Annotated in this window: 60 protein-coding genes and 3 pseudogenes (1 of these 63 running past the window's edge); 55 read left to right on the top strand and 8 right to left on the bottom strand. The window is 36.0% G+C overall.

Going from position 1 to position 52,680, the window contains the following annotated elements:
• Positions 1-809: 809 nt before the first annotated feature.
• The 5 genes from KI338_RS16060 to KI338_RS16040 all read left to right on the top strand — a co-directional run bounded on the left by KI338_RS16060 (position 810) and on the right by KI338_RS16040 (position 4,185).
• Entirely contained in the window at positions 810-1,745 is a 936-nt protein-coding gene (locus tag KI338_RS16060) for a hypothetical protein (protein WP_212922037.1), read from the top strand.
• Positions 1,746-1,825: 80 nt separating this feature from the next.
• The gene (locus tag KI338_RS16055) at positions 1,826-2,359 is read left to right on the top strand and encodes a GNAT family N-acetyltransferase (RefSeq protein WP_212922036.1); all 534 of its coding nucleotides are present in this window, start codon (positions 1,826-1,828) and stop codon (positions 2,357-2,359) included.
• Positions 2,360-2,413: 54 nt separating this feature from the next.
• Positions 2,414-2,560, top strand: coding sequence for a hypothetical protein (locus KI338_RS16050; RefSeq protein WP_212922035.1), 147 nt, complete (start codon positions 2,414-2,416; stop codon positions 2,558-2,560).
• Between the two features lie 734 nt (positions 2,561-3,294).
• Positions 3,295-3,783, top strand: coding sequence for an AraC family transcriptional regulator (locus KI338_RS16045; RefSeq protein WP_212922034.1), 489 nt, complete (start codon positions 3,295-3,297; stop codon positions 3,781-3,783).
• Positions 3,784-3,867: 84 nt separating this feature from the next.
• Entirely contained in the window at positions 3,868-4,185 is a 318-nt protein-coding gene (locus KI338_RS16040; RefSeq protein ID WP_212922033.1) for a hypothetical protein, read from the top strand.
• On the opposite strand, the gene KI338_RS17955 is transcribed toward KI338_RS16040, so the two are convergent.
• Entirely contained in the window at positions 4,174-4,332 is a 159-nt protein-coding gene (locus KI338_RS17955; RefSeq protein WP_373306354.1) for a DUF6804 family protein, read from the bottom strand. The genes KI338_RS16040 and KI338_RS17955 overlap by 12 nt on opposite strands.
• A 78-nt stretch (positions 4,333-4,410) precedes the next feature.
• Between KI338_RS17955 and KI338_RS16035 the strand changes: the two genes are divergently transcribed.
• The 36 genes and pseudogenes from KI338_RS16035 to spo0A all read left to right on the top strand — a co-directional run bounded on the left by KI338_RS16035 (position 4,411) and on the right by spo0A (position 31,312).
• On the top strand, positions 4,411-4,818 hold the full coding sequence (locus KI338_RS16035; protein WP_212922032.1) for an SRPBCC family protein: 408 nt from the start codon (positions 4,411-4,413) through the stop codon (positions 4,816-4,818).
• Positions 4,819-4,890: 72 nt separating this feature from the next.
• A pseudogene (locus tag KI338_RS16030) lies at positions 4,891-5,229 on the top strand (VOC family protein); the annotation flags it as partial.
• An 86-nt stretch (positions 5,230-5,315) separates the two neighbouring features.
• Positions 5,316-5,513: a hypothetical protein gene (locus KI338_RS16025; RefSeq protein ID WP_212922031.1), complete on the top strand. Its 198-nt coding sequence runs from the start codon at positions 5,316-5,318 to the stop codon at positions 5,511-5,513.
• A gap of 309 nt (positions 5,514-5,822) precedes the next feature.
• Positions 5,823-6,107 carry a hypothetical protein gene (locus tag KI338_RS16020; RefSeq protein WP_212922030.1) on the top strand — a complete coding sequence of 95 codons (285 nt, stop codon included), beginning with the start codon at positions 5,823-5,825 and terminating at the stop codon, positions 6,105-6,107.
• 12 nt (positions 6,108-6,119) lie between these two features.
• Positions 6,120-6,326 (top strand): annotated as a pseudogene (locus KI338_RS17950) (GNAT family N-acetyltransferase); the annotation flags it as partial.
• Positions 6,327-6,387: 61 nt separating this feature from the next.
• The gene (locus KI338_RS16010; RefSeq protein WP_212922028.1) at positions 6,388-7,143 is read left to right on the top strand and encodes a DUF4181 domain-containing protein; all 756 of its coding nucleotides are present in this window, start codon (positions 6,388-6,390) and stop codon (positions 7,141-7,143) included.
• Positions 7,144-7,208: 65 nt separating this feature from the next.
• Positions 7,209-7,650 (top strand): annotated as a pseudogene (locus KI338_RS16005) (SRPBCC family protein).
• A 109-nt stretch (positions 7,651-7,759) separates the two neighbouring features.
• Positions 7,760-8,245, top strand: a complete 486-nt coding sequence (locus KI338_RS16000; RefSeq protein WP_212922027.1) for an NUDIX hydrolase — start codon at positions 7,760-7,762, stop codon at positions 8,243-8,245.
• A gap of 925 nt (positions 8,246-9,170) precedes the next feature.
• Positions 9,171-9,641: an NUDIX domain-containing protein gene (locus tag KI338_RS15995; protein WP_212922026.1), complete on the top strand. Its 471-nt coding sequence runs from the start codon at positions 9,171-9,173 to the stop codon at positions 9,639-9,641.
• Between the two features lie 45 nt (positions 9,642-9,686).
• The gene (locus tag KI338_RS15990) at positions 9,687-10,064 is read left to right on the top strand and encodes a hypothetical protein (RefSeq protein ID WP_212922025.1); all 378 of its coding nucleotides are present in this window, start codon (positions 9,687-9,689) and stop codon (positions 10,062-10,064) included.
• Positions 10,065-10,107: 43 nt separating this feature from the next.
• Positions 10,108-10,461, top strand: a complete 354-nt coding sequence (locus KI338_RS15985; protein ID WP_212922024.1) for a VOC family protein — start codon at positions 10,108-10,110, stop codon at positions 10,459-10,461.
• A gap of 280 nt (positions 10,462-10,741) precedes the next feature.
• On the top strand, positions 10,742-10,987 hold the full coding sequence (locus KI338_RS17810) for a GyrI-like domain-containing protein (protein ID WP_244853691.1): 246 nt from the start codon (positions 10,742-10,744) through the stop codon (positions 10,985-10,987).
• Between the two features lie 151 nt (positions 10,988-11,138).
• Positions 11,139-11,267 (top strand): hypothetical protein, encoded by a 129-nt coding sequence (locus KI338_RS17870; RefSeq protein WP_280530761.1) that lies wholly within the window; start codon positions 11,139-11,141, stop codon positions 11,265-11,267.
• 573 nt (positions 11,268-11,840) lie between these two features.
• Entirely contained in the window at positions 11,841-12,851 is a 1,011-nt protein-coding gene (locus KI338_RS15975; RefSeq protein ID WP_373306357.1) for an AraC family transcriptional regulator, read from the top strand.
• Positions 12,852-12,949: 98 nt separating this feature from the next.
• Complete coding sequence (locus KI338_RS15970) at positions 12,950-13,744, top strand: SDR family NAD(P)-dependent oxidoreductase (protein WP_212922022.1); 795 nt, start codon at positions 12,950-12,952, stop codon at positions 13,742-13,744.
• Between the two features lie 304 nt (positions 13,745-14,048).
• Positions 14,049-15,035, top strand: a complete 987-nt coding sequence (gene spoIIIAA / locus KI338_RS15965) for a stage III sporulation protein AA (RefSeq protein WP_212922021.1) — start codon at positions 14,049-14,051, stop codon at positions 15,033-15,035.
• Entirely contained in the window at positions 14,971-15,483 is a 513-nt protein-coding gene (gene spoIIIAB, locus KI338_RS15960) for a stage III sporulation protein SpoIIIAB (protein WP_212922020.1), read from the top strand. The genes spoIIIAA and spoIIIAB overlap by 65 nt, the downstream gene beginning before the upstream one ends.
• Positions 15,484-15,503: 20 nt before the next feature.
• Positions 15,504-15,710, top strand: coding sequence for a stage III sporulation protein AC (spoIIIAC, locus tag KI338_RS15955; RefSeq protein WP_212922019.1), 207 nt, complete (start codon positions 15,504-15,506; stop codon positions 15,708-15,710).
• 5 nt (positions 15,711-15,715) lie between these two features.
• Positions 15,716-16,108 carry a stage III sporulation protein AD gene (gene spoIIIAD / locus KI338_RS15950; protein ID WP_212922018.1) on the top strand — a complete coding sequence of 131 codons (393 nt, stop codon included), beginning with the start codon at positions 15,716-15,718 and terminating at the stop codon, positions 16,106-16,108.
• A gap of 31 nt (positions 16,109-16,139) precedes the next feature.
• Complete coding sequence (gene spoIIIAE, locus KI338_RS15945; protein WP_212922017.1) at positions 16,140-17,312, top strand: stage III sporulation protein AE; 1,173 nt, start codon at positions 16,140-16,142, stop codon at positions 17,310-17,312.
• Positions 17,313-17,323: 11 nt separating this feature from the next.
• Complete coding sequence (spoIIIAF, locus tag KI338_RS15940; protein WP_212922016.1) at positions 17,324-17,950, top strand: stage III sporulation protein AF; 627 nt, start codon at positions 17,324-17,326, stop codon at positions 17,948-17,950.
• On the top strand, positions 17,947-18,570 hold the full coding sequence (gene spoIIIAG, locus KI338_RS15935; RefSeq protein WP_212922015.1) for a stage III sporulation protein AG: 624 nt from the start codon (positions 17,947-17,949) through the stop codon (positions 18,568-18,570). Before spoIIIAF ends, spoIIIAG begins: the two co-directional genes overlap by 4 nt.
• A 13-nt stretch (positions 18,571-18,583) precedes the next feature.
• Positions 18,584-19,126 (top strand): SpoIIIAH-like family protein, encoded by a 543-nt coding sequence (locus KI338_RS15930; protein WP_212922014.1) that lies wholly within the window; start codon positions 18,584-18,586, stop codon positions 19,124-19,126.
• A 459-nt stretch (positions 19,127-19,585) separates the two neighbouring features.
• Positions 19,586-20,083 carry an acetyl-CoA carboxylase biotin carboxyl carrier protein gene (gene accB, locus KI338_RS15925; protein WP_212922013.1) on the top strand — a complete coding sequence of 166 codons (498 nt, stop codon included), beginning with the start codon at positions 19,586-19,588 and terminating at the stop codon, positions 20,081-20,083.
• Positions 20,084-20,098: 15 nt separating this feature from the next.
• On the top strand, positions 20,099-21,460 hold the full coding sequence (accC, locus tag KI338_RS15920; RefSeq protein WP_212922012.1) for an acetyl-CoA carboxylase biotin carboxylase subunit: 1,362 nt from the start codon (positions 20,099-20,101) through the stop codon (positions 21,458-21,460).
• A 36-nt stretch (positions 21,461-21,496) separates the two neighbouring features.
• A complete protein-coding gene (locus tag KI338_RS15915; protein ID WP_212922011.1) occupies positions 21,497-21,892 on the top strand; it encodes an Asp23/Gls24 family envelope stress response protein in 396 nt (131 codons plus the stop codon).
• 141 nt (positions 21,893-22,033) lie between these two features.
• Positions 22,034-22,414 (top strand): transcription antitermination factor NusB, encoded by a 381-nt coding sequence (nusB, locus tag KI338_RS15910; protein WP_212922010.1) that lies wholly within the window; start codon positions 22,034-22,036, stop codon positions 22,412-22,414.
• A 21-nt stretch (positions 22,415-22,435) separates the two neighbouring features.
• On the top strand, positions 22,436-23,287 hold the full coding sequence (gene folD / locus KI338_RS15905) for a bifunctional methylenetetrahydrofolate dehydrogenase/methenyltetrahydrofolate cyclohydrolase FolD (protein WP_212922009.1): 852 nt from the start codon (positions 22,436-22,438) through the stop codon (positions 23,285-23,287).
• On the top strand, positions 23,284-24,633 hold the full coding sequence (gene xseA, locus KI338_RS15900) for an exodeoxyribonuclease VII large subunit (protein ID WP_212922008.1): 1,350 nt from the start codon (positions 23,284-23,286) through the stop codon (positions 24,631-24,633). The genes folD and xseA overlap by 4 nt, the downstream gene beginning before the upstream one ends.
• A complete protein-coding gene (locus KI338_RS15895; RefSeq protein ID WP_212922007.1) occupies positions 24,626-24,865 on the top strand; it encodes an exodeoxyribonuclease VII small subunit in 240 nt (79 codons plus the stop codon). The genes xseA and KI338_RS15895 overlap by 8 nt, the downstream gene beginning before the upstream one ends.
• Entirely contained in the window at positions 24,862-25,746 is an 885-nt protein-coding gene (locus tag KI338_RS15890) for a polyprenyl synthetase family protein (protein ID WP_373306353.1), read from the top strand. The genes KI338_RS15895 and KI338_RS15890 overlap by 4 nt, the downstream gene beginning before the upstream one ends.
• 23 nt (positions 25,747-25,769) lie before the next feature.
• Positions 25,770-26,597 (top strand): TlyA family RNA methyltransferase, encoded by an 828-nt coding sequence (locus KI338_RS15885; protein WP_212922006.1) that lies wholly within the window; start codon positions 25,770-25,772, stop codon positions 26,595-26,597.
• Positions 26,598-26,648: 51 nt separating this feature from the next.
• A complete protein-coding gene (ahrC, locus tag KI338_RS15880) occupies positions 26,649-27,098 on the top strand; it encodes a transcriptional regulator AhrC/ArgR (RefSeq protein ID WP_212922005.1) in 450 nt (149 codons plus the stop codon).
• Between the two features lie 19 nt (positions 27,099-27,117).
• Positions 27,118-28,833 (top strand): DNA repair protein RecN, encoded by a 1,716-nt coding sequence (gene recN / locus KI338_RS15875; protein ID WP_212922004.1) that lies wholly within the window; start codon positions 27,118-27,120, stop codon positions 28,831-28,833.
• 173 nt (positions 28,834-29,006) lie between these two features.
• Positions 29,007-30,293, top strand: a complete 1,287-nt coding sequence (spoIVB, locus tag KI338_RS15870) for a SpoIVB peptidase (RefSeq protein ID WP_212922003.1) — start codon at positions 29,007-29,009, stop codon at positions 30,291-30,293.
• 236 nt (positions 30,294-30,529) lie between these two features.
• On the top strand, positions 30,530-31,312 hold the full coding sequence (gene spo0A / locus KI338_RS15865; protein ID WP_212922002.1) for a sporulation transcription factor Spo0A: 783 nt from the start codon (positions 30,530-30,532) through the stop codon (positions 31,310-31,312).
• Between the two features lie 103 nt (positions 31,313-31,415).
• Here the strand turns inward: spo0A and KI338_RS15860 are convergent, their stop codons facing one another.
• Together KI338_RS15860 and KI338_RS15855 are read right to left on the bottom strand one after the other, a co-directional pair.
• Complete coding sequence (locus tag KI338_RS15860) at positions 31,416-32,780, bottom strand: aspartate kinase (protein WP_212922001.1); 1,365 nt, start codon at positions 32,778-32,780, stop codon at positions 31,416-31,418.
• Between the two features lie 22 nt (positions 32,781-32,802).
• Positions 32,803-33,039, bottom strand: a complete 237-nt coding sequence (locus KI338_RS15855; protein ID WP_212922000.1) for a DUF2627 domain-containing protein — start codon at positions 33,037-33,039, stop codon at positions 32,803-32,805.
• Between the two features lie 373 nt (positions 33,040-33,412).
• Between KI338_RS15855 and KI338_RS15850 the strand changes: the two genes are divergently transcribed.
• The 6 genes from KI338_RS15850 (at position 33,413) to KI338_RS15825 (ending at position 39,776) form a co-directional block, all read left to right on the top strand.
• Positions 33,413-34,507 carry a Leu/Phe/Val dehydrogenase gene (locus tag KI338_RS15850; protein WP_212921999.1) on the top strand — a complete coding sequence of 365 codons (1,095 nt, stop codon included), beginning with the start codon at positions 33,413-33,415 and terminating at the stop codon, positions 34,505-34,507.
• Between the two features lie 15 nt (positions 34,508-34,522).
• Complete coding sequence (lpdA, locus tag KI338_RS15845) at positions 34,523-35,944, top strand: dihydrolipoyl dehydrogenase (RefSeq protein WP_212921998.1); 1,422 nt, start codon at positions 34,523-34,525, stop codon at positions 35,942-35,944.
• Between the two features lie 35 nt (positions 35,945-35,979).
• On the top strand, positions 35,980-36,972 hold the full coding sequence (locus tag KI338_RS15840) for a thiamine pyrophosphate-dependent dehydrogenase E1 component subunit alpha (RefSeq protein WP_212921997.1): 993 nt from the start codon (positions 35,980-35,982) through the stop codon (positions 36,970-36,972).
• Positions 36,973-36,987: 15 nt separating this feature from the next.
• Complete coding sequence (locus KI338_RS15835; RefSeq protein WP_212921996.1) at positions 36,988-37,971, top strand: alpha-ketoacid dehydrogenase subunit beta; 984 nt, start codon at positions 36,988-36,990, stop codon at positions 37,969-37,971.
• A gap of 19 nt (positions 37,972-37,990) precedes the next feature.
• Entirely contained in the window at positions 37,991-39,259 is a 1,269-nt protein-coding gene (locus tag KI338_RS15830; RefSeq protein WP_212921995.1) for a dihydrolipoamide acetyltransferase family protein, read from the top strand.
• A gap of 85 nt (positions 39,260-39,344) precedes the next feature.
• On the top strand, positions 39,345-39,776 hold the full coding sequence (locus KI338_RS15825) for a BrxA/BrxB family bacilliredoxin (protein ID WP_212921994.1): 432 nt from the start codon (positions 39,345-39,347) through the stop codon (positions 39,774-39,776).
• A 237-nt stretch (positions 39,777-40,013) separates the two neighbouring features.
• Here the strand turns inward: KI338_RS15825 and prli42 are convergent, their stop codons facing one another.
• Positions 40,014-40,157 carry a stressosome-associated protein Prli42 gene (gene prli42, locus KI338_RS15820; RefSeq protein ID WP_212921993.1) on the bottom strand — a complete coding sequence of 48 codons (144 nt, stop codon included), beginning with the start codon at positions 40,155-40,157 and terminating at the stop codon, positions 40,014-40,016.
• Positions 40,158-40,314: 157 nt separating this feature from the next.
• Here prli42 and KI338_RS15815 point away from each other — a divergent pair, with 157 nt between their 5' ends.
• From KI338_RS15815 to KI338_RS15785, 7 genes are all read left to right on the top strand, one after another.
• A complete protein-coding gene (locus tag KI338_RS15815; RefSeq protein ID WP_212921992.1) occupies positions 40,315-41,964 on the top strand; it encodes an acyl-CoA mutase large subunit family protein in 1,650 nt (549 codons plus the stop codon).
• Between the two features lie 26 nt (positions 41,965-41,990).
• On the top strand, positions 41,991-42,809 hold the full coding sequence (mce, locus tag KI338_RS15810; RefSeq protein ID WP_212921991.1) for a methylmalonyl-CoA epimerase: 819 nt from the start codon (positions 41,991-41,993) through the stop codon (positions 42,807-42,809).
• Entirely contained in the window at positions 42,809-44,362 is a 1,554-nt protein-coding gene (locus KI338_RS15805; protein ID WP_212922046.1) for an acyl-CoA carboxylase subunit beta, read from the top strand. The genes mce and KI338_RS15805 overlap by 1 nt, the downstream gene beginning before the upstream one ends.
• An 18-nt stretch (positions 44,363-44,380) precedes the next feature.
• On the top strand, positions 44,381-45,499 hold the full coding sequence (locus KI338_RS15800; protein ID WP_212921990.1) for a M20/M25/M40 family metallo-hydrolase: 1,119 nt from the start codon (positions 44,381-44,383) through the stop codon (positions 45,497-45,499).
• Positions 45,500-45,813: 314 nt separating this feature from the next.
• Positions 45,814-46,134: a hypothetical protein gene (locus KI338_RS15795; RefSeq protein WP_212921989.1), complete on the top strand. Its 321-nt coding sequence runs from the start codon at positions 45,814-45,816 to the stop codon at positions 46,132-46,134.
• Positions 46,135-46,156: 22 nt separating this feature from the next.
• Positions 46,157-46,462, top strand: coding sequence for a putative quinol monooxygenase (locus KI338_RS15790; protein ID WP_212921988.1), 306 nt, complete (start codon positions 46,157-46,159; stop codon positions 46,460-46,462).
• 136 nt (positions 46,463-46,598) lie between these two features.
• Positions 46,599-47,834 (top strand): DNA polymerase IV, encoded by a 1,236-nt coding sequence (locus tag KI338_RS15785; RefSeq protein ID WP_212921987.1) that lies wholly within the window; start codon positions 46,599-46,601, stop codon positions 47,832-47,834.
• 52 nt (positions 47,835-47,886) lie between these two features.
• On the opposite strand, the gene KI338_RS15780 is transcribed toward KI338_RS15785, so the two are convergent.
• Genes KI338_RS15780 through KI338_RS15765 form a run of 4 tightly spaced genes read right to left on the bottom strand, consistent with a single transcriptional unit; the run spans position 47,887 to position 51,990 of the window.
• A complete protein-coding gene (locus tag KI338_RS15780) occupies positions 47,887-49,254 on the bottom strand; it encodes an aldehyde dehydrogenase (RefSeq protein WP_212921986.1) in 1,368 nt (455 codons plus the stop codon).
• A 15-nt stretch (positions 49,255-49,269) separates the two neighbouring features.
• Positions 49,270-50,193, bottom strand: a complete 924-nt coding sequence (rnz, locus tag KI338_RS15775) for a ribonuclease Z (protein WP_212921985.1) — start codon at positions 50,191-50,193, stop codon at positions 49,270-49,272.
• Between the two features lie 11 nt (positions 50,194-50,204).
• Complete coding sequence (gene namA, locus KI338_RS15770) at positions 50,205-51,221, bottom strand: NADPH dehydrogenase NamA (protein ID WP_212921984.1); 1,017 nt, start codon at positions 51,219-51,221, stop codon at positions 50,205-50,207.
• 13 nt (positions 51,222-51,234) lie between these two features.
• Positions 51,235-51,990, bottom strand: a complete 756-nt coding sequence (locus KI338_RS15765) for a glycerophosphodiester phosphodiesterase (RefSeq protein ID WP_306345324.1) — start codon at positions 51,988-51,990, stop codon at positions 51,235-51,237.
• A gap of 148 nt (positions 51,991-52,138) precedes the next feature.
• Between KI338_RS15765 and KI338_RS15760 the strand changes: the two genes are divergently transcribed.
• On the top strand, positions 52,139-52,680 hold the 5' portion of the coding sequence (locus KI338_RS15760) for an MBL fold metallo-hydrolase (protein WP_212921982.1). The gene runs 421 nt beyond the window's last position; the window shows 542 of its 963 coding nt (coding positions 1-542); its start codon is at positions 52,139-52,141; its stop codon lies off the right edge, out of view.

Raw genomic sequence — 52,680 nt, 5'->3', positions numbered from 1 at the left:
CTGGAATGCTTTCTACTAATTCATTAACGGTGTATGCAATATCATTTTCTTGTAATTTTATTTCTAAATCTAACGGCAAAACTACTTGATTCATGGTATAATGTTTAAACATAGGGACACCTCCAAAAATTATTGTGTGGTAACTTTAATTTTATCAAAAGGTGTCCTTTTTGTGTGCATAAAAAGAGTGGTATTCACCTGTTTAGGTAAGTACCACTCTTTTTTTTATTTACTGGGGTTTTGTCCCAGCCTCTTTTTCTTTTTGAATAATAAGATAGGAAATTAAATGAGTACTCGAAGTGTATTATGGAGAATCCCTGTCCATTTACGGTGAAAATAAGAGACACTCTGATTTAGGCACTATTAAAATTGGTGGAAGCGGTTCGATAAACGTCATTTCGAGTAATAGGTGTAATTGAAATGAAGTGTAGAGGGTAGCTTAATATCATTTCGAGAAAAGGATGTAATTGAAATGATGCATAGAGGGTAGCTAAACATCATTTCAAGTAAAAAGTGTAATTGAAATGAAGTATAGAGGGTACCTAGACGTCATTTCGAGAAAAGGATGTAATCGAAATGATGAATAGAGAGCTTATAAACGTCATTTCAAGTAAAGGATGTAATCGAAATGATGAATAGACAGCCGATAAACATCATTTCAACTAAGGATTGAAATATTATAGCTATAGTATTTCTAAACAATACCTATCTACAAGTAGCAGAGTCTAAATATAATTTAAGAATTTTTTCATTATTGTTAAATTTTTTGTGATAGAATAAATTTAAAATCGAATAGAAGGAGTCACTCTATGAAAAAGTTAATTCAGTTAGAGAATGTAAAACGATTTCTACAATTAAATTGTCGGGAACTAGAAAATGCAAGATTTAATCTAATCTTTTATGACGGTGATAAGGAACAGGTAAGGAACTCTCTTCAACGGTATCAAAATGAAGATGGTGGCTTTGGACATGGAATAGAGCCAGACTTTTGGGCACCGACTTCTTCTCCTATGGCAACCTGGGCAGCTGGGCAAATACTTATGGAGATAGGTGCTGAGAAGACGGATCCAATGGTGGAGGCTATGGTTGGTTATTTAGTAAGTACTTTTCACCGTGATACTGGTATGTGGGATGCAGTCATGCCAGCTAATAATCAATATCCACATGCACCTTGGTGGCATTGGAGTGAGGGAGTTCAGGAAAATTGGGCATTTAATCCTGGAGTTGAACTGGCAGCATTTTTAATCAATTGGTCTGATGAAAACTCTGAAGCATTTAGAATTGGCTGGGATTCCATAGATAAAGCCGTTTCACATTTAATGAATCAAGCAGAAATGGATCGACATGAAATAAATAATTATCAAGCATTTATAAAAATAATTGAGCCGTTCAAGTCAGAATTAGAGCGAAAAATTACTCATAGCTATGATGCAATCTCTGAGAAGGTACTCAGTCTCGCCTATGAATGCATCAATAAGGATGTATCAAGCTGGAATTCTGGTTATGAACCTCTTCCACTAGATTTTGTAGATTCACCATCTCATCCATTATGTGAAAGGCTCGGAACGTTAATTGAACAAAATCTAGCTTTCTACCTAAATCAAATGACTGATGAGGGAGTATGGGATGTTCCATGGAGCTGGGGAGCTTATCCAGCAGAATTTGAGGTAGCTAAAATGCAATGGACGGGTATTTTGGCAGTAAATCGTTATAAGCAGTTAATGGAATTTGGTTACTTGGAGTAATACCTTTCAACAAAGAAAGAGTAAACATTGGGTTTCGTATTAAAAGATGATAAAAATTTATTACAAAGCAAGGAGAAAAAATGTTCCAATCAAACAGGATTAAATTGCGAAAAATTGAATTAAACGATGTAGAACAATATCACACCTGGAGAAATGATACTGAAGTTATGTATTCTACTAATCCATATATGGACTTGTATTCATTGGAAGAAACAAAGGGATTTTTTGAGATGGTAATACTAGAATCTAAGACAGCGAAGAGTTATATGGTTGAGGAAATAGATAGTGGAAAAACTATCGGTATTACGTCATTAATCAATATTGACTATAAAAATAGAAATGCAGAATGTATATTAGACATTGGAGAAAAAGATTACTGGGGAATGGGATATGGGAAGGAAGCACTAACCTTATTACTTGATTATGCATTCTTGGAGTTAAATTTACATCGAATTTCATTAAGAGTCTTTTCCTTTAATAATAGAGCAATTCGCTTATATACCGGAATAGGATTTGTGGAGGAAGGGATAAGCCGTCAAGCTTTATATCGTAATGGCGAATGGCACGACATTGTTAACATGGGAATATTAAAAAAGGATTATCTTAGTAATTAGGTCATTTTAGAGAAGGATTATTTTTATAAATAACTCATTCAAGGGAGTTAAATTATGAGTATTGTCTTATCTGCAGATAGCTTTCAAAAGGCCCATCATTATCTTATGAAATATGGGAGAGATTTAGAGCAAGAATTGTACCGATTTTACTTTGAAAATGGTCATACCAATAATGTCATTCGCTTATTAGCACAATACTAGGCAGAAAACGGTGGTTTCAGGAATATGGGAGAAGGAGATGTAGATTTTCCAAATGGTATGGATACGTACATGGCATTTCAATATCTTAGTATGGTCGGAGCAACACCAGATTGTGATGTTGTTCAGAAAGGCATCTAATACATCATTGATTCCTATGATCATAATTTAAAAAGATGGGATGGCCGAGAGAAAGTACAGAGCGAGACTTGGACAGATAATCCGTGTGCAGAATTAGTAGGTTACTTACACGAATACAGAGAGTTAGTTCCTAGTGATTTTCTAAGAAAAGTAACAGAGAATGCGATGAGCTCCATGAGTACTATCCACACCACGACAGAATTACCTCAATTTTATTTCCTAGAAGCACAAAGTTTATTTCGTTTTGCAAGTAGAGTAGATGACCCATATAAATCTATCCTTTTAGAACAATTAAATAATGATATTTTTCAAATAATCGAAGCAGATTCTTGTAAATGGTCAACTTTTTATTGCGCAAAGCCATTTTTCTTTGCTTACACCAGATAGTCCGTTATTTGAAGAGCTAAAAAATGATGTTAGACAACGTTTAGAATATGAAATACACACCCAAGCAGAGGACGGGCATTTTATATTAAATTGGCACTGTGACGAAGAAAGTGCGCGAGTATGGAAAAGTATTTGGACTTTGGATGTACTGGCACTTAAACAACACGGCATGATCGAAAATATTAATTAGTGGTAAGGGGATGCTGAATTTGGATATTAATATCAAGGAAATACCAGATTTGGATGTTGCATTTTTTAGAAGAACTGGCAGCTATTTTGAACCACAGGATCACTGGGAGAAATTATTTCAATGGGCAAGTAATAATGGACTTTTTCCGCCACATCAATCATTTATTGGAATATCTCTAGACAATCCAGATTTGGTGGAGAGTAGTAAATGTCGTCATGATGCATGTGTCACTATTCCTGAAGGTTTTGAAATAGAGAATCATAGCGATATAAATTTCAGGAAAATTGATGGTGGAAAGTTTGTAGTATATACATTTTATGATAATCTTGAAAAATTAAATCTTGCTTATCACTATTTATATAGTGAGTGGTTACCTAACAGTGAATTTGATGCAGATTTCAATCGATTTAATTTAGAATTTACGTTGAACAATCCAATAGAAGATCCTCATGGAAAGTTAAAGGTAGATTTATATGTTCCAATTAAGGAAAGAGCATCGGCTTCCTAGAACACACCTTTGGAATTATAAAACATTTTACACTAACTGATAGTAGTTAGTTTAAGAATTAAATTAGGAATTGTAGGTGTAACGATGTTATCAACTTCACTAGGTCCTATTAAAATATATGTAAATGATATAGATATAGATTTTATAGCGGTGAGATACATTTTAGATGAACATTGTAAAGACGTTAATGGTAGGTACTTTATTCAATACGAATATAAAAAGGAATACAAAAAGCAAAAAATCCGATGTTGTTTACCTTCTATTAAGGAAGAAGGGGATATTGAGATTGGGGAAAGACAGGAAGCGATATTTTTCTATAAAGATTTTACAATACTAACAATAGGAATAGAGGCTTCCTTAGGCACGTATGAGGAGTACGGTTATGATTATTCAGGAAGTTAATTGAGTAATGGGATTGAATATGAAACAAGTGAAAACACCAAGAGTCAGCTTCTCAGCTTTGGAATAAGTTGGATTAGACCATATACAGAAGATAATGAAAGCCAAACATGTGATGCAACGGATGTAAGTGTAATAAGATTCAGGCAAAGAAGTTAAGTATCAAGCCATGCACAGATTTTGGAATTTTAGAGTAATTGCTTTTTAAAATAGAAAGGAGTGGTTGAAATGGAATCAAAACCTATTGGACAAACGAAGGCGGTAGGATTTCAAGTAGGGGTTAGAAGGACTTTTCCAATTTCTCAAGAGAAGGCTTGGGAACTTGTAACATCTGCTGAAGGATTTGAGTTATGGCTAGGACTGAATACTAGTTTAATTCTTAAACCTGGCCAAGCATATATCGCCAAGACAGGTGCTGGTGAATTACGAGTAGTTAAACCACTCGAACAACTTCGTCTTACTTGGAAAAAAGATGAATGGCATAAACCTTCTACCGTACAGATTCGTTTTATCCCAAAAGAACATAATAAAACTACGATAAGCTTTCACCAGGAAAATCTTCCTAATCAGAACGTTAGGGAAGAGATGAAGGAATATTGGGAAAATGTATTAGAGGAATTAAGAGTAAGATTTTAATAATTTTTTACTTTGGGGAGGAAAAAGAAAATGAATCCATATAGCCATATCGATCTATGAGTAAGTAATTTTTCTGAAGCCTTACCCTTTTACGAGACGTTTCTTCCAGAACTAGGTTTCACGCAAACATATCACAGCGAAAATTGGAAAGTATTTGCAGGTGAAGGAAGTCTACCAAGTTTAGCGTATTTTGCCATAACAGAAGAAGCTTCTCATAAGCCAAATGGAAACCTTATTGGTTTTTGGGCAAATGATCGTGAAGAAGTAGACCGACTTGCGCAAATCGTTCAAATGGCTGGTGGTAAGATTACAAGTGGCCCTAAATTATTTCCAATGAGCCCGACTTACTATGCGTTTTATTTTGAAGATCCTTGTGGAAATCAATACGAAATTGTTCACCGCTTAAACTGATAAAGTGTGTCATCAATTTTGTATGGTAGATAAAGGATATTGTTTTTTCAAATAATAGATATAAGTATATTAGAGGGGCTATCTGTGTGTCTGATAGTCCTTCTTGTATAGTAAAGAAACGGAATTATTTTGAAACAACATGGCTTTTAATAATGCAAACGAATGAATCAATTGATGGGCTTCTTACCTCTGTTAATCAATCTTTTGAATTAGGTGGTGTAGTTAATATTTGCACAAGATATCCAATTGTAGGAGAATTATTTCAGCCATTTACTAAAGAATAGTGGAGACGGTATACCAACAGTAAAAACAATCATACTGTTGATGTATATATAATAAGTCCATATGACGCATTAAAACAAATGCAGCAATATCCAACGATAAATATAAAAATGATGCCGATGAAATAGTTAATGAAATTAGGCCTACTATTAGTTTGCGAATTAATTTCCGAAAAGAAATGGTGAGACTTCTGTTATAAAATGGTTTTGAAATTTTGCAGAGATTGAACGCAGAATTCAATAACGAATGATGGCTATGAAAGCTATATGTATGTTAGAAGGTACAATAAAAATATAATGAGGTGAAAATAATTGGTGCAGGTTAATGACTTAGTTATGGAAGAAAGAGTCATAGAAACTGTTGATCTTCTCTATGAACAGATATGGAACCATTCCATAAAGGAACGCCTAATCAAGCACTCCGGTTATAAAGGATTTAGAGGTAATATCATAATCTCAGATCATAAGGAGTTGTTAGGGTTTTCTTATGGTTATTCATCCTTACCTGATCAGTTCTATCATAATCTACTAGCTTCTGAGCTTAGTTCACTAGAATATGAAAAGTGGTTAAAAGACTGTTTTGAATTGGTTGAGTAAGCTGTATATCCATCGTATAGAGGCCAAGGTTATGGCAAGCAATTGATTACTAATTTACTTGCGGATATTCAACATAAAACTTCTATACTTACAACTCAGATAGAAAACAAGTCAGCACGTAGCTTGTATCACAGTTTAGGTTGGGAAGTAATCAAGGAACCATTTGTTTCAGATCAAAATGGTCCTGCTTATGTAATAATGGGAAAGGTATTTAGATAATTTGTTCTGGATAATACGAGGAATCTTTGATTGTTTTTTAGAACTAATAGGAGGTTAGGGGATGATTGTATTTTCGATTTTGGTGTTACTGCTTTCCTATCTTGTAACGTTTATTGTTAGAAGAAGATACAACATCATAGCTGATTTTGACAATTATAGACATGTTAATCACATGCATAAGAGGATTGAACTGATACTCTTGATTCTTTTCCTTTTAATTTCGGCTGTTCTGATATTTGTATTCTCCATTACGGAGGTTTATTTATTGTCTGCGGGAAATTTTGTAATTCTCTGTGGTTTACGCACATTTATGGAATATAAATATGATCGTGAAAAAAAGGAGTACATTATTGATTTTATCTGGGGGATAGGTGCTATTGTACTTTTTGTAGGTATTTTGTTTTCTTCGATAAATACCACATCATTTGCTGAAGTAGCAAATGACATCACTTCTTTAAATCCGAATTCAATCAAACAAGTTGAAATAAGAAATAATGCTTGGAATGAAGAGGCTAAGAATGTTTGGGATAAAATAATCGAAAAACGTAATATAATTATTGAGGATAGGCAATTAATAAATCGTTTATTTGTTGAGCTATCGACTATGGAGTTTCGTAAAAGCACTGACTTCAATAGTAATTTGGATAACTATTATTATTTACATTTTCAGAATAGTGATGCTCGTACAATAACTATATATGATAAATACATAAGTCTTGACTCAGACTATTACAAGATTGTTGGTGAAAATAGATTATATAAGCTGTTAGATAGTCATGATTTGGATTGGGATTACCCAGGAGAAAGTAAGGAATGATTAAACTCCTATATCGTTCATTTGTAAGGAGGAAATAAATGCCTATCATTGAACATCATTAACTTATTCATGCACCGATTGATTTATGTTTTGATTTAGCTAGAAGTGTAGATATTCATATCCAAACAACTACTTTTACGAACGAAAGAGCTGTAGCTGGAGTCACAACAGGTTTATTAGAAATGGGTGACACAGTTACTTTTGAAGCAACACATTTCGGTGTTAAACAAAAGTTGACCGCTAAAGTCATTAAAATGGATAAGCCTCATGAATTTATTGACATAATGGTTAAAGGTGCATTTCATTCCTTTATGCATACTCATCGTTTCATAGAAGAATTAGATGGAACCTTAATGATTGATTACTTTCAATATAAGTCACCTTTTGGTGTAATTGGTAAAATTGCTGACAGGCTGTTTTTTGGAAAGATACATGAAAACATTTATTGCTTCTCGAGCGGAAGAATTGAAGAAGATTGCTGAAAATATGAAAGGTGATATAGGATAAGAAGAAACACTGGATAGGAATTACTAGGTTTTTATTTTTATTAATTCTTAGCTGATAAATAGTTTCACAGGAAAATAGTTTTCATGACAAATTGATAGGGAGTAATGATATGGAGATTTGGGATTTATATGATGAAAACAAGAAAAAAATTGGTAAGACCCACGTTAGAGGAGTTCCACTTCCAGAAGGCTGCTATCACTTAGTTGTCCATATATGGATTCAAAATGACAAGGGTGAAATACTCTTATCAAAGCGCCATCCCCAAAAATCCTGGGGTAATTATTGGGAATGTACCGGTGGCTCTGTGCTGACCGGGGAAACAAGTTTGGAGGGCGCTTTAAGAGAGACAGCTGAAGAGTTGGGCTTGGTACTAGATCCAAGTCAAGGAAAATTAATGATAAATGAACGACGGAAACATTTTCACTCCGATATTTGGTTATTTCAATCAAATGTAGTAATTGAGGATCTTCAATTTCAAGAGGATGAGGTTATTGATGCAAAATGGGTGGATAAAGTTACATATGAAGATATGCTGAGTAAAAAGGAGATTGTCCCTACTTTACCTCACTTTTGGAACGAAGTCTTGGGTCGATAGAAATTTGAGATTTGTAGATAGGAGAAATAAGAAATAAAAGGCTTAGACAAAGCAACCCTTCAACCGAACTGAACATTAATAAAGGAACCATTTTTAAAAAGTGGTTCCTTTTTTGTAATTTATAAAATAATTACATTATAAAAGATAGAAAAAAATGATCTTTGTAATAATTCGCTGAACTTAACCGTTCATAATGGTAAAATAGAATAGGCATTTGTTTCGTCGTTATTATTAGGTTTTGATTTGTATATTCTTGCAGAGGAAGAGGATATTGTTTGAGGAAAACTAGGGAAATAACATTTTTTATAGTGGGTTCCATAGGAGTTTTTATTCTTATTTTGACCTGGTTTTATCCCTTTTCAATTTTTGGTATCAATAAAACCTATAAGATAAAGCCTGATCCGATAGTGGTTGACCAATATGCTATGGATTTACAGACTTTGAAAGGAAGCTATCGGAAACGATGTGAAGGAAGGATTAAGTACATCTATAAATTATACGGTTGAAAGAACACAATCCATACTTTTACTATTTGAAAAAGAGTGGCTACTAAGTAAAGATCCGATTAAACTTAAGAAATCTGATTCTAGAGAATTTATTGTTTGGTGTTAGAAGTACTAGAGATATAATGCTTAGTTTATTAAAAAGGGAAGACTATACTAGCACGCAACGACAATATTTGGCCTATAGTATTGAAGGCATACTAGAATTAGAAGAATTAGTCACTAATCTTAAAGAAAGTAATTTCTATTCCAAAAAAGATTTAAGAATTCAATTTCATAATCTAAAGGCGGAAATAATGAGGAATTTTATGATGTATTCTACTTTTTATGAAATTTATCAAGAAGAAAATGGCAACTAATTGAAATGTAATGCATCAATGCAATTAATATATGAAGTTATTATAAAGAGAGGGAATGTATCCATGCTAAAACCATTTCATCATTTAACTAGAGGTGTCCTTATCAAAGAAAATAAGGTTTTACTTGCACAAGCCAAAGGATACAGTAATACATTTTTACCGGGAGGACACGTTGAAAACGGTGAAAGCGCAAAGGATGCACTAAAGAGGGAGCTTGAAGAAGAATTAGGAATAGCCAGTAAAATTGGCAGTTTTCTAGGTGTAGTTGAACATAAATGGGAGAAAAAAGAGATAATACATTATGAAATTAATCAAGTTTTTCTAATTGAGTGTGAGGAATTAGCTTCTAGTTATAAACCCGAAGCTAATGAGCCCCACCTTATTTTTCACTGGGTAAAGGTGGATGAACTAGATAAATATAATCTTCAGCCCTATCCCTTTAGAGATCTAATTAAGAACTTTGTAAACGGAAATAAAGAAGTTTGGTGGGAAAGTACATTACGTGCAGTAATAGATGATTCAAATAGGAATTAGGGCAAGAAAAAATTATTCAAGTTAATCGATTAGGGGGATGGGGAGATGATTTACTCATTATCAATTATAGTTTTCGCTATGTTTGTAATTATAGCGATATTTCAAGTTTTATTATCACTAGGCTATCCATTAGGTGAGTATGCCATGGGCGGTTATTATAAGGTCTTGCCCAAAAAATTACGTATAATAAGTGCATTTAATGCAGTATTACTTTTATGCATGTCTTTCATATTTCTTCAACATGGAAGTGTTATACATTCACTAGATTTTTTGCCAATTAACGTATTAGCTTGGATAATTACTATTTTTCTAGGTATTAATACATTAGCTAATTTGGTTTCGAGAAGTAAGAAGGAGAGGATGGTTATGACTCCTCTGTCTAGCATCGCCTTTATTTTATGTTTGATTATTGTATTAAATTAATTTTTACAAAGTATTATATTACAAAAATTCTAAGGAGGTAATGATGAGTAGTCCAATTTTGAATCAAATAGGAACAGTCTTCATCCCAGTTAGCAACATAGAAAAAGCTCGCGATTGGTATTGTGAGATGTTAGGTATAAAGGTGGAGGGTGATATTCAGTTTGGTCATCTATATGTTATACCTATGGAAGGTACTGGGATAGTTTTAGACAGCAAAATATACGCTAAAGACAAAGTGTTTAGAACAGCGGCCTTTCATTTCAATACGGAGAATATAGAAGAAGCATATTGTTACATGAAGGAAAAAGGTGTCGAGCTAATATCTGATATTGAACATAATCATTACTTTAATTTTAAGGACCCAGATGGAAATATGTTGATGGTTTGTAAATGTTGATTGTAAGGATCGAGAAGTAGACGATTTTATTTAATCGTATTTATCAGTGAAATTGGAGCAATGAACATGCCTAAAGTAGGATTGCAAAATACGGAATTCAAATACTTGGAGAGTTAAAGCTAGTGGGATATAGAGTTTTATGTGCCGGTGATCAATATGTAAAGGAAATACCAAAAGCAGCAATACATTTAAGTGAGATCAAACAAGTAGTTAATCCAACTCAACAATATGATATATAATCGAAAATGATACCGATGATAAAGATGGTTATTGGGTTTGTGTGGAAGTCAAGGAATATGATCAAACTCCATCAGATATGGTAACATTAACAGTTCCAGCCCAAAAGTATGCTGCTATTAGGCATAAAGGAACAAATTTGAAAACAGTAGAATCATATAATGAATTAAATCGTTGGATAGAAGCCAATGATTATGAAAGGCTAAAGGATAAGTGGCACTTAGAAAGGTTTTATAGTTGGATTAATCCAGAAAATATTGATGTGGAATTATTAGATACGATTATATGAGTAAGAACTGTGTATTTTAGATATTATGTGATTACTATAGAAACCATGAAAGTCGAGAGTATATAAACACTCAAATCGATTAACGTACCTTTACATGAAATTTCCCAAAAGACATAAACTATAAGAACTATTCTAAATAGGAGGAAAAACAATGGCCAAGGATGAAAAATTAAATGAAGAATCCACATTAAATAATAATCTAGGCTCCTCAACCTTAAAAATGAATCGAAATATTACTAAGCTTCATCAAAAGCCTAAAGCTAAGAAAAACCAAAGTTAATAGGTGATAATCAAATATTCTCCATTTAACCAGCTAAGTGTAACTAAAGCTGGTTTTTTTGGTGACATGCAATTTTTATAGAGTACACCTAAGCTAGGTTTATTCAGATATTAATTTATAGGTAAGAATTATGCAAAGACCAAAAGGTAGTTTAATTTACAATATAGTTGATAAAATAATAAAGTTGTTAAGAAAGAGAGTTAATCTATTCAATTAATTTGGACCTATTGTTCAATATGGACAAATTGAATACCAGGCAAAATTAAGTCAAAATTATAATGAGTAGCTTTCTGTTGAATAGTCCAAATAACAAAAACACAAATATATTCTTACGCTTTAGTTAAAAGGATTTTAGGATATTTTAATAAAGCTTCTTGTATTAAAGGTAGCTTTATTACGTTGACAGTCTATTATAAATGGATTTATTTGACGTTATTGGCAAGTAAAATGTCGCCCTCTGCTAGTTACAAGGAGATACGGAAAAGGTAATATAATATTTGTCCCGTTAATGAAGCAGAATACATTTCCAGTCAAAACTAGTGAAAGTGTAGAAAGCTAAAGGAGGACCCAATGATGAAATCTCTTAATCGTATTAAAGTCCCGGCAGGATTTTGGACAGGAATACATCAATTAGGGATTGCCCCTCAAGATGTGGCTCGAAAAGCACGACTGCCACTCACCATTATTACGGATCAATCTGTCACCACCGACCAATATTTCGCAATTTGGCAGGCATATTCGGATCTCATTGATGACACTGCTGAAGGAATTATCAAGCTTACGACCGTCTTTGAAACAGCGCATTACCCACCCGCAGTCTTAGCGACTTACCATGCTCGTGACTACCGTGACGCACTAAAACGAATGGCACGGTACAAGCAAATGTGTCCCCCAGAAAGCTTACGTATCAACGAGGGTGATGAGGACTGTACAATTGAACTAGATTGGTTGTATACCGAGCAATCAGGTCCACCGATGCTGGTTGGAATCACTCTGGCATTTCTTTTGGAGCTTGGACGTCGGGGTACGGGTCAACCGCTCACTGCGAAATTTGTCGAATTTACGCACTCAATGGGCGACATAAGCGCTCTAGAAGCTTACTTCGGATGCCATATCCGGATTGGTGCAAATTGTAACAGGTTGACATTACGTCGATGTGATTTGGACTTGCCTTTTGTCTCGTACAACGAAGAATTGCTGGAGATTCTGACTCCTGTATTGGATAAATCGTTGGATGAGCAGCAACACAGTCGCTCAATCACGGAAATGGTCAAATGGATCCTGAAACGTAGTTTATCTGGAGGGCGTCCTGACATTCAGATTGTCGCAAGTGAGCTAGGGATGAGCGATCGTACCTTGCAGCGCCGTCTTACTGAAGAAGGCACGAGCTTCAAGCATCTTTTGACACAAGTCAGACATGAATTGTCTCGAGTGTATTTGGCAGACCCCACATTCGATATTAAGGAGGTAGCCTTCATGATTGGATATGAGGACCAGAACTCGTTCTACCGTGCCTTCCGCCTTTGGGAAGGTGATACTCCCTTTAATTGGCGTACAAAACATTTAGGTACTTCAACAATATAACGTTGACTTAACACTATTAAAAAAGAATAGCATAATTATTGCCTCAATGGGGAAGAGCGTAGTTATTTTATTCATAAAGGCAAAAGGAGAAATATATTATGGATATGGGATTAAGCAATAAGACAGCTTTAGTTACAGGATCAACGAAAGGTATAGGTAAAGCGATTGCAATTGAACTTGCTAAAGAAGGTGTCAATGTACTAATTAATGGACGAAATTATGACGAGGTAGAACGAATTGTAAATGAAATTAAATCGGAATTCCCAACTACCTCCCCTCAAAATGCAACAGCAGACATTGTCGATGTGGAGCAGAGAGAAGCATTATTTGAAAAATTCCCCACTATTGATATTTTAGTTAACAATATGGGTATTTATGAAATTATGCAATATGAGGACATTGACGATGAAGTATGGGATAAATACTTCCGTACGAATGTTCTTGCTGCAAATGGATTATCTAAATTTTATTTGCCTAAAATGTTAAAAAATGATTATGGTCGTATCATCTTTATTGCGAGTGAAGAGGCAATCATGCCTTCAGGACAAATGCCTCAGTATTGTATGACAAAATCAATGCTATTGTCATTGTCAAAAACCTTATCTAAATTAACAATAGGTACAGAAGTTACAGTCAATACTATCATGCCAGGTCCAACACTCTCGGAAAATGTTCAGCAAATAATTGAGGGAATTTACGCAAATTCAGATATGACTTTTTTAGAAAAAGAGAAAGAATTTATGACTACAAACCTACCTCAATCTGAAATACAACGATTTATTAGGCCTAATGAAATCGGTAGATTAGCCACATTTGTGTGCAGTCCTTATGCATCCGCATTTAAAGGTTCGCCAATTCGTATGGATGGGGGAATGGTACCGACCATTTTTTAGCATTTTCTATTCCATCAATTTATAAATGTAAACAAAGCATATAACAATAGGAAGCTCTAATAATATAGAATTGGAGTTTCCTATTTTCTTTCTCAATCCACAATAACTCCACTAATCAAAAATTAATATACCATTCCATATAACTGTTCTCTATTTGAATATCCATTCCAACTCTATCATTCAATAATACTATTCTATTATTTTCCTCTATCAGTCATAATTTTTCCTCGAATACATACATTTACTTATAGAAAGTGAATCATGAAATGGTTTATGAACTTATGAAAAGAAGCGAGGACAAGCTATGCAAGAAATATTGCGCTTATTCCCAACAGATATTCGTGACGAAATCCAACAAAAGATGAATAAGAAGTGGGACATGCTTCAGGAGATAAGAGTTCGTTTAAATCAACCGATTGAGTTGATTTACGACCATGGTATTGAGTGGCTACCTTTAGTCCGCCCTAACAAAAAGGACTATGTTTTCATTATTAATCAACTGAGTGAATTTTCTCTTTATCGTATGGAAGATGAGCTAAGAGAAGGATTCATCACAATTGATGGTGGTCATCGTGTCGGACTCGCGGGAAAAGTAAATACCATTCACGGGTCTGTTAAAGCAATCCAATATATTACGTTTTTAAATATAAGAATCGCCAAGGAGAAGATTGGTGTTGCTAGACCTGTTATTCCTTATTTGTTTGAGGAGAGATTTTTAAATACGTTATTTGTTGGCCCACCACAATCAGGAAAGACAACTTTAATTCGGGATGTAATTCGAATTATTTCCTCTGGTTGGAACCATGTTCCACCTAAAAAGGTTGGTGTCGTGGATGAACGATCGGAAATTGCAGCGTGCCTTCATGGTGTACCACAGCATGATTTAGGATTAAGAACAGATGTCTTAGATGCCTGTCCGAAAGCAGAGGGCATGATGATGATGATTCGTTCCATGTCACCGGAAGTCTTAGTTGTGGACGAGATTGGTAGTGACAAGGATGTCTATGCCTTAACGAATGCGATGAATGCTGGTGTAACAGTTATTTGTACCATTCATGGACAATCCTTGCAGGAAATAAAAAATCGACCCCAGGTACAATCACTATTTGATAAGCATGTTTTTCAACGAATAATCATTTTAAATGGTCAAGATAAACCAGGAACCATTGAGAAAATTTATAACGAAGATGAAAAAAATATCTATCAGAAATCGAGGTGCCTACCAAATGAAGTGGATCGGAGCACTTCTGTTTATCGGGACAACGACCTGGCTCGGATTCGATTGGAGTAATCGGTTAGCGAAGCGGCCAAAGCATATACGTCATTTGATTAATGCATTACAAGTGCTAGAAGCGGAAATTCTTTATAGTCAGTTACCATTACATGAGGCGTTTATTTCCATAGCAAAGCAAATTCCCGACCCAATTAAAGCTTTTTTTCAATTAGTTGCTAAAAGATTGGAAGGGAGCCATATTGATTTCGAACTAATTTGGGAGGATTGTGTATCAGCTTTGATAGAGGAATCCAGCCTAGGACAAACTGAACAAGAAATTCTTGTTCAGTTTGGTCGAACGTTAGGACAACATGATTTCACACAGCAGCAAAAGCATATCCAACTTACGATTAGACACTTAGAAAGGGAACTACATGATGCAAGGGAAGAACAAGATAAATATGGAAAAATGGCTAAAAATATTGGTTTTCTAGCAGGGTTGTTTATCGTGTTATTGCTTATATAGGGAAAGAAAGGGGCTTAGTTATGCTTGCAGATGCATCCATTTTATTTCAAATTGCTGGTATCGGAATCATAGTTGCACTTATTCATACAATTTTAAAACAAATGGGTAAAGAAGAAATTGCCCAGTTCGTGACACTTGTTGGATTTATTATTGTGTTGGTGGTTGTGATTAATGGATTATCCGATCTTTTCCAGCAAATCCGATCTGTTTTTCTATTCCAAGGGTAGCTTCTATGGATATATTACAAATTGTCACTCTCGGAATTATTGCTAGTGTTTTATACATTATTTTAAAGGATATGCGTGGCCCCTTTGCTTTTATTATTTTACTTATAACAGGAATTGTATTATTTCTTGCTATTATTAGCCAGATTGGCTCAGTCATTCGATTAATAGAGTCCCTGGGACAAAAAGCATCAATTAATGGCATGTATATTGAAACCATTTTGAAAATTATTGGAATTGCCTACATTACGGAGCTTGGTGCGAGCTTAACAAAGGATGCTGGACTTAGTGCAGTTGCTTCCAAAATAGAATTAGCAGGAAAAATATTTATTTTAATATTAGCAATCCCAATTATAACAGCTGTAGTTGAAGCTATCTTAAATTTCTTACCTTCCGCATAAGAGGGTATATGGGAGGGACGAGTCGAAGTGCATGAAACAATTTAAGCGAATTATGTTGCTAGTCTCTTTACTAATTTTACTTGGACAACCCTTCGTTTTTGCTGATGAAGAGCCGACTGCACCAATGGAAGACGTGTTAGTAGAAGATATTTCTTTTGATGGAATCCAAAAATATTGGAACTCACTTGTCGATGACTATGGGGGGTATGTACCAGATTTAGAAAAAACAAGTATATATGATTTTATTAAAGGAAATAAAGAACTCTCGATTAAAAATGCTATGGTTGGTGCTCTAGAATATCTATTTCACGAAGTTATTCTAAACGGAAAGCTACTTGGATCTTTATTACTGTTAACCTTATTTTCAGTTCTCCTGCAAACCATGCATACCGCATTTGAACGTACCTCTGTGAGCAAAATTGCATATTTCGTCGTATATATCGTCCTTATTTTTATTGCGCTCAATAGCTTTTACCTAGCAGTTTCCTATGCAAAAGATGCAATCGGTATGATGAGTAGCTTTATGATAGCTTTAATCCCTTTAATTCTTGGTTTAATGGCTACCTTTGGAAGTGTTATTTCCGTTTCGTTTTTCCATCCAATTATCGTTTTCTTAATTAATTTTAGTGGTGTTTTGGTTTCTAATTTTATTATGCCACTATTATTCATATCTGCCTTGTTAATTATCGTTAGTAGTTTAAGTGAAAATCATAAGGTAACCCACTTAGCAGAGCTATTTCGATCGGTAAGCATTGGGGTATTAGGGATATTTTTAACGATATTTCTTGGTGTCCTATCCGTACAAGGAGCAGCAAGTGCCATTCAGGATGGGGTAGCAATGAAAACGGCTAAATTTGTAACGGGAAACTTTATACCTGTTGTTGGTCGAACCTTTACAGATGCTGCCGACACCGTTCTAAGTGCATCTTTATTATTGAAAAATGCTGTAGGAATTGTAGGTCTGGCTATTATTATTTTCATTGTACTTTTTCCAGCCATTAAAATCTTTGTCATCGCCTTAATTTATAAATTTGCCGCTGCTATCTTGCAGCCTATTGCAGATGGACCAATCATTACGAGCTTAAATACGATTAGTAAGTATATCGTTCTAATCCTAGCTTGTTTACTAGCGGTTTCTTTAATGTTCTTTCTAGCGATTGTTATTATCGTGACTGCTAGTAATATTACGTTACTACTTCGATAGGACTGGTGGTTATGGAATTAATTATCAATTGGGTTTCACAAATTATCATTTTTATCTTGTTGGCTACGATTATTGATTTAGTAGTTCCAGCAGGCAGCATGAAAAAATACGTTAAATTTGTGATTGGCTTAATTTTAATTTTAATTTTCCTCCAGCCAATTTTCCACCTGTTGAATTTTGATATTGAACAAGCAGTTAAAACTACATTTGATGAGGTATTGAACGATAATTCACAAACAAAAGATGTGGAAAATTTAATTGAATTTCAAAAAAGTGAAATAGAATCGTCAGCTAACGCATATATTTTAGAACAACTGGCTGTCCAAATGGAAGATTTAGTGAAGGCTCCTCTTTTGGACAACTACCAAGCAGAAATACAAAATATAGATTTTCAGTTTAAAGAGGGAACAGCTTATTCGTATGAGGAGCTAGAGGAGGTTAAGGTGTATCTCAGAGAATCCGAAGCAGGGGAGGGAGCAGTGAATGCAGTAAACGATGTGGTTATCGATACAAGGGAGGAAAACCCTAGTTCAAAAGCAAAGGATGTAGATGTTCAAGGGATGGAAACCTTGCTAAGACAAATCTGGGAATTATCAGATAAGAAATTAACTGTTATTTGGGAGGGAGGGGCATCTTGATAAAAAAAATACAAGAATTCCTAAAGGAAAAAATAAATGGCTCAAAAAAAACCACCTATATTCTAATTATTGGGCTGGCAGCATTGCTTGTAATCCTAGTGGGAAACATCTTTTCTACCCCATCCCAGAATGAACTAGGACAAGAAGTACCGAGAATGAAACTGGAAACAGATGCTGAATCGGCTGAAGTAAGTTCCCATGAATCGAAAACGACATCTAACATTCAAGAGCTTGAAATTAATTATAAGAAGCAATTAGAGGATATGTTAGAAAAAATAAATGGCGTCTCTGAGGTAGAAGTAATGGTCAATCTAGATTCTACTGATGTAAAAGTTTATGAAAAAAATCTAATTAAAGGACAACAGCATACAGAGGAAAATGATAAAAATGGCGGGACAAGACAAATTGAAGATAACACAGAAGAATCGCAAACTGTTTTAATTAGACAAGGTGACCAAGAGACACCTATCTTAGTACAAACAAAAAAACCTAAGGTAAGAGGGGTATTCGTAGTAGCAAAGGGTGTTGAAAAAGCTACCGTAAAACAGTGGGTTGTAGAAGCTGTTTCGAGAGTACTAGATGTTCCCACACATCGAGTTTCTGTAATGCCTAAAAATTAAGGAGGATGAACGAATGTTGAAAAAACAAACAGTATGGTTGTTAACAATGCTAAGCTTAATGATTGTGTTGAGTGTGTATTATATGACCTCGAAACCGGAAGATTTTGCTTATCTAGATTCAGGAAAGAAAGATGATACAGAAGAAACATCATCAAATACAACAGATGAAAAAGCAGGTGTTGACGTACAGCCAGGTGGAAATGAATTATTTGCTTCATTACGATTAGAAGTACAAGATAAAAGAAGTATGAAATTAGATAGATTGAAAGATATTGTAGCCAATGGAAATGCAAGTGCAGAGGAAAAGAAACAGGCATATGATGAAATGGATGTCATTGAAGCAACAACAGCTAAGGAAAATATTCTGGAAGATTCAATCGCTGCTTCTGCAGAATATCAAGACGTTTTAGTTCGTTATGATGAAGATGTTGTTCATGTTCATGTTCAAGTGGACGAGATCTCCAAAAAAGAAGTACTAAATATTATGCAGATGGTACGCGATGAATTTGGAGAAGTTACCGTAAATGTAGTCCACGAACCGATTACAGAAAGCTAGATTAATAGTAAACTTTAGCATCAAGTCTTAAGTGACTTGATGTTTTGTTTTGTCTAGTATTAGGATTTATTATGATAATCTAGTATGGTACGAAGGTTGTAAGCTAGTTGCAGTGACAAACGTGGGTAGGGATAGGACAAACATCATTAATTTCAACTTATTATAGTTTAATGATTAAAAGATAAAAGCTGTACCTAAGAACTAATATTTTTCCGCGTAGTAAACTTTCGCTACAGACTTTACATTAAAAAAGGCAAAATAGTATCCACAAGATAACTATTTTATGCTATCAATAGTATCATTCGCCAAGACACTGGTATCTTGTTATAATCAAGAATGTGAAAGCGTTTCAATTATGAGTTTTTACTTAATTGTTGAAGTTTTCCTTATAGTTATCGTAAAATATTAAGAGGAGTTATTAGTACCTAATTATAAATCGAGTTAAGGGAGTGCTATAATTTGTTAAAAGTACAAGAAATTCGTGAAATAATAAAACTAGTTGATCAATCGTCTTTAAATGAATTTACTTATGAAACAAATGGAACAAAGGTTTCAATGAAAAAATTACCAGAGGGTGTTGCAGTACAAGCAAATCCTGTTGTCCATGTGGAGAAGGAAATATCTCCTGTTGCTGTAGAAAAACAACCTGTACAAGCCGTGAAAGAAGAAATAGTAGAGAAACAAGAAGTATCTGTTCAGTCAAATTCTGTAGATTATGACCATGAAATAACATCCCCAATGGTTGGTACATTCTATAGTTCACCAAGTCCTGATAGTGAACCATTTGTATCAATTGGAAGTTCTGTTTCAAAAGAGACAGTCGTATGTATTGTAGAGGCAATGAAATTATTCAACGAAATTGAAGCAGAAGTGTCAGGTGAGATTGTTGAAGTATTAGTAGAAAATGGGGAGCTAGTAGAATACGGTCAGCCACTATTTAGAGTAAAAACGAAATAAGGGGACGTGCTTAATATGATTAAGAAATTGCTTATTGCTAATAGAGGAGAAATAGCTGTCCGGATTATTCGTGCATGTAAGGAAATGGGTATTGCAACAGTAGCAGTATACTCTGAGGCTGATAAAGAAGCACTACATGTACAGTTAGCTGATGAAGCTTATTGTATTGGACCAAAGTCAAGTAAGGATAGTTATTTAAATTTCACCAATATCATGAGTGTTGCTATATCTACCAATGTAGATGCAATTCACCCAGGCTATGGTTTCCTTGCTGAAAATGCTGATTTTGCAGAGATTTGTAAGGCATGTAATATTACATTTGTCGGACCAACACCTGAAGCGATTCAGAAGATGGGAATCAAAGATGTTGCTAGAGAAACGATGAAATCAGCTAATGTTCCAATTGTACCAGGTTCTGATGGTATTATTGAGAGTGAAGAAGAGGCAATACAAATTGCTGAAACAATTGGATATCCTGTTATTATCAAGGCCACTGCAGGTGGTGGTGGTAAAGGGATTCGCGTAGCAAGATCTGAAGAGGACTTAATTAAGGGTATCCGTATTACCCAAAAAGAAGCAGAAACTGCATTTGGAAATCCAGGTGTATACTTAGAAAAGTTTATTGAAGATTTTCGCCATGTCGAAATACAAGTATTAGCTGATACCCATGGAAATGTCGTTCATTTAGGGGAAAGAGATTGTAGTATCCAGCGTAGGCTGCAGAAATTAATTGAAGAAACACCATCTCCAGCGCTAAATGATGAAATTCGTGCTAAAATGGGAGGAGCGGCAGTTCAAGCTGCCAAAGCAGTTAATTATGTCGGAGCAGGCACAATAGAGTTTATTTTTGATCGTAAGACTAAAGATTTCTATTTCATGGAAATGAATACAAGAATTCAGGTAGAACACCCTGTTACAGAAATGGTGACAGGAATTGATTTAATTAAAGAACAAATCAAGATAGCAAATGGAGAGAAGCTTTCCTTTACACAAGAAGATGTTACCTTTGACGGATGGGCAATTGAATGCCGTATCAATGCAGAGCATCCTTTTAAGAATTTTATGCCATCACCTGGGAAAATTAATATGTACTTACCACCGGGTGGTTTAGGTGTTCGGGTAGATTCTGCAGCGTATCCAGGGTATGCAATACCTCCATATTATGATTCCATGATAGCTAAGCTAATCACATATGGTGCAACAAGAGATGAGGCAATTGCTAAGATGAAACGCGCTCTTGATGAGTTCCTAGTAGAAGGTGTGCATACCACTATCCCATTTCATCGCCTAATTATGGATCATGAAGTATTTATTCATGGTGATTTTAACACAAACTTTTTAGAAGAAAACCCTATTGCTGAACCGAGCCAAGAATAATCGACTGGAACCCCAATTATGAAGAGGAGTGAAAGTATGGCTGAACAACCGTTAGTGAATATGAGTGATGATACTGGACTTGGAAGAGTTGAAATTGCTCCAGAGGTAATTGAAGTAATTGCAGGTATCGCAGCATCTGAAGTAGAAGGCTTGTCTAATATGCGTGGTAACTTTGCAACAGGAGTTGTAGAAAAGTTCGGGAAAAAATCTCATAGTAAAGGTGTAAAAGTTGAGCTTACCAATGATGGTATCATTATTGATTTATTTGTAGTATTGAACTTTGGGGTAACTATACCAGAGGTTGCTGGAAAGATTCAATCTAATATCCGTCAAACATTAAAAAACATGACATCCCTTGACGTAGCAGAGGTAAATGTTCATGTCGTTGGCGTTCAAATGGAAAAAAATAATAACGAAGACGTAACAGAATAAGAGGATGTCCCATACGAATTCTGACTATTAGTAGTCGTTTTCTATGGGATATCCTCTTTCTCTTTAAAAATATGGGAGTTTGTGGCGCGTGTTTCATAATCATGTTATTATTTGGAAGAGATTATTAAAGGAGTAATGTAAATGAAACGACATGCTGCAAGAGAAAAAGCATTTCAATTATTATTTCAATTAGACTTATTAGATGAAGATGTGGAGATAACCATTCAAGAAAGACTGAAAGAAGAGGAACAGGACGAATTTCTTGTTCATCTAGTGAACGGTGTTGTAAGACATAAACAAGATATTGACAACGTTCTAGCAGAAAATCTAGAAAATTGGTCACTTCCTCGACTACCAGCAGTTGAAAAGACGGTATTAAGAATTGCTACATTTGAAATTAACTTTTTAGAGGATGTTCCGACAAATGTATCAATTAATGAAGCAGTGGAGATTGCAAACCGTTATGGAGATGAAAAATCAGGCAAATTTGTTAATGGGGTGCTTTCAAAAATTATAAAATAGTGAGTAGAGGGGGAGATAGAAATGACAGCAGAGATCATAAACGGAAAAGAATTGTCAATGGAATTGAAACAAAGCATGAAAGAAGAAGTTGCCTTACTACACAAACAAAATATAAAACCGCATTTGAGTGTGGTGTTAGTCGGGAATAACCCAGCTTCTAGATCCTATGTGAACGGTAAAAAACGTGCTTCAGAAGAAATTGGCATGAGCTCTGAAATTATTGAACTTCCTGAATCTATTTCACAAAATGAGTTATTAGATGTAATTTCTCAACTAAATAAAGATAAACGTGTTCACGGGATTCTGGTCCAGCTACCACTACCAAAGCATATCGATGTCCAGGAAATAATTGAGGCGATCAATCCTAAAAAGGATGTAGACGGTTTTCATCCGATTAATATCGGAAGAATGATGACAGGGCAGGACACCTTCCTATCGTGTACGCCTTTTGGTATCATCCAAATGCTGCATTCAAGGAATATTCCGATTGCCGGACAGCATGCTGTTATCATTGGACGCAGTAATATTGTTGGTAAGCCTGTAGGTCAATTATTATTAAATGAAAATGCCACGGTAACCTATTGTCATTCCAAAACAAAGGATATGAAGTCGATTACTAAATTAGCCGATATCTTAATTGTAGCTGTTGGTCGAGCAAATATGATTGACAAAGATTATATAAAAGATGGGGCAGTAGTTATCGATGTTGGAATTAATCGTTTAGATGATGGTTCATTAACTGGGGATGTAGACTTTGATAGTGCAAGCGAAAAAGCATCCTATATTACACCAGTTCCAAAAGGTGTTGGTCCAATGACAATTACCATGTTATTACAAAACACCATTAAAGCTGCAAAAGGTATGGTAAAATGAGCGACAAATATTTAACGGTTACTGCTTTAACGCGTTATTTAAAACGAAAACTTGATACAGACCCTCACCTTCGAAGTATTTGGCTAAAAGGTGAAATTTCGAACTTCAAATTGCATTCGCGTGGTCATATGTATTTAACAATAAAAGATGATCAAGCTCGAATAAATGCAGTTATGTTCGCAGGAAATAATCGATACTTAAAATTTAAACCTGAGGATGGAATGAAGGTGCTTATCCGCGGGGAGATTAGTTTATTTGAAGCTGCGGGACAATATCAGTTGTATATTCAACAAATGGAGCCAGATGGTGTTGGGTCGTTGTATTTAGCGTTCGAACAATTAAAAGAGAAGCTCCGCAATCAAGGATACTTTGATCCATTACATAAAAGAGAAATTCCTAAATTTCCTCAACACATTGGTGTCATCACTTCCCCAACGGGTGCTGCAGTACGGGATATACTTTCCACAATTAAGAGAAGGTATCCAATTGTACAAATTACAGTTCTTCCAGTATTAGTACAAGGAATTAATGCAGCAAAGTCGATTGCGAATACAATCGAAAAAGCAAATCAAATGGCTGATTTTGATGTTATTATTTTAGGGCGTGGTGGTGGTTCGATTGAAGAATTGTGGAGTTTTAATGAGGAAATTGTAGCTGATGCTATTTTTAAATCGACTATACCGATTATTTCTGCTGTCGGTCACGAAACGGATGTTACGATCAGTGATTATGTAGCTGATTTACGGGCACCAACACCAACCGGCGCTGCTGAGTTAGCTGTTCCTTCTCGATTGGAATTAGTAGATAAAATTTCTAAATTAAGACAATCATTACATAGCCTAATGGCATTACAACTTAAGCATCATCAGAATCATTTAAATCGTTTAGTTCAATCCTATGCTTTTAAGTATCCTGAACATCTACTAAGGCAAAAGGAGCTGGAGTTAGACAATAAACGAGAACAAATTGATCGAGCTATGCAGCGGGTATTGCAGAACAAAAATGAGCGATATAACAATTTTTCAACCCGACTTTTAACGCAACATCCTAAACGACAGCTAGACCATGCAACAAAACAGTTAAATCAACTTATAAAGCAAAACAACCAAGCGATGAAGCAAATTGTAGAAAGAGATACCGTAAAGCTTGGAAGATCGTTAGAAAAACTGACGTTGCTAAATCCACTAGAAATTATGAAAAGAGGATTTGCGATACCTTATACCCAATCAGGTGATATAATTAAGTCAAGAACACAAGTAAACACATCCGATCAAATAAGTATTCACTTAAAGGATGGCGTATTGACATGTGAGGTTACGGAGGTTAAGGAGATCAATCATGGATAATATAAAGGAATTAAGCTTTGAGGAAGCGATGGAGAAATTAGAAGAGATTATTGAAAAATTAGAGGAGGGTGATGTACCGCTTGAAAAGGCAATATCCTATTACCAGGATGGTATGTTACTTTCTAAATTATGCGGTGATAAGCTATCTCATATCCAAGAAAAAATGGTAAAAATTATGAATGAACAAGGTGAATTAGTCCCTTTCGATTTGCAGGAGGATGAAAAAGAGTGAAGCAATTATTAGAAGGCTATATCGAATCGAATCAGCAGCTGTTTCTAGATAAAGTAAAAGAACACTTTAAACCTTTAACTATTCCAGAACAGCTCAAAAAATCTATGCTTTACTCTTTAGAAGCTGGCGGTAAGAGACTTAGACCAATTTTACTAAGAGCAAGCTTTGAAACCTATTCCCCTAACGTAGAAAAGACCTATAGTACGCAAATTGCTTTAGAAATGATCCATACGTACTCTTTAATCCATGATGATTTACCTGCAATGGATGACGATTCATATCGACGTGGACTTCTTACCAATCATAAAGTATTTGGTGAGGCAACTGCCATTCTTGCTGGGGACGGTTTATTAACATATAGCTTTGAAATTATTGCAAATGATCCTTTATTATCTGAGGTAGAAAAGGTATATATTCTTAGAGAATTAGCTCGTGCTAGTGGTCCAAGTGGTATGGTAGCTGGACAAATTTTAGATATGGAAGCTGAGAATCAGAGTGTCAATTTGGAACAATTAGAAAAGATACATGCTCTAAAAACAGGAGAGCTTCTCCGGTTTGCAGTTTCTGCGGGTGCCTTTTTAGGGAATGCTACAGAAGAACAAATTCAGCATCTAGAGCAATTTGCCTATTATTTAGGTCTTATTTTTCAAGTTCAGGATGATATTCTAGATGTAACTGGGGATGAAGGAAAGCTTGGGAAGGCTGTAGGTAGCGACGAATCGAATCATAAGAGTACCTATCCAAAGCTATTAGGGCTTGACGGCGCTATAGAAATGAAAAAAAGATATACCGAAAAAGCCATGGAGCTTTTAAAACATGCTAACGCCAATACTTCTCGATTAGCAGAGTTGACCACGTATTTTAGTGAACGTGACCATTAACATCAGAAAAGGATTTTTCAACCATGAGTAAAATTAGACTAGATGTTCTACTAGTAGAAAGAAATTTAATAGAAACAAGAGAAAAAGCAAAACGAGCGATTATGGCTGGTTTAGTTTTTTCTGAGCAAGAAAGATTAGATAAGCCAGGCATGAAGGTGGATGAAACTATCCCATTAACAGTAAAAGGAAAAGTCATTCCTTATGTTGGTCGAGGTGGGCTAAAGCTAGAGAAGGCTCTTCAAGTGTTTTCCGTCAATGTTCATGATAAAATTATGGTAGATATCGGCTCTTCTACAGGTGGGTTCACAGACTGTGCGCTTCAGAATGGAGCGAGGCTTTGTTATGCCATTGATGTTGGCTATAATCAATTAGACTGGAAGCTGCGTAGTGATCCGCGTGTAATTGTCATGGAGCGTACGAATTTTCGTTATGTTACGAAGGATATGCTGCAAAGTGGATTACCAAGCTTTGCTACGATCGATGTATCCTTTATTTCCTTAAAATTGATTTTACCTGTTTTAAAACATATTTTAGGTTCCAACAGTGATGTAGTTACACTGATAAAGCCACAGTTTGAGGCAGGAAGGGAACAGGTAGGAAAAAAAGGAATTGTCCGAGATAGAAAAGTCCATTTAGATGTACTACATTCTATTCTTTCATTTGCTAAGGACGAAGGATTTGAGCTTTACGGGTTAACCTATTCTCCGATAACTGGTGGAGATGGTAATGTGGAATTTTTGGCACATTTAGGTTGGAACAAAGATATAAGTGGGTTAACAATTGAAGAATTAAATCCAGAGGACGTAGTCAATAGAGCTCATACAGACTTGACGACACCACAGAATAATTGAGTTTCTGGACTACAGCGTTGTAGTCCTTTCTATTTAATTAGGGGGTGCAATATGAGTAAGATACAAAGACATATAAAAATTAGAGAACTAATCACTGAAAATGATATTGATACACAGGATGAGCTTGTCGATCGTTTAAAAAGCCTTGGGTATAACGTGACACAAGCAACAGTTTCACGTGATATTAAGGAACTGCATCTAGTGAAAGTGCCCACCAATGGTGGAAAATATAAGTACAGTTTACCTGCTGATCAGCGCTTTAATCCTCTTGACAAATTAAAACGGTTAATTATGGATGCATTTGTTAAAATCGACCACACAAGTCATTTCATCGTGTTAAAGACGCTCCCAGGTAATGCACATGCTGTTGGCGTACTCATTGATAATTTAGACTGGGATGAAATAATGGGAACTATTTGTGGTGACGATACATGCCTAATTATTTGTCGTACAGAAGAGGATACCATCACCATTAAAGAACGATTTATTGATATGCTTTAATCATAGGGGGTGACTGAGAATGTTAACTGAATTAGCTATTCGTAATTTTGCAATTATTGATCAGCTTACGATAACTTTCCAGGATGGCTTAACAGTACTTTCTGGTGAAACAGGTGCAGGGAAATCCATCATTATTGATTCGATTCAATTATTAGCTGGAGGGCGATCCTCTGTTGATTTCGTACGACACGGAGAGGAGAAGGCAGAAATTGAGGGATTATTCTTAATCGATTCAGACAATCATCCAATTCATGAAGTGGGAAACCAATACGGTGTAGAAACACGCGACAATGAAATCGTCTTAAATCGAGTAATTACAGCGTCGGGTAAAAGTATTTGTCGTGTAAATGGAAAGTTAGTCACACTTGCGATATTAAAAGAATTTGGCAGAACACTAATTGATATCCATAGTCAGCATGAAACACAATCGTTAATGATTCCAGAAAATCATATCGAATTACTGGACTTGTATAATCGAGATCAAATAGAACAAGCAAAAGAAGAATATCTCACCCTATTTCAGAAATTACAGTCCCTTCGAAACCGATATAAAGAACTTAATGAAAATGAAAAAGAAATGGCACAACGTCTTGATTTATTGGAGTTTCAATTAAATGAATTAGAAAAAGCGAACTTAGTCCCAAATGAAGATATAGAATTGGAAAATGAACGTAAGCAGCTTTTAAATTATGAACGAATTTTTAGAGGGATAACAGAAGCATATAATGCTCTTTATGGTGAAGAAAAGGGCCTGGAATTGTTACATATTGCTCAAAAGGCATTAGAAGAGAATAGTTCATTTGATCCTTTTATCGCCAAAAAGTCTGAGGAAATTACTAATCATTTTTATATGATTGAAGATCTTACATACCAATTGAGTAATTATATGGATGGTTTAGAATTTGACCCGAATCGCTTAAATGAAATTGAAGGAAGATTGGCGGAAATTGACCGATTAAAAAAGAAGTATGGAACGACTGTCAGTGAAATGATTGAGTATATGGGTAAAATAGAAGAAGAAATCGAGCTAATAAATAATAAAGAATCTCATCTACAAAAAATAATGAACGAAATAGAAGAAGTAAAACAGGATGCATTTCTTGAAGCAAAACAACTACATGATTTACGGAAGAAAGCAGCGAAAGCTTTAATAGAAGAGGTTCATGTAGAGCTTAAGGACTTATATTTGGAAAAGTCAACTTTTTCTATTGAATTTTCCCCAGAAACTCCTTCAGAACATGTGGAGCTACATAAAAATGGTTTTGATCAAATTCGCTTTCTAATTTCTACAAATTTAGGGGAGCCTCTAAAAGAAATTAGTAAGGTGGCATCAGGTGGAGAGCTATCCAGAATCATGCTTGTATTAAAAAAATTGTTTGCGAAACATCAAGGTGTTACTAGTGTTATATTTGATGAAGTGGATACTGGAGTAAGTGGTCGTGTTGCTCAAGCAATCGCAGAAAAGATTTTCCAAATTTCAAAGGAATCACAAGTCTTATGTATCACACATTTACCACAGGTTGCTGCAATGGCTGATACCCATTTATTAATTGAAAAGGATGAGATCAATAATCGGACGTTAACACATGTTTCTGTGTTAACTGAAACAGAACAAATTAATGAGCTAAGTAGGATGATGACAGGTACGAAATTAACTAATACTGCTAAAGAGCATGCAAAGGAGCTACTTGATTTAGCAGAGAGCTTTAAAAAAGGACAACTTATAAATAATTAGTGGAAATAGCCAGATACTATTACGTATCTGGTTTTATTATTCGCATTTTTAAATAGGAAATGTTACACAGCTTTTCTTAACATTTCCCAGTTTAAAAATTTGCTTTAAAGGTCAAATTAGAAGTACAGATAAAAAATATGGTATGGGTTTAGGAACAAGGAGAGTGGACATTTGTGAAATATATAGACAAAATTCGTATCATAGCAGGAGTATTACTCTTACTCGGACTGCTAATTGTTCCTTTTACGCCCCCAATACAAAATTATTTCACCATTCCCGATAAAATAATTACTTTTCAAAACCAGTTCCCCATGAAGGTTCCAAGCCTAGGAAAATCAGTTCAAGTTCATGCTGCAGTTAATGACAATGCTGAGGCTGTTAATGCGTCAAGCTTCCACGTAGAAGAGCCTGGCGATAGTCAGTTAATTTATACGATGGCCGGCGTACCAATAAAAAAAGTAAATGTTTCCGTATTAAAGGATGTAAAAGTGATTCCTGGTGGTCAATCCATAGGAGTACAGCTGCAGACTTTAGGGGTTTTAGTTGTTGGACATCATCTTGTTAATGGTGATAATGGCACACTCTCTCCAGGCGAGGATGCAAACATTAAGGTTGGAGACGTCATTATGGAAATGAATGGTAAGGAAATTGAAGAAATGAATGATGTTAAACCAATAGTCGAAGAATCTGGAAAAAAATCGATGCCAGTTAAAATAAAGGTGAAGAGAGGAAAAGAAACCTTTACAACGGAACTATCCCCAGTATTAGATAAAAAAGAGAGCGAATATCGCATCGGATTATATATAAGGGACTCTGCAGCAGGTATTGGAACAATGACCTTCTTTGAGCCAAAGTCCAAGAAATATGGAGCTCTCGGTCATGTGATATCCGATATGGATACAAAAAAACCAATTGAAATCCACGATGGTACTATCGTTCGATCAACTGTCACTTCCATTCAAAAAGGAAATAATGGAACCCCAGGTGAGAAACAAGCGAAATTCTCCATAAAAGAAAATAAAATTGGAACGATAACTAAAAATAGTCCATTTGGTATCTTTGGGCAACTAGATGACCAAATAAGGAATGGAAAATATGATAAGCCTATGCCAATTGCATTATCACATGAAGTTAAAGAGGGACCTGCAAAAATTTTGACAGTTATTGATGGTGAAAAAGTGGAAGAATTTGATGTTGAAATTGTAAGTAGCGTTCCGCAAAAATCACCAGCTACAAAAGGGATGGTCATTCAAATTACTGACCCAAAATTGTTAGAGGCCACTGGTGGAATCGTTCAGGGAATGAGTGGTAGTCCTATTATTCAAAATGGCAAAGTAGTCGGTGCGGTTACCCATGTATTTGTAAATGATCCAACAAGTGGATATGGTGTCCATATTGAATGGATGTTGCAAGATGCAGGTGTTGATATTTATGAAAAAGAGACAGTAAAAGCAAGCTAGTACACGGGTTTGACTTTCTTAGGAAGTCAAACCTTTCTCTTTCTTGCAGTAAAGATTATTCGACAAATGGAAATGATTGGTTGTCGCTTTGTAGCGAATACGATAGAAAAACAAAGAAAAATAAAGCTAATAAAAGAAAACATAAAAAAATACAAAGTTTTTTTGAAAAAGGGAAGGATATTTTAATCTTTTGTCGAATACTTTTTATGGACATATAACTGAAGGAGGAGCAATTTGTGGAAAAAATATCAGTATGTTTGGTCGACGACAACCGAGATTTAATACAGTTAATGGAGGAGTTTTTTGACGAGCAGCCAGATATCGAGATTATTGGAACTGCTTACAATGGAAAGGATTGCCTTACACTTATTGAAGAGAAAAAACCGGATGTTTTGGTACTAGATATAATCATGCCACATGTAGATGGTTTAGCTGTTTTAAGTTCGCTGAGGGAGAAGGGTAGAGCTAATAATGATCCATATGTTATCATGCTAACGGCTTTTGGACAGGAAGAGGTAATGAAGAAAGCTGTTGATTTAGGGGCATCATATTTTATCTTAAAACCATTTGATCTTGAGAATCTTGCCGATCAAATTCGTCAAGTGAATGGGCGTTCCGCTATATCTAATCATAGTAACCCAATTATGAAGAGGGAAAGAAAGAAAAAGGATTTAGAAGCAAGCATTACCAACATTATTCATGAGATTGGCGTTCCAGCTCATATTAAAGGGTATATGTATTTAAGAGAAGCGATTACAATGGTTTATAATGACATTGAATTATTAGGTTCCATTACGAAGGTTTTATATCCTGATATTGCGAAGAAATTCAATACTACTTCATCCCGTGTAGAACGGGCAATTAGGCATGCTATCGAGGTTGCGTGGAGTAGAGGGAACATAGATTCAATAAGCGCATTATTTGGATATACGGTTAGTATTTCTAAAGCTAAGCCTACAAACTCGGAATTTATTGCAATGGTTGCAGATAGGCTTCGTCTGGAGCATAAGGCGAGTTAATACATAAGTGAAAATTTAGTCAGGATAACTCTATTTTAATAAAAAAATTACTGTATCGAATTGTACAGTAATTTTTTTATTAAAAGATTTCTCTTAATCGACTTTATTCATATTCGTAATCGTCATCAAAAAATACTTTATATAGAGAGTTTACTCCCTTGTTTAAGTCTTTAGCGTCTATTCCAAACATCATGGAAACGTATGAGGAGCCTTGGTTGATCATTTTAATATTAACATTAGCATGAGCTAGAGCTGTAGCTGCCTTTTCTGCAATTCCAATGGTTTCCATAATCCCTTCACCAACAATCATAATTAGTGCCAATCCATGTTGAAGGGATAGAGAATCTGGATGTAATTCTTCTTTTATTCTCTCTAGTACTTTTACTTCTTTTTCCGGAGTAAACTGTCTTTCTCGAATAATAACAGATATGTCATCAATTCCAGATGGGGCATGTTCAAATGAAATTTGCTCATCCTCTAAAATTTGGAGGAGTCTGCGACCAAATCCGATTTCGCGATTCATTAAATATTTACCTACATATAACGTACTAAATCCAGTATCACTAGCGATTCCCACGACAGCTTTACTCTTCTCTTTCTTTTCTGAAACAACGAAGGTACCTTGTAGATGAGGATTATTCGTATTCTTTATAGCTACTGGAATTCCTCGTTTAAATGCTGGAATTAATGCTTCATCATGAAATACAGTAAAACCTGCATAGGAAAGTTCCCGCATCTCTTTATACGTTAATACCTTAATTTCTTTAGGATTCTCTACAATAGTCGGATTCACAGAGTAGACAGAGTCTACGTCAGTAAAGTTTTCATATAGCTCTGCATGTATTCCAGCAGCTATTATAGAACCAGTAATATCGGATCCGCCTCTTGAGAACGTTACAAGTTTACCAGCTTTCGTATAGCCAAAAAAACCAGGAATGACTAAGATACCACTCCGTTCCCGTAATGTCTTGATTTTCTCAAAACTTTCCGGCAAGATTTGAGCATTTCCAGGTTCATCAGAAACTAGTATTCCTGCTTCCTTTGGATTAACGTAATATGCTTCTAATCCCAGGGACACAAGATAGTCACTGACAATTTTAGCAGAGCTATCTTCACCAATTGACTTTATCAGATCCATTTTATCAGCGGCAGATTGTTCACGTTTTAAATTATGTAATATAGAATGGTGAATGTCATCTAATAGCTGTCTATTCAAACCTAAGTCAGTAATGATTTTATAAAAACGAATTATTATGGTTTGTAAAAGTTCTTCATAAGGTTGGTTAGCGAATGATGTATTTGCTAAATCGATGAGAAGATCCGTCATTTTCCTATCTTCTTTGTTCTGTTTTCCTGGTGCGGATACAATGACAAACTTACGCTTAGGGTCACTTTTTATGATTTCTCCAACCTTTTTAATTTGTTCAGCACTTGCTAGAGAACTACCACCAAATTTGGCGACCTTCATCTATCCACACCCCAAGTCTTAATTAGTTATTTTTATTGAGCTTTTTTTCGGCTTGCTTCCTACGATCTCGATGAATGATAAAACCACCTAAAAAGGTAAGACCGCCTATAAAAAGAAAAAGTCCAAATGCAAACTGGACACCAGTATGAAGAAAGATTGGATGGAATTCATCAAATAACGTATCTCTCATGAGTTTTATTCCAATAGCTGCTATAACTCCAGGTATAAATAATGTCAGTGCCGCTACTATTCTAATCATTTTAATCTCCCTTTAGTTTTGCTTGATAAAAGTATACCAAAAAACAAAATAAATAGATAAATTATTTATATTTGCCTAAATAGTAATGTTAACGTATGATAGAAAAGTAGAGTTTTCCTTGAAAAATAATAGCATGAAAAGCGCAATATTTTTTAATATTTAAAAAATATTTTTTTAAATATTAAAATTAAAGCGCTTACATTTTTTATTTACGAATGTTTTGTATTATAATGGTTAATAAGTAAAAAAAATTATACTCAAAACGATTATATTTTACGTCATGTTTGTATCATGATAATGTTAATAGCTCAAGCTGTTTAAGTAAGAGTTTATTATATAGATACTTTACCATTTATTTAAGGAGGAATTTACTATGGATATTTTTAAGAATATGGAAGTTTATGACTATGAACAAATCGTCTTTTGCCAAGATAAGAATTCGGGCCTAAAAGCAATTATTGCTATACATGATACGACATTAGGTCCAGCACTTGGTGGTACTAGAATGTGGACTTATGACTCTGAAGAAGAAGCGATCATCGATGCAATGCGTCTTGCAAAAGGTATGACATATAAAAACGCTGCAGCTGGACTGAACTTAGGTGGAGGTAAAACAGTCATTATTGGTGACCCAAGAACAGATAAAAATCCAGAAATGTTCCGTGCGTTCGGAAGATATATTCAAAGCTTAAATGGTAGATACATAACTGCTGAGGATGTAGGTACAACAGTTGAGGATATGGACCTAATTCATATGGAAACAGATTTTGTAACAGGTATTTCCCCTGAATTTGGTTCTTCGGGTAACCCGTCACCTGTAACAGCTTACGGTGTATATAAGGGAATTAAGGCTGCTGCATTAGAGGCATTTGGTAGTGATTCCTTAGAAGGAAAAACTGTTGCTGTACAAGGTGTAGGGAATGTAGCTTTTACATTATGTGAGTATTTACATAAGGAAGGCGTAAATCTAATTGTTACAGATATTAATAAAGCAGCAGTTGAACGTGCTGTTGAAGCATTTGATGCTAAAGCTGTTGATCCGAATGACATTTATGATGTTGATTGCGACATTTATGCACCTTGTGCACTTGGGGCAACAATCAATGATGATACGATTCCACGGTTGAAGGCTAAGGTAGTTGCTGGATCAGCAAACAATCAGTTAAAGTCTTCTGAGCATGGTGATATTCTATATGAAAAAGGGATTGTTTATGCTCCAGATTATGTAATAAACGCTGGTGGAGTGATTAACGTAGCGGATGAATTAAATGGTTATAACCAATCTAGAGCAATGAAAAAGGTCGAAGGAATTTATGATAGCCTTCTTCGCGTATTCGAAATTTCAAAACGTGATAATATACCTACGTATTTAGCTGCAGATAGAATGGCGGAAGAGCGAATTGAATCAGTAAGAAAATCTAGAGGTCAATTCTTAATAAATGGATTACACACGCTTAGCAGAAGGTAAAAAGGGGAGAATCAAATGACACAGGAATATGATTTAGTTGTTCTTGGTGGAGGAACCGGTGGTTATGTGGCTGCCATTCGTGCTTCTCAGCTTGGCAAGAAGGTTGCTGTAGTAGAAAAAAGTGACTTAGGCGGTACGTGTTTGCATAGGGGATGTATTCCATCTAAAGCGTTATTGAGAAGTGCAGAAGTCTATAGACAAACAAAAAATGCTAGTGAGTACGGAATTACTACTAGTGATATACAATTGGACTTTTTACAAGTTCAGCAACGAAAGAATTCGATTGTAGGGACCTTGCATAAGGGTGTTACAGCACTTATGAAGAAGGGTAAAATTGATGTCTTTCATGGATATGGAAGAATTCTTGGACCGAGTATTTTTTCACCACTGCCAGGAACTATTTCGATTGAGTATGCAAATGGTGAGGAAAATACGATGTTAGTTCCGAAAAATGTTCTTATTGCAACAGGTTCCTCGCCAAGAACGCTACCCGGCTTAGATATTGACGGGGATTATGTGATGAGTTCAGATGAGGCATTGCAAATGGATAGCCTACCGAAATCCATCATTATCATCGGTGGAGGAGTCATTGGAATCGAATGGGCATCGATGTTAGCTGATTTCGGTACAGAGGTAACTGTAGTTGAATATCTGGATCAGATTTTACCAACAGAAGATATGGATGTAGCACGTGAGGTAGAAAAGCTTCTTAAACGCAAAGGAGTAACCTTTGTGAAAGGGGCAAAAGTATTACCTGAAACATTGGTAAAGGATAAGGGTGTTTCTATAGAAGCAGAATTAGCTGGAGAGAAAAAGGCATTTTCAGCTGATAAAATTTTAGTTTCTGTTGGCAGACAAGCAAACACAACAAATGTTGGAATTGAGAATACAGATATTGTGCTAGAAAAGGGATATATTAAAACCTCGGAATTTTATCAAACAAAGGAGTCACATATATATGCAATCGGTGATGTTATAGGTGGAATGCAGCTTGCCCATGTCGCATCACATGAGGGCATTATTGCGGTTGAACATATGTTTGGATGCAATCCAGAACCAATCAATTATGATAATATTCCTGCTTGTATTTATTCGAATCCCGAAGCAGCAAGTGTTGGATTAACTGAAAAACAGGCAAAAGAGAAAGGATTTTCCGTTAAAGTAGGAAAATTTCCATTCAAGGCTATCGGAAAGGCGCTAGTTTACGGGGAATCAGATGGATTTGTGAAAATTATAATGAATCAAGAAAATGAGGATTTGCTTGGAATTCATATGGTAGGTCCACATGTGACCGACTTAATTTCTGAAGCAGGACTTGCAAAAGTATTGGATGCTACACCGTGGGAAATCTCACATACGATCCATCCACATCCTACGCTTTCAGAAATTATGGGGGAAGCAGCGCTAGCAGTTGAAGGATTACAAATTCACGGTTAAGATAAGTTTAATTAGTAAAGGGAGGGACTTTTTAAATGACTACAAATCGTCATGATGCACTCGGGTTATCCGATGAACAAGTACTCGACATGTACAAAACGATGCTATTAGCGAGAAAATTAGATGAAAGAATGTGGCTACTAAATCGTGCAGGTAAAATTCCATTTGTTATCTCTTGTCAGGGACAGGAGGCTGCGCAGGTTGGAGCTGCTTTTGCATTAGATCGTAAAGATGACTACGTAGCCCCTTACTATCGCGATATGGGCGTAGTTCTTGCTTTTGGTATGACAGCAAAAGAGTTGATGCTTTCTGCTTTTGCTAAGGCAGAGGATCCTAATTCTGGCGGTCGCCAAATGCCAAGCCATTTTGGACAAAAAAAGAATAGAATTTTAACAGGATCATCGCCTGTTACAACACAGGTTCCGCATGCTGTTGGAGTGGCTTTGGCAGCTAAGATGGAAAACAAACAATTTGTTTCATTCGTAACCCTGGGGGAAGGATCCTCTAACCAAGGTGATTTTCATGAAGGATTAAATTTTGCTGGTGTGCACAAATTACCTGTAATTACTATGGTAGAAAATAATAAATATGCTATCTCTGTACCAATAGAAAAGCAGTTAGGTAACCCTAAGGTTTCTGACCGAGCGTTAGGCTATGGTTTTCCAGGTTACACGGTAGATGGTAATGATCCACTGGAAGTATATAAAGCTGTTAAGGAAGCCCGTGAACGTGCATTAAATGGAGAGGGTCCAACACTTATTGAGGCTGTATCTTATCGATTGACTGCTCACTCAAGTGATGATGATGATCGAGCATATCGTGATCGTGATGAAGTTGAGGAAGCGAAAAAGCTTGACTCTATTTTTACCTTTGCGGGTTATCTGAAGGAATTAAATATCTTAACAGATGATTTAGAGAAGGAAATTACGAATGAAATAAATAATATTGTCAATGAAGCAACGGATTATGCTGAAAATGCACCTTATGCAGAACCTGAATCAGCATTAAAGTATGTTTACGAGGAGTAAGAGGGAGGGAATAACATGCCAGTAATGTCATATATTCAAGCGATAACAGCTGCTCTACGGGAAGAAATGCAGCGAGATGAGAAGGTTTTTATACTAGGGGAAGACGTTGGAAAAAAAGGTGGCGTGTTCAAAGCGACTGAAGGCTTATATGATGAATTTGGAGAATATCGTGTATTGGACACTCCTTTAGCAGAATCAGCAATAGCTGGTGTTGGAATAGGTGCAGCAATGTATGGCATGCGTCCAGTAGCAGAGATGCAATTCGCAGACTTTATCATGCCAGCTGTAAATCAAATCATTTCTGAAGCTGCAAGAATTCGCTATCGTTCTAATAACGATTGGAACTGTCCAATTGTTGTTCGTGCCCCATATGGTGGAGGTGTACATGGTGCACTGTACCATTCGCAATCTGTGGAAGCAATTTTCGCTAACCAACCAGGATTAAAAATTGTAATGCCTTCAACCCCCTATGATGCAAAAGGTTTGTTAAAGGCTGCTATTCGAGATAATGACCCTGTTCTATTTTTTGAGCATAAACGTGCGTATCGTCTTTTAAAGGGTGAGGTACCAGAGGATGATTATGTACTTCCAATAGGTAAGGCCGATGTAAAACGTGAAGGCTCTGATATCACAGTTATTACATATGGATTATGTGTTCATTTTGCTTTACAAGCTGCTGAAAAGCTAGCTGAGGAAGGGATTGACGCACATATACTTGATTTGCGTACAGTCTATCCATTAGATAAAGAAGCAATTATTGAAGCGGCGAAAAAGACAGGCAAGGTACTATTAGTAACGGAAGACAACAAGGAAGGTAGCGTCATTGGTGAAGTTGCTGCTATTATTGCAGAAAACTGCTTATTCGATCTGGATGCACCAATTCAAAGGTTAGCAGGACCGGATGTTCCTGCAATGCCTTATGCACCAACGATGGAAAAATTCTTTATGATGAATCCTGATAAAATTGAAAAAGCGATGCGTGAGCTTGCTGAGTTCTAATTAGATAGGAGGGATAGAATTGGCAACAGAAAAAATTACCATGCCACAGCTTGGTGAAAGTGTGACAGAGGGAACGATTAGTTCTTGGCTTGTCAAAGTTGGGGACCATGTAAATAAGTATGATCCTATTGCTGAGGTCATGACAGATAAAGTAAATGCAGAAGTACCATCATCCTTCACCGGGACTGTTAAAGAGCTTACTGTACAAGAGGGAGACACGGTTGCTGTTGGGGAATTAATATGCTATATCGAAACAGAAGGTAATGGAGAGAATATAGTAGGAGCAGCTCTTGAACAAGAGGTGACTACTAGTAAGGCGAAAGAGGACCTAAATAGTGATCAATCGATGAAAAAACGCTATTCTCCGGCAGTTTTGCGTATGGCTCAAGAAAATAACATTGATTTAGAACTGGTTACAGGAACTGGCCGTGGAGGAAGAATTACAAGAAAGGATATTGAGCAGATTATTTCTACTGGTCAACTACCTACTGCGGTAGAATCCGCTAAACCGGAAGCTAAACTAGAAGAACCGGTAATTAATACTACAGTATCGAAGACAACACAATCAACACATTCTACCACACAGGCTGGAGATATTGAGATTCCTGTTACAGGTATACGTAAAGTTATAGCACAAAACATGGTACGCTCTAAAACCGAAATTCCACATGCTTGGATGATGGTTGAAGTGGATGTGACTGATTTAGTTAATTATCGAAATAAAATTAAAACAGAATTTAAGCAAAACGAGGGCTATAATCTAACCTATTTTGCATTCTTTGTAAAAGCTGTAGCACAAGCACTGAAGAAGTTCCCACAAATAAATAGCATGTGGGCAGGAGATAAAATTATTCAGCGTAAGGATATAAACCTATCCATTGCAGTTGCAAAGGACCAAGAATTATTTGTCCCTGTAATTAAGAATGCGGATGAAAAGAGTATTAAGGGAATTGCCCGCGAAATTAATGAACTTGCGAATAAAGCACGTACGAACAAGCTTACTGCAGATGATATGCAAGGTGGAACATTTACGGTTAACAATACAGGGTCCTTTGGTTCTGTTCAGTCAATGGGTGTAATCAACCATCCGCAAGCTGCAATTTTACAGGTTGAATCGATTGTGAAAAAGCCTGTTATTATTAATAATATGTTTGCAGCAAGGGATATGGTTAATTTATGTTTATCATTGGACCACCGGATTTTGGATGGACTAATTTGTGGTCAATTCTTAGCTTATGTTAAGGAGATTTTAGAAAACATGAATGAAAATACGGTTCAAGTCTATTAATTCAGGCTTTTTAGTTTGAATTTAATGGATAAACTTGATAACCTATTGATAGATTTATTTATTCTTAACATAAGGAGTGTCTTAAATGGATTTTAATCTATTTATGAATGATATTGTGGATGCTGCACGTAAAGATATAGTAGAAGCGGGCTATGAGGATTTAAGAAGCCCTGAAGAAGTAGAAGCTGCACTAAATCGTGAAGGTACCACATTAGTTCTTATTAATTCAACCTGTGGTTGTGCTGGTGGTGTAGCTCGTCCAGCAGCTATTAATGCGATAAACTATGATAAGCGTCCAGAGCATTTAGTTACAGTGTTTGCTGGTCAAGATCGTGAAGCGACGGAAAAGGCAAGAACATATTTTGAAGGTTATCCACCTTCTTCACCATCATTTGCGTTGTTAAAGGATGGTAAAATCGTTACCATGTTAGAGCGCCATGACATTGAAGGACATAGTGCTGTAGAAGTGATGAGCAGATTACAACAACTATTCGATGAGCATTGTGAAGAAGTATAAATAGATAAACCAAATAAGGCTGTCTCTATATAGGGTCAGCCTTATTTTCGCTTTAAACCCAATTAAGGTAGTAGCGGACTTGAAGTTGTTATAATATAATTAATAGTTGTAACTAATCATAAATTTACTTGATTCTTTAGGAGATTACGACAACTTTAGATTTCCGTCTTTGGGGAAGCTATGTTAGATTGTTTGAAAAATAAAAGACTGGATATATAATCCAGCCATTGATTCATATTATAAATTGATTACAAATGCTAATCCATAGGTTATGGTTGAGACAACCATTGCAATAATCATAATATATACAGCTAATCTCATTCTTCGTTCACGTTTTGATCTTCTTCTTGGAGCAGGTTTAATGTTTTGCTTTGAAGCCATCCGTTTGTCCTCCTTACATCCCATATGCTAATTGTATTTTATCGTTAAAATGGGTTAAGGACAAGTAAAATATTAGAATAGCCATTCTTAAATTATTAATTTTCCTAATATTTGCCTTAGTATTAAGGTTCTTTTTTTAGAGATAGGGGGAACTAGTATGACAATTAATCAAAAGGATAACGAAAAAAAATGGAAGGATTCCGTTGAAGAAACATTAAAGCGCTTTCCTGAGCGGAAAGAAGTATTTCAAACTAGCTCGAGTATACCTGTCGATAGACTCTATTACCATGAAAATGATAGCGATTACAATGAAAGGTTAGGCTTTCCAGGAGAATATCCGTATACACGGGGCATCCAGTCCACGATGTATCGAAGTAAGTATTGGACAATGCGTCAATATGCTGGCTTTGGTTCTGCAACTGAAACAAACAAACGCTTTCGTTATTTATTGGAGCAAGGACAAACTGGTTTATCTGTTGCTTTCGATTTGCCGACACAAATTGGTTACGATTCCGATGATCCAATGGCAGAGGGAGAAGTGGGAAGGGTTGGTGTAGCCATAGACACTTTACACGACATGGAGGCACTTCTTGACCAAATTCCCTTAGATAAGGTTAGTACGTCTATGACCATCAATTCTCCAGCATCCATTTTACTATGTATGTATATTGCGGTAGGTGAGAAGCAAGGAGTTCCTATCAATAAATTAACTGGAACTATTCAAAATGATATTTTAAAGGAATATATCGCACGTGGTACTTATATTTTTCCGCCAAAACCGTCCATGCGACTTATTACCAATATTTTTGAGTACTGCCAGCAAAATGTTCCGAAATTCAATACAATTAGTATTTCTGGTTATCATATCCGCGAGGCAGGATCCACAGCAGTCCAAGAGGTAGCCTTTACGATTGCGAATGGTATGGCATATGTGGATGCTGCTATTGCCTCAGGATTGGATGTTGATTCGTTTGCACCTAGACTAGCATTTTTCTTTAATGCCCATAACAATTTTTTTGAAGAGATTGCTAAATTTAGAGCTGCTAGGAGAATTTGGGCGAGGATTATGAAAGAGCACTACCAAGCGAAAAATCCAAAGAGCTGGAAGTTACGTTTTCATACGCAAACAGGTGGTTCTACGCTTACTGCACAACAGCCGGATAATAATATCGTCCGAGTTACCCTGCAAGCTTTAGCGGCTGTATTAGGAGGTACGCAGAGCTTACATACGAACTCTCGTGATGAGGCATTGGCTTTACCAACAGAAGAGTCTGCACGTATTGCGCTTCGAACACAACAAATAATAGCTCATGAAAGTGGTGTTGCAGACACGATTGACCCGTTAGGTGGTTCATATTTTATCGAAGCATTAACAGACAAGATTGAATCCGAAGTAACTATTTATTTAAAACAAATTGAAGAACTAGGCGGTGCAGTCTCAGCCGTTGAAGAAGGATTTATGCAACGGGAAATACATCGGACAGCATATGAAACGCAAAAGCGAATTGAAAGCGAAGAAGAAGTTATCGTTGGTTTAAATAAATACAAAATTGATGAAGAGGTAAATCCAGAGTTATTAAAAGTAGATGAAAAACTAGAGCGGGAACAAAAGGCTGCTCTACAGGAGAGAAAGCTAAATCGAGATAAAGACTTAGTAAATAGTACATTAAAACAATTAGAATGGGCAGCTAAAAATCCGGAAGAAAATCTCATTCCATATATTTTGAATGCAGTGAAAGCCTATGCGTCAGTTGGAGAGATTTGTAATGTGTTACGTAGGGAATTTGGAGAGTATGGAAGCATCTAGAGACAAGTGGGGAAGGAGATTGTAAGATGGGGAAAATAAGAGTGTTGATTGCAAAACCAGGACTAGATGGACATGACAGAGGTGCATTAGTTATTGCACAAGGGCTTCGTGATCATGGCATGGAGGTTATTTATACAGGGCTAAGACAATCACCTGCACAAATAGCGAATGCAGCAGTACAAGAGGATGTAGACATTGTTGGACTATCTTCTTTATCTGGAGCCCATTTGACTCTGTTTCCAAAGGTTATCGAAGAGCTTAAGGCATTAAATGCAAGTGACATTCCCGTCATTGGTGGAGGGGTAATACCTGCTGAAGATATTCCTGTACTAATAGAAAAAGGGATTAACAATATATTTACTAGTGGTTCATCCATCGAAGAACTAGCAAATTACATTATCAAACTCGTAGGAGATGAAAAGATTACACCACCAAAAAAAATCTCGCATATTGGCATTGCAGTTCATTCCATTGAACAAACATTACCATTTTATAGGAATACGTTGGGGCTTGTGCTTGAGGGGATGGAAGAAGTAGCCTCAGAGTTTGTCAAGGTAGCTTTTTTGAGGATAGGTGACACTCGCTTTGAACTGCTAGAACCAACAAGTGAGTCATCAGCGATCTACAAATTTCTTGAGAAAAAAGGAGAGGGAGTCCATCATATCGCTCTAGGGATAGAAGATATCAAGGAGAGAATCAGGCAATATTCGAAAAATGGGATTCAATTTATTAATACCGAACCAAAGCCTGGTGCTCATCAAACGAAGATAGCATTCATGCATCCAAGATCAACTCATGGCGTACTTTTTGAGTTAACAGAAGAATCTGGAGGTAAGGATCAATGATGGATATGTTCGATAAAATAAATGAGCTATATGATAAAAGAAGAATTGCAGAGCTAGGTGGTGGAGATGAGCGGATTGAAAAGCAGCATGCAAAAGGCAAAATGACCGCAAGAGAAAGAATTGATTATTTACTTGATGATGGAAGCTTTGTTGAGTTGAATACATTTATAGAAAACCGTGGAACTGATTTTGATATGAATGGGTCAAATGGTGCGGGTGATGGTGTTGTTACAGGCTATGGAAAAATCAATGGACGCCCTGTATATTTATTTGCACAGGACTTTACACTTTATGGTGGAGCTTTAGGAGAGATGCACGGGAAAAAGATAGCAGCTGTTATGGATCTAGCAGCAAAAAATGGTGTTCCATTTATCGGATTAAATGATTCAGGTGGTGCTAGAATACAGGAGGGTGTATCCTCTTTGGACGGATATGGACAAGTATTTTACAGAAATTCCATTTACTCTGGCTATATCCCACAAATTTCTGTTATTATGGGACCAAGTGCTGGTGGAGCGGTTTATTCCCCTGCCATTACGGATTTTGTGATTATGGTGGAAAAGACTTCACAAATGTTTATCACGGGTCCTAAGGTTATCGAAACAGTGACTGGTGAAAAAATAACCTCCGAAGACTTAGGTGGTGCACATATCCATAATAGTAAAAGTGGAAATGCCCATTTTAAAGCGAAAACAGAGGAAGAGGCATTAGATCATGTGAAAAAGTTACTTTCTTATCTACCAAGTAATAATACGGAGAAGCCTGCTATAACAGAATATCACGATGACCAACTCGAGGATTATCGTCCGGAGTTAGTAGATATAGTCCCGTTTGATGCAACTCGTCCATACGATATTAAAAATGTTATTCAACAAGTGGTAGATGAAGGTAGTTTTTATGAAATACATTCTGAATTTGCTAAAAATATTGTGGTTGGATTTGCGAGAATACACGGACAAACAGTAGGATTAGTTTGTAACCAACCGAAACATCTTGCTGGTGGATTAGACATTGATTCGAGTGATAAAGCTGCTCGATTTATTCGATTTTGTGATTGCTTTAATATTCCTATCATTACATTTGAGGATGTTACAGGCTTCTTTCCTGGCATAAAACAGGAGCATGGTGGTATCATACGTCATGGAGCGAAAATATTGTATGCTTATTCAGAGGCAACTGTACCAAAACTAACAGTGATTGTTCGAAAAGCATATGGTGGTGCATATGTGGCATTAAATAGTAAGTCAATTGGTGCTGATTTAGTATTTTCATGGCCGAATGCGGAAATTGCGGTTATGGGGCCAGAAGGTGCAGCTAATATTATTTTTGCGAAGGAAATAGCAGCTAGCGAGGATCCTGAAAAAACACGTCAGGAAAAAATAAATATTTATCGCGATAAGTTTGCAAATCCGTATATTGCTGCTAAGCTAGGGATGGTGGATGATGTCATTGACCCTAGAGAAACACGAATAAAGCTTATTCAAGGTCTTGAAATGCTTTATCATAAACAAGAGGATAGACCAAGTAAAAAGCATGGTAATATTCCTCTTTAAATTAGGAGGTAAGTCATCATGGTAAATCAAGACAGATTAGTAAATGAATTCATGGAACTCGTTCAAGTGGACTCAGAAACAGGCTTTGAGGAAGAAATTGCAAAAGTACTAAAAAAGAAATTTACAGACCTCGGCGTAGCGGTTGTCGAGGACAATGCAAAGGAAATAACAGGGCATGGGGCAAATAATTTAATTTGTACGCTAAAAGGTACAAAGGCTGATGCCACTCCAATTTATTTTACATCCCATATGGATACGGTAGTTCCTGGTAAGGGAATTAAACCGCAGATTAAAGATGGATATATTGTTTCAGATGGAACAACTATTTTAGGATCGGATGATAAAGCAGGTCTTGCTGCAATATTGGAAGCGATTCGTGTCATTCAAGAAAATAATATCGAACATGGTGATGTTCAATTTGTTATTACAGTGGGAGAGGAATCGGGACTAGTAGGAGCTAAGGCTATTGATCCATCTATGATTTACGCTAAATTTGGTTATGCATTAGACAGTGATGGCGATGTTGGGGACATTATTGTTGCCGCACCTACACAAGCTAAAATTAACACAATCATAAAAGGAAAAACAGCACATGCAGGCGTGGCACCTGAAAAGGGAGTATCAGCTATTACGATAGCGGCAAAGGCTATCGCCAAAATGCCACTAGGACGTATTGATGAGGAGACTACAGCGAATATTGGTCGATTTGAAGGTGGAAAGCAGACGAATATTGTTGTAGATCATGTAGAAATTCTAGCTGAAGCACGTTCGCTTGTACCCGAAAAAATGGAAGCACAGGTAGCCAAAATGAAGGAAGCCTTTGAATCTGCTGCTAATGAAATGGGTGGAGAAGCTATCGTAGATATTAAAGTAATGTATCCTGGGTTTAAACAAGAGGCAGGAGATGAGGTTGTCGAGATAGCAAGGAGTGCAGCAAAAGCTATTGGTAGAGAGAGTAAGCTATTAAGAAGTGGTGGCGGAAGTGATGCTAATGTCATTGCTGGTTTTGGTATTCCAACAGTTAATTTAGCGGTTGGATATGAAGAAATCCATACAACTAATGAACGAATTCCAGTTAATGAATTAGTTAAAGTTACCGAGCTTGTTGCTGCCATTATTCAAGAGGTTGCAAAATAGTAAAATAAAATATGTAAAAGCGGTTCTTACCATCGAGTGGGTAAGAACCGCTTTTCTTATGCAACTATTTATTAGGGAAAATGCTATTAAAATTGAGTATGATTAATTCTATGGTTCAACTGGTTCCCTATATAAGCATTAATAATTATATATTATCCAAATCTTTTAATAATTGCACAAACATTTATGATAAACTAAAACTACAAAGATGTAATCACTCAATGATGAAATTAGGAAGCGGAATTTATTGAAGAAGCTGGCTTTATTGTAGAATTGTGAATGCATGTAATGATGAGTGATAGGGGGAAGGATTAATGAAAAAAATGATTGGAATGACGGTTGCTATAGCAATAATTATTGCAATTCTCGTATGGGTCACCAGTATAATCTTTTCATTTCCATATTTGGGTTGGAATTTCTTCATTGGATTAGGCCTGTCTTTTATCCTGTTTTTTTTCAATAGTAAAGGAGGATTCTTTACCAAGTCATCAGCATTAGAAGCAAGCTCTGGAGATATAAGATATACGTATGGAAACAATGATATAAAAGCAAATGTTGGTGTCGTTTTCTATGGTTCGGTGTTATACACTTCTGTTTGCCTTATACATATGATTATTCTTTATGTAATAGACTAGACAAAGTTAGGAGAGAAGTAAAATGAATAAGTTCGGATTATTTGGTAAGTTTATCGCTAAAGATGGTGATCGTGATAAGCTTGTCGCAATTTTATTGGAAGCAGCAGCGTCTATGCAAAGCCTAGAAGAATGCGAAATCTATCATGTGAGTATTTCAGAGGACGAGCCAAACGCTATATTTGTGTATGAGGTTTGGTCAGATCAAACAGCTCATCAGGAATCTTTATCACTGGAATCAACTAAAAAACTCATCACACATGCAAAAACAATGATTACTGGAATGGAGAGAATTAGTACACTTATCCCTATAGGTGGCAAAGTAAGTTAATTCGGCCTTCGGTTAACTATTGAGATTCGCAGATGTTCTTACCAAATAGAACGCTATTAATAACAGCTTATCCCAAGCTTTCTAATTGTGATATAATTAAACTAGAAACAACTGTTCGAGAAGGTGACTAGCTGAAATGAACGCTAATAAAGCTCGGGTTATTTTTCATGTTGATATGAATAGCTTCTATGCTTCAGTGGAGATGGCGTATGAACCTATGTTAAAAGGGAAGCCACTTGCTGTTGCTGGCAATCCTGAGGAACGAAAAGGAATAATTATTACTAGTAATTACGAGGCACGTGCCAAAGGGGTTAAAACCACAATGCCAATTTGGCAGGCAAGAAAATTATGCCCAGAGCTAATAATACGCACACCAAATTTTGAACGATATCGCTATGCATCTAGAGAAATTTTTAAAAGATTAAATGCAATATCACCCTTCGTTGAACCGGTATCGATCGATGAAGGGTATATGGATGTTACCGATGTAGTAGATCCAAAGAATACGATTCAACTCGCAGAAGATTTACAAAAAAAAATATTGAATGAATTAGATTTACCTTGCAGTATCGGTATTGCTCCGAATAAGTTCTTAGCAAAAATGGCTTCTGATATGAAAAAACCGCTGGGTATTACAGTGTTGCGAAAACGTGATATTCCTTATAAATTATGGCCAATGCCAGTCGGTGAGATGTATGGGGTAGGGAAGAAGACCGCTGAAAAGCTAATTGCTATTGACATTCATACGATTGGAGATTTAGCAGCAGCTGATGTTTATCAATTAAAACAGATACTAGGTATTAACGGTGAGCGATTAAGAAATCGAGCTAATGGAATTGATCTTCGTGCAGTAGATCCGGATGCTGTAAATGAGTTTAAAAGTATAGGCAGTTCTGAAACACTCCCAATGGATACAACAAATGAGCTGGAAATAAGAAGTCTATTATCCGCATTAGCCGAGAATGTGGAAATACGGATGAAGCGGAAACAGGTTGCTGGTGGGACAGTCCAAATTACAGTTCGTTATCATGACCGGAAGACTATTACAAGAAGTAAAAAACTGTTAAATTTTATCGAAAAAAAAGAAGATATTTTAAAGGTAGCACTAGAATTATTTAATTCACATTGGAATCAAGAACCAATACGTTTATTAGGGATAACCGTTTCGGATATGGAAGAAAAACAGAATATTGTAAAGCAGTTAGACTTATTTACGTACAAAAAGGAAGCAGAAAAGGAAAAGCTTTATGATGCAATTGATGAGTTAACACAAAAATTCGGGAAAAATCCATTTGTTGATATTAAAGCGGTTGATAATCATCAACCAAGAACAAGCTTTCAAAAGGACTTTTTAGATGATTATAAAAAATAGGGGAAAGGCTCTGAACGCTTCTAACGCCTTACCCCTATTATTGTATTAAAAACTATTTCATTACTTTTTTAATAATGGAAAATGCTAGTTTTCCTCCTGGGTAACGTAATGGTAAATCGAATTTGGTTGTTTGCTTTAGAATGCTTTTACGATGAGAAAATGTTTCAAAGCTATATTTGCCGTGATATGCTCCCATTCCACTTGCACCGACTCCCCCGAATGGCAGATTTGGGTTTGCTAAATGGTATAACGTATCATTAATACATCCGCCACCAAAGGATAACTTAGTTATTACTTTTTCTTGATTCTTTTCTTTTTCGCCAAAATAGTACAGTGCTAACGGTTTATCCATTGTTTTTAATGTCCTTATGACTTCTTCCAAGTCTTCAAATGATAAAACCGGTAGAATTGGACCAAATATTTCCTCCTGCATGACAGGGTCGTTCCAAGTAATGTGATCGATAATAGTCGGTTCGATTTTTAATTGGTTTCTATCAATGTTTCCACCCTGCACAATGGTCCCATTCTCTAAATATGTCAATAAGCGGTTAAAATGGTTTTCATTAATTATTCTTACATAATCATCATTACCTAATGGGTTCTTTTTATATAAGCTTTTTAACTGTTTTTTCATTTCTTTTAATAGCTTATCTTTGATTTTAGAGTGTATATAAAGAAAGTCTGGGGCGACACAGGTTTGACCAGCATTAGTAAATTTCCCCCAAACAATACGTTTAGCGGAAAGCTCAATATTCGCATCTCTATCAATAATCGCAGGACTCTTGCCACCAAGCTCTAGAGTAACAGGGGTTAGATGCTTACTAGCTTCGCGCATAATAATTTTTCCTACAGCGGTACTTCCAGTAAAGAAAATATAGTCAAATTTTTCCTGTAATAGTTGTTCACTAACTTCCTTTGCTCCTTCTACAACAGCAATGTATTTAGGGTCAAAGGTCTCTCTCATCATTTTTGCAAGCAGAGAAGAGGAGGATTGGCTATATTCAGACGGCTTTATAATTACTGTATTTCCAGCAGATATTGCCCCAATTACAGGTGCAATTGCCAATTGCAAAGGATAATTCCATGGCGAAATGACTAAGGTGACACCGTAAGGCTCTTTTCGGATAAAGCTTTTGGTTCCTTTATGAGTTATTGGGGCATCACAAGATTCATCCTCCATCCAATCTTTAAGATGTTTCTCAGTATGCTTAATTTCATTAAAGAGAAACCCTAATTCGGTAGTAAAGGATTCATATTTTGATTTGTTTAAGTCCTGCTTTAAGGCGCGGTAAATATTTTTCTCATAGTTCTCTAACATGGATCTCAGTTTTCGTAATTGGTTTATACGAAATCGATAATCGAGCGTTTCTCCGCTTAAAAAGTAATCTCGCTGACTTTGTACTAATGCTTGAATAGTCATCAAACTCAACTCCCATTAGTTGGATGGTATTGATACGTGAAATAAATCATAGGCAATCTCAGTATTGATGAAAATCTGTCTAGCTTCTTCCAATAGTTGTTGTGCATCATGATGCTGGTATCTAGATGAAATATGAGTTAGGATTAGCTGCTTTACATTACCATCCATGGCCAAGGATGCAGCTTGTACAGTTGTGGAATGAAAATAATTATGAGCCAGTGCTGCTTTATCCTTGTCAAAGGTGGCTTCGTGAATTAGGAGATTTGCATCCTGGACAAATTCTTGATTTTTTTCTGTAGACCTTGTGTCCCCAAGAATTACCACCGTTCTCCCTGGTTTTTCTGGCCCAATAAACTCTTTTCTCTCAATGATTTTTCCGTCATCAAGGAAAGTTGTTTCATTTTGCTTAATCTGCTGATAGATTGGACCAGGTTTAATTCCTATTGCCTTTAAATTTTCAACTAGCAGCTCACCAGGTTTCGCTTTTTCTTCAATACGAAATCCATAGCTAGGTATTCCGTGTTCAAGTAGCTTACAATAGACGATAAAATGATCATCCTCCATTATTTTTCCTTCACTAATTTCGACGAAGGAAAGAGGATAGGTTAAATGGGTACCACTCACCTTTAAACTTGTTAATACATATTCTTTAATCCCATTAGGACCATAAATAATTAATTCTTCGTCTCCGCCTTGAAAGGACCTAGAACTTAATAGCCCCGGTAAACCAAATATATGGTCCCCATGGAGGTGAGTGATGAATATCTTATTGATTTTTCTAGGCTTAATGGAAGTATGTAGGATTTGATGCTGGGTTGCTTCACCACAATCGAAAAGCCATACACTTTTTGCTTCCTGTAATAGCATAAGCGCTATCGAGGAGACATTACGTTCCTTGGAAGGGACTCCAGCACCGGTACCAAGAAAATAGATTTCCATTATTTTTCCTCCTACCTCCAGCCTCTACGATATTGAGTAGGTGCATCTAATGGATATTTCAATTGATCAGCTGCTTCCTTAGCCCAATAGGGATTTCGTAACAGTGATCGACCAATAAGTACAATATCTGCACGATCATTCTGTAGAATTTCTTCTGCTTGTGGTCCACTTGTAATAATTCCAACAGCTCCGGTTGGGATCTCAACCTCATGTTTAATAATTTCACAGCGCTTTACCTGATAGCCTGGGAAAGTATTTATTTTTGCAGGAACTACACCTCCTGAGCTACAGTCTATTAAGGCAATATCAAGCTGTTTAAGCCTGGTGGCAAAAAATATAAAGTCTTCTAATGTATTTCCATCTTTATGATATTCTTCGGCAGATATGCGTACGAATATAGGGCCAGTAAATACAGTTTTGACTTGCTCGACGATGTTTTCTAATAAACGGAAACGATTTTCACGATTTCCACCATATGAATCATCCCGTTTATTTGTTAGTGGAGAAAGGAATTGGTTTATTAAATATCCATGAGCAGCATGGATTTCTACCATGTCAAAACCAGCTTTTGCAGCACGTTCTGCTGCCTCTTTAAATGCTTGGATGATGTTATTGATGCCAGCTTCCTCTAATTCAGTAGGTTCTTTATAATTTTCATTAAATGCTAGGGGGGATGGGGAGTAAATGATGGGTTCATCTTCAGCTTTCCGACCTGCATGAGCTAATTGAATACCAACCTTTGTATTATACTGATGAATTTCATCTACTAGCTTTTTTAATCCTTCGATATGCTCATCATCCCAAATTCCTAGATCTTGTGCAGAAATTCTTCCAGCACGTTCAACAGCAGTTGCCTCAAATATAATCAATCCTACTTGACCTACCGCACGTGAAACATAATGAGTGAAATGAAATGGTGTAACCTTACCGTCCTCTTTATCACAAGAATACATACACATTGGAGACATTACAATCCTGTTTTTTATGGTCATGTTTTTAAACGTTATTGGTGAGAATAGTTTTGCCATTAAAATACCTCCATTATAATTGTCTTTTATATTGAAATACTTTTCGAAGTGTAACTGCTTTATAGGGTACATCTGTAAATATCCCATCACATGCTTCATGAAAACAGTTTATCATTTGTCTATATCGATTTACTGTATAGACACGGACAGCCATAGTGTTAGCATGTGCTTCGGTAATTAATGATCTGTTAACTAGTCGATATTTAATATGTAGCGCATTAGCACCGAGGCTCTTCGCATATTCAACTAGATTGGGATTTTGTCTGGAAGTTAGTAAGGCTACTCCAATTTCATTTTGATATTTTTTTAGCCTCTTAACACTTGTCGGATTAAATGTTGAGATGGTTGTTCGTTTCTCCAGACAATGTTCCTTTAGCATTCGGTATACGATAGATTCCAAATTAATATAGTCAATTTTGTTGTTCTTTAATTCTAAATTAATGGTTAAATTCTTTGGTTTAATCCAGACTAAGAAATCTTCTAATGTGATGATTCTTGCCGAGCAAAAGTCTGAAGAAAACCAAGATCCAGCATCAAGGCTTTGAAGCTCCTTATACGTATAGTCCTTAACATAACCTTTTCCGTTCGTTGTTCGTCTCAGTGACTCGTCATGAATAAGTACAGGGATATTGTCCTTTGTTAATTGGACATCTGTTTCAATGCCTTCAGCGCCAAGCATATAAGCAAGCTCAAAAGCAAACATGGTATTCTCTGGTGCAATTTTACTTGCCCCGCGGTGGGCAATAATTTCTGTTATCAAGACCTTCACCTCTAATTTGATTTTGTTTGAATTTTATGGGAAAGTCAACCAATACACACGCTCTAAATTTTCATTAAGTGACTTCTTTTCATTTTAGCGTTACAATGAAGAAAGGTGAATGAATGGTTATTCATTTTGGTGAAATAGGGGGGAGAAAATGACTGTTATTAACAAAATGATCCATCAACTTACAGTCCCAACGCCATACGCTGTAGGTGATGTTCACACCTATTTATTGAAGGGTGAAACATTATCATTAGTAGATGCGGGGGTAAATACGGAAGAAGCATGGATCGCACTTGTAGCTCAACTTAAGGATATCGGATATGAACCAAATGATATTGAACAAATCATTTTAACACATCATCATCCTGACCATACTGGTTTAATAGAGCGATTTAGTCAGGTTGAACGTATTATTGGACATCGGAATATTACCCCTTGGATTATGAGAGATGAGGCTTATTTCAAACATTTTGAGGACTTTTATTATCATTACTTTACCTTATCTGGTGTTCCGAAAGAATTTCAGGTTTTTATTGAAAGACTACGTGTACCCTTAAAATTCTCTGGAAAAGGGGAACTTACAGATGTTATAGATGAGGGTGATCGTTTACCTGGTCACTCTGAATTTCGTGTCATTGAAACGAAAGGACATGCTCAGAGCCATCTATCGTTTCTAAACATGGTGGACGGTAC

The sequence above is a fragment of the Ornithinibacillus bavariensis genome, from assembly GCF_018333235.1.
GTDB lineage: Bacteria > Bacillota > Bacilli > Bacillales > Amphibacillaceae > Ornithinibacillus > Ornithinibacillus bavariensis.
Note: the sequence above shows the minus strand (reverse complement) of the source record. Positions and strands in the feature narration are given on the sequence as shown.

Bases quoted from the DNA above. Each gene is read 5' to 3' on its own strand.
- KI338_RS15860 (WP_212922001.1), bottom strand. From the start codon at position 32,780: ATGAAGGTCGCCAAATTTGGTGGTAGTTCTCTAGCAAGTGCTGAACAA.
- lpdA (WP_212921998.1), top strand. From the start codon at position 34,523: ATGACACAGGAATATGATTTAGTTGTTCTTGGTGGAGGAACCGGTGGT.
- KI338_RS15840 (WP_212921997.1), top strand. From the start codon at position 35,980: ATGACTACAAATCGTCATGATGCACTCGGGTTATCCGATGAACAAGTA.
- spoIIIAB (WP_212922020.1), top strand. From the start codon at position 14,971: ATGAAGTGGATCGGAGCACTTCTGTTTATCGGGACAACGACCTGGCTC.
- spoIIIAA (WP_212922021.1), top strand. From the start codon at position 14,049: ATGCAAGAAATATTGCGCTTATTCCCAACAGATATTCGTGACGAAATC.
- ahrC (WP_212922005.1), top strand. From the start codon at position 26,649: ATGAGTAAGATACAAAGACATATAAAAATTAGAGAACTAATCACTGAA.
- KI338_RS15895 (WP_212922007.1), top strand. From the start codon at position 24,626: ATGGATAATATAAAGGAATTAAGCTTTGAGGAAGCGATGGAGAAATTA.
- KI338_RS15975 (WP_373306357.1), top strand. From the start codon at position 11,841: ATGAAATCTCTTAATCGTATTAAAGTCCCGGCAGGATTTTGGACAGGA.
- KI338_RS15855 (WP_212922000.1), bottom strand. From the start codon at position 33,039: ATGATTAGAATAGTAGCGGCACTGACATTATTTATACCTGGAGTTATA.
- spoIIIAE (WP_212922017.1), top strand. From the start codon at position 16,140: ATGAAACAATTTAAGCGAATTATGTTGCTAGTCTCTTTACTAATTTTA.
- KI338_RS16055 (WP_212922036.1), top strand. From the start codon at position 1,826: ATGTTCCAATCAAACAGGATTAAATTGCGAAAAATTGAATTAAACGAT.
- KI338_RS15915 (WP_212922011.1), top strand. From the start codon at position 21,497: ATGGCTGAACAACCGTTAGTGAATATGAGTGATGATACTGGACTTGGA.
- spoIIIAD (WP_212922018.1), top strand. From the start codon at position 15,716: ATGGATATATTACAAATTGTCACTCTCGGAATTATTGCTAGTGTTTTA.
- KI338_RS15970 (WP_212922022.1), top strand. From the start codon at position 12,950: ATGGATATGGGATTAAGCAATAAGACAGCTTTAGTTACAGGATCAACG.
- KI338_RS16000 (WP_212922027.1), top strand. From the start codon at position 7,760: ATGGAGATTTGGGATTTATATGATGAAAACAAGAAAAAAATTGGTAAG.
- KI338_RS15985 (WP_212922024.1), top strand. From the start codon at position 10,108: ATGAGTAGTCCAATTTTGAATCAAATAGGAACAGTCTTCATCCCAGTT.
- KI338_RS15805 (WP_212922046.1), top strand. From the start codon at position 42,809: ATGGATATGTTCGATAAAATAAATGAGCTATATGATAAAAGAAGAATT.
- rnz (WP_212921985.1), bottom strand. From the start codon at position 50,193: ATGGAAATCTATTTTCTTGGTACCGGTGCTGGAGTCCCTTCCAAGGAA.
- recN (WP_212922004.1), top strand. From the start codon at position 27,118: ATGTTAACTGAATTAGCTATTCGTAATTTTGCAATTATTGATCAGCTT.
- KI338_RS15835 (WP_212921996.1), top strand. From the start codon at position 36,988: ATGCCAGTAATGTCATATATTCAAGCGATAACAGCTGCTCTACGGGAA.
- KI338_RS15885 (WP_212922006.1), top strand. From the start codon at position 25,770: ATGAGTAAAATTAGACTAGATGTTCTACTAGTAGAAAGAAATTTAATA.
- spoIIIAC (WP_212922019.1), top strand. From the start codon at position 15,504: ATGCTTGCAGATGCATCCATTTTATTTCAAATTGCTGGTATCGGAATC.
- KI338_RS16035 (WP_212922032.1), top strand. From the start codon at position 4,411: ATGGAATCAAAACCTATTGGACAAACGAAGGCGGTAGGATTTCAAGTA.
- KI338_RS15850 (WP_212921999.1), top strand. From the start codon at position 33,413: ATGGATATTTTTAAGAATATGGAAGTTTATGACTATGAACAAATCGTC.
- KI338_RS15815 (WP_212921992.1), top strand. From the start codon at position 40,315: ATGACAATTAATCAAAAGGATAACGAAAAAAAATGGAAGGATTCCGTT.
- KI338_RS16060 (WP_212922037.1), top strand. From the start codon at position 810: ATGAAAAAGTTAATTCAGTTAGAGAATGTAAAACGATTTCTACAATTA.
- KI338_RS15825 (WP_212921994.1), top strand. From the start codon at position 39,345: ATGGATTTTAATCTATTTATGAATGATATTGTGGATGCTGCACGTAAA.
- KI338_RS15780 (WP_212921986.1), bottom strand. From the start codon at position 49,254: ATGACTATTCAAGCATTAGTACAAAGTCAGCGAGATTACTTTTTAAGC.
- prli42 (WP_212921993.1), bottom strand. From the start codon at position 40,157: ATGGCTTCAAAGCAAAACATTAAACCTGCTCCAAGAAGAAGATCAAAA.
- KI338_RS15990 (WP_212922025.1), top strand. From the start codon at position 9,687: ATGATTTACTCATTATCAATTATAGTTTTCGCTATGTTTGTAATTATA.
- namA (WP_212921984.1), bottom strand. From the start codon at position 51,221: ATGGCAAAACTATTCTCACCAATAACGTTTAAAAACATGACCATAAAA.
- nusB (WP_212922010.1), top strand. From the start codon at position 22,034: ATGAAACGACATGCTGCAAGAGAAAAAGCATTTCAATTATTATTTCAA.
- KI338_RS15785 (WP_212921987.1), top strand. From the start codon at position 46,599: ATGAACGCTAATAAAGCTCGGGTTATTTTTCATGTTGATATGAATAGC.
- KI338_RS15995 (WP_212922026.1), top strand. From the start codon at position 9,171: ATGCTAAAACCATTTCATCATTTAACTAGAGGTGTCCTTATCAAAGAA.
- accC (WP_212922012.1), top strand. From the start codon at position 20,099: ATGATTAAGAAATTGCTTATTGCTAATAGAGGAGAAATAGCTGTCCGG.
- xseA (WP_212922008.1), top strand. From the start codon at position 23,284: ATGAGCGACAAATATTTAACGGTTACTGCTTTAACGCGTTATTTAAAA.
- KI338_RS16010 (WP_212922028.1), top strand. From the start codon at position 6,388: ATGATTGTATTTTCGATTTTGGTGTTACTGCTTTCCTATCTTGTAACG.
- KI338_RS17870 (WP_280530761.1), top strand. From the start codon at position 11,139: ATGGCCAAGGATGAAAAATTAAATGAAGAATCCACATTAAATAATAAT.
- spoIIIAF (WP_212922016.1), top strand. From the start codon at position 17,324: ATGGAATTAATTATCAATTGGGTTTCACAAATTATCATTTTTATCTTG.
- KI338_RS15930 (WP_212922014.1), top strand. From the start codon at position 18,584: ATGTTGAAAAAACAAACAGTATGGTTGTTAACAATGCTAAGCTTAATG.
- KI338_RS16040 (WP_212922033.1), top strand. From the start codon at position 3,868: ATGTTATCAACTTCACTAGGTCCTATTAAAATATATGTAAATGATATA.
- mce (WP_212921991.1), top strand. From the start codon at position 41,991: ATGGGGAAAATAAGAGTGTTGATTGCAAAACCAGGACTAGATGGACAT.
- KI338_RS15800 (WP_212921990.1), top strand. From the start codon at position 44,381: ATGGTAAATCAAGACAGATTAGTAAATGAATTCATGGAACTCGTTCAA.
- folD (WP_212922009.1), top strand. From the start codon at position 22,436: ATGACAGCAGAGATCATAAACGGAAAAGAATTGTCAATGGAATTGAAA.
- KI338_RS16050 (WP_212922035.1), top strand. From the start codon at position 2,414: ATGAGTATTGTCTTATCTGCAGATAGCTTTCAAAAGGCCCATCATTAT.
- KI338_RS15795 (WP_212921989.1), top strand. From the start codon at position 45,814: ATGAAAAAAATGATTGGAATGACGGTTGCTATAGCAATAATTATTGCA.
- KI338_RS15790 (WP_212921988.1), top strand. From the start codon at position 46,157: ATGAATAAGTTCGGATTATTTGGTAAGTTTATCGCTAAAGATGGTGAT.